Annotated in this window: 53 protein-coding genes (2 of these 53 running past the window's edge); 14 read left to right on the forward strand and 39 right to left on the reverse strand. The window is 47.6% G+C overall.

The window, feature by feature from the left end; translation table 11 throughout:
• The 6 genes from NH568_RS02575 to ccoN all read right to left on the reverse strand — a co-directional run.
• Positions 1–54 carry the beginning of a heavy metal translocating P-type ATPase gene (locus tag NH568_RS02575; RefSeq protein WP_253044421.1) on the reverse strand. It extends 2,322 nt beyond the left edge of the window, so the window shows 54 of its 2,376 coding nt (coding positions 1–54); the start codon lies at positions 52–54; its stop codon lies beyond the left edge, outside the window.
• A gap of 5 nt (positions 55–59) precedes the next feature.
• Positions 60–551 (reverse strand): FixH family protein, encoded by a 492-nt coding sequence (locus NH568_RS02580; protein WP_054013842.1) that lies wholly within the window; start codon positions 549–551, stop codon positions 60–62.
• A gap of 118 nt (positions 552–669) precedes the next feature.
• A complete protein-coding gene (gene ccoP / locus NH568_RS02585; protein ID WP_253044422.1) occupies positions 670–1,635 on the reverse strand; it encodes a cytochrome-c oxidase, cbb3-type subunit III in 966 nt (321 codons plus the stop codon).
• On the reverse strand, positions 1,632–1,817 hold the full coding sequence (locus NH568_RS02590; RefSeq protein WP_253044423.1) for a cbb3-type cytochrome c oxidase subunit 3: 186 nt from the start codon (positions 1,815–1,817) through the stop codon (positions 1,632–1,634). Before NH568_RS02590 ends, ccoP begins: the two co-directional genes overlap by 4 nt.
• Positions 1,818–1,823: 6 nt before the next feature.
• Complete coding sequence (gene ccoO, locus NH568_RS02595) at positions 1,824–2,444, reverse strand: cytochrome-c oxidase, cbb3-type subunit II (protein WP_054013840.1); 621 nt, start codon at positions 2,442–2,444, stop codon at positions 1,824–1,826.
• Between the two features lie 12 nt (positions 2,445–2,456).
• Positions 2,457–3,890, reverse strand: a complete 1,434-nt coding sequence (ccoN, locus tag NH568_RS02600; RefSeq protein ID WP_138552104.1) for a cytochrome-c oxidase, cbb3-type subunit I — start codon at positions 3,888–3,890, stop codon at positions 2,457–2,459.
• Positions 3,891–4,905: 1,015 nt separating this feature from the next.
• Here ccoN and NH568_RS02605 point away from each other — a divergent pair.
• From NH568_RS02605 to NH568_RS02620, 4 genes are all read left to right on the forward strand, one after another.
• Positions 4,906–7,947 carry a hypothetical protein gene (locus tag NH568_RS02605; protein ID WP_253044424.1) on the forward strand — a complete coding sequence of 1,014 codons (3,042 nt, stop codon included), beginning with the start codon at positions 4,906–4,908 and terminating at the stop codon, positions 7,945–7,947.
• 60 nt (positions 7,948–8,007) lie between these two features.
• A complete protein-coding gene (locus NH568_RS02610; protein WP_253044425.1) occupies positions 8,008–9,102 on the forward strand; it encodes a hypothetical protein in 1,095 nt (364 codons plus the stop codon).
• Between the two features lie 12 nt (positions 9,103–9,114).
• On the forward strand, positions 9,115–11,025 hold the full coding sequence (locus NH568_RS02615) for a hypothetical protein (RefSeq protein ID WP_253044426.1): 1,911 nt from the start codon (positions 9,115–9,117) through the stop codon (positions 11,023–11,025).
• Positions 11,026–11,160: 135 nt separating this feature from the next.
• Positions 11,161–11,637: a GreA/GreB family elongation factor gene (locus NH568_RS02620; protein ID WP_253044427.1), complete on the forward strand. Its 477-nt coding sequence runs from the start codon at positions 11,161–11,163 to the stop codon at positions 11,635–11,637.
• Here the strand turns inward: NH568_RS02620 and NH568_RS02625 are convergent, their stop codons facing one another.
• Complete coding sequence (locus tag NH568_RS02625) at positions 11,638–12,633, reverse strand: helix-turn-helix domain-containing protein (protein WP_253044428.1); 996 nt, start codon at positions 12,631–12,633, stop codon at positions 11,638–11,640.
• A 117-nt stretch (positions 12,634–12,750) separates the two neighbouring features.
• On the opposite strand from NH568_RS02625, the gene NH568_RS02630 reads away from it, so the two are divergent.
• A complete protein-coding gene (locus NH568_RS02630) occupies positions 12,751–14,652 on the forward strand; it encodes a beta-ketoacyl synthase (RefSeq protein WP_253044429.1) in 1,902 nt (633 codons plus the stop codon).
• A gap of 49 nt (positions 14,653–14,701) precedes the next feature.
• Here NH568_RS02630 and fghA read toward each other — a convergent pair whose 3' ends face one another.
• Both fghA and NH568_RS02640 read right to left on the reverse strand, forming a co-directional pair.
• Complete coding sequence (gene fghA, locus NH568_RS02635; protein WP_253044430.1) at positions 14,702–15,544, reverse strand: S-formylglutathione hydrolase; 843 nt, start codon at positions 15,542–15,544, stop codon at positions 14,702–14,704.
• 9 nt (positions 15,545–15,553) lie between these two features.
• Complete coding sequence (locus NH568_RS02640) at positions 15,554–16,678, reverse strand: S-(hydroxymethyl)glutathione dehydrogenase/class III alcohol dehydrogenase (RefSeq protein ID WP_138543718.1); 1,125 nt, start codon at positions 16,676–16,678, stop codon at positions 15,554–15,556.
• A 94-nt stretch (positions 16,679–16,772) separates the two neighbouring features.
• On the opposite strand from NH568_RS02640, the gene NH568_RS02645 reads away from it, so the two are divergent.
• On the forward strand, positions 16,773–17,639 hold the full coding sequence (locus NH568_RS02645) for a LysR family transcriptional regulator (protein WP_253044431.1): 867 nt from the start codon (positions 16,773–16,775) through the stop codon (positions 17,637–17,639).
• On the opposite strand, the gene NH568_RS02650 is transcribed toward NH568_RS02645, so the two are convergent.
• Complete coding sequence (locus NH568_RS02650) at positions 17,636–19,303, reverse strand: SulP family inorganic anion transporter (RefSeq protein ID WP_253044432.1); 1,668 nt, start codon at positions 19,301–19,303, stop codon at positions 17,636–17,638. The two genes, NH568_RS02645 and NH568_RS02650, sit on opposite strands and share 4 nt — an antisense overlap.
• 167 nt (positions 19,304–19,470) lie before the next feature.
• Here NH568_RS02650 and NH568_RS02655 point away from each other — a divergent pair, with 167 nt between their 5' ends.
• The 3 genes from NH568_RS02655 to NH568_RS02665 are packed head-to-tail and all read left to right on the forward strand — an operon-like array spanning position 19,471 to position 22,604.
• The gene (locus tag NH568_RS02655) at positions 19,471–20,682 is read left to right on the forward strand and encodes a lipoprotein-releasing ABC transporter permease subunit (RefSeq protein WP_253044433.1); all 1,212 of its coding nucleotides are present in this window, start codon (positions 19,471–19,473) and stop codon (positions 20,680–20,682) included.
• Positions 20,675–21,373 carry a lipoprotein-releasing ABC transporter ATP-binding protein LolD gene (gene lolD / locus NH568_RS02660; RefSeq protein ID WP_253044434.1) on the forward strand — a complete coding sequence of 233 codons (699 nt, stop codon included), beginning with the start codon at positions 20,675–20,677 and terminating at the stop codon, positions 21,371–21,373. The genes NH568_RS02655 and lolD overlap by 8 nt, the downstream gene beginning before the upstream one ends.
• Positions 21,374–21,377: 4 nt before the next feature.
• Positions 21,378–22,604, forward strand: coding sequence for a lipoprotein-releasing ABC transporter permease subunit (locus tag NH568_RS02665; RefSeq protein ID WP_253044435.1), 1,227 nt, complete (start codon positions 21,378–21,380; stop codon positions 22,602–22,604).
• Positions 22,605–22,654: 50 nt separating this feature from the next.
• Here the strand turns inward: NH568_RS02665 and NH568_RS02670 are convergent, their stop codons facing one another.
• From NH568_RS02670 to NH568_RS02715, 10 genes are read right to left on the reverse strand one after another with little or no spacing between them, the layout of a single operon-like run.
• Positions 22,655–24,274: a bifunctional diguanylate cyclase/phosphodiesterase gene (locus NH568_RS02670; RefSeq protein WP_253044436.1), complete on the reverse strand. Its 1,620-nt coding sequence runs from the start codon at positions 24,272–24,274 to the stop codon at positions 22,655–22,657.
• 5 nt (positions 24,275–24,279) lie between these two features.
• Entirely contained in the window at positions 24,280–25,344 is a 1,065-nt protein-coding gene (locus NH568_RS02675) for a chemotaxis response regulator protein-glutamate methylesterase (RefSeq protein ID WP_253044437.1), read from the reverse strand.
• Positions 25,341–26,144, reverse strand: coding sequence for a CheR family methyltransferase (locus NH568_RS02680; RefSeq protein ID WP_253044438.1), 804 nt, complete (start codon positions 26,142–26,144; stop codon positions 25,341–25,343). The genes NH568_RS02675 and NH568_RS02680 overlap by 4 nt, the downstream gene beginning before the upstream one ends.
• Positions 26,145–26,150: 6 nt before the next feature.
• Positions 26,151–26,696, reverse strand: a complete 546-nt coding sequence (locus NH568_RS02685) for a chemotaxis protein CheW (protein WP_253044439.1) — start codon at positions 26,694–26,696, stop codon at positions 26,151–26,153.
• 1 nt (position 26,697) lies between these two features.
• The gene (locus tag NH568_RS02690) at positions 26,698–27,267 is read right to left on the reverse strand and encodes a chemotaxis protein CheW (protein WP_253044440.1); all 570 of its coding nucleotides are present in this window, start codon (positions 27,265–27,267) and stop codon (positions 26,698–26,700) included.
• A gap of 6 nt (positions 27,268–27,273) precedes the next feature.
• Positions 27,274–29,253 carry a methyl-accepting chemotaxis protein gene (locus NH568_RS02695; protein WP_253044441.1) on the reverse strand — a complete coding sequence of 660 codons (1,980 nt, stop codon included), beginning with the start codon at positions 29,251–29,253 and terminating at the stop codon, positions 27,274–27,276.
• 22 nt (positions 29,254–29,275) lie between these two features.
• Positions 29,276–31,366: a chemotaxis protein CheA gene (locus tag NH568_RS02700; RefSeq protein ID WP_253044442.1), complete on the reverse strand. Its 2,091-nt coding sequence runs from the start codon at positions 31,364–31,366 to the stop codon at positions 29,276–29,278.
• Positions 31,367–31,368: 2 nt separating this feature from the next.
• Positions 31,369–31,650 carry an STAS domain-containing protein gene (locus NH568_RS02705; protein WP_253044443.1) on the reverse strand — a complete coding sequence of 94 codons (282 nt, stop codon included), beginning with the start codon at positions 31,648–31,650 and terminating at the stop codon, positions 31,369–31,371.
• Between the two features lie 5 nt (positions 31,651–31,655).
• Positions 31,656–32,024: a response regulator gene (locus NH568_RS02710; RefSeq protein WP_046003219.1), complete on the reverse strand. Its 369-nt coding sequence runs from the start codon at positions 32,022–32,024 to the stop codon at positions 31,656–31,658.
• A gap of 21 nt (positions 32,025–32,045) precedes the next feature.
• Positions 32,046–33,185 (reverse strand): methyl-accepting chemotaxis protein, encoded by a 1,140-nt coding sequence (locus NH568_RS02715; protein WP_290444066.1) that lies wholly within the window; start codon positions 33,183–33,185, stop codon positions 32,046–32,048.
• A 182-nt stretch (positions 33,186–33,367) separates the two neighbouring features.
• Here NH568_RS02715 and NH568_RS02720 point away from each other — a divergent pair, with 182 nt between their 5' ends.
• Positions 33,368–33,799, forward strand: a complete 432-nt coding sequence (locus NH568_RS02720) for a DUF4826 family protein (RefSeq protein ID WP_253044444.1) — start codon at positions 33,368–33,370, stop codon at positions 33,797–33,799.
• Here NH568_RS02720 and NH568_RS02725 read toward each other — a convergent pair.
• The 8 genes from NH568_RS02725 to cspD all read right to left on the reverse strand — a co-directional run bounded on the left by NH568_RS02725 (position 33,783) and on the right by cspD (position 42,430).
• Positions 33,783–34,241, reverse strand: a complete 459-nt coding sequence (locus NH568_RS02725) for a GNAT family N-acetyltransferase (protein ID WP_138552082.1) — start codon at positions 34,239–34,241, stop codon at positions 33,783–33,785. The genes NH568_RS02720 and NH568_RS02725 overlap by 17 nt on opposite strands.
• A gap of 122 nt (positions 34,242–34,363) precedes the next feature.
• On the reverse strand, positions 34,364–35,518 hold the full coding sequence (locus NH568_RS02730; protein ID WP_253044445.1) for a cupin domain-containing protein: 1,155 nt from the start codon (positions 35,516–35,518) through the stop codon (positions 34,364–34,366).
• An 81-nt stretch (positions 35,519–35,599) separates the two neighbouring features.
• Positions 35,600–36,970, reverse strand: coding sequence for an adenylosuccinate lyase (purB, locus tag NH568_RS02735; protein WP_253044446.1), 1,371 nt, complete (start codon positions 36,968–36,970; stop codon positions 35,600–35,602).
• Positions 36,971–37,005: 35 nt separating this feature from the next.
• Positions 37,006–37,608: a high frequency lysogenization protein HflD gene (hflD, locus tag NH568_RS02740; protein ID WP_253044447.1), complete on the reverse strand. Its 603-nt coding sequence runs from the start codon at positions 37,606–37,608 to the stop codon at positions 37,006–37,008.
• Entirely contained in the window at positions 37,608–38,708 is a 1,101-nt protein-coding gene (gene mnmA / locus NH568_RS02745) for a tRNA 2-thiouridine(34) synthase MnmA (protein WP_054013814.1), read from the reverse strand. Before mnmA ends, hflD begins: the two co-directional genes overlap by 1 nt.
• A 107-nt stretch (positions 38,709–38,815) precedes the next feature.
• Positions 38,816–39,475 (reverse strand): pseudouridine synthase, encoded by a 660-nt coding sequence (locus NH568_RS02750; RefSeq protein ID WP_253044448.1) that lies wholly within the window; start codon positions 39,473–39,475, stop codon positions 38,816–38,818.
• 103 nt (positions 39,476–39,578) lie between these two features.
• Positions 39,579–41,801 (reverse strand): NADP-dependent isocitrate dehydrogenase, encoded by a 2,223-nt coding sequence (locus tag NH568_RS02755; protein WP_253044449.1) that lies wholly within the window; start codon positions 41,799–41,801, stop codon positions 39,579–39,581.
• A 410-nt stretch (positions 41,802–42,211) separates the two neighbouring features.
• Positions 42,212–42,430, reverse strand: a complete 219-nt coding sequence (gene cspD / locus NH568_RS02760) for a cold shock domain-containing protein CspD (protein ID WP_046003210.1) — start codon at positions 42,428–42,430, stop codon at positions 42,212–42,214.
• A 206-nt stretch (positions 42,431–42,636) separates the two neighbouring features.
• On the opposite strand from cspD, the gene clpS reads away from it, so the two are divergent.
• On the forward strand, positions 42,637–42,954 hold the full coding sequence (clpS, locus tag NH568_RS02765; protein ID WP_054013812.1) for an ATP-dependent Clp protease adapter ClpS: 318 nt from the start codon (positions 42,637–42,639) through the stop codon (positions 42,952–42,954).
• Between the two features lie 28 nt (positions 42,955–42,982).
• Positions 42,983–45,250, forward strand: coding sequence for an ATP-dependent Clp protease ATP-binding subunit ClpA (clpA, locus tag NH568_RS02770; protein WP_253044450.1), 2,268 nt, complete (start codon positions 42,983–42,985; stop codon positions 45,248–45,250).
• Between the two features lie 106 nt (positions 45,251–45,356).
• Here clpA and infA read toward each other — a convergent pair whose 3' ends face one another.
• The 4 genes from infA to trxB form a co-directional block, all read right to left on the reverse strand.
• The gene (gene infA, locus NH568_RS02775; protein ID WP_002962494.1) at positions 45,357–45,575 is read right to left on the reverse strand and encodes a translation initiation factor IF-1; all 219 of its coding nucleotides are present in this window, start codon (positions 45,573–45,575) and stop codon (positions 45,357–45,359) included.
• A gap of 90 nt (positions 45,576–45,665) precedes the next feature.
• On the reverse strand, positions 45,666–46,370 hold the full coding sequence (locus NH568_RS02780; RefSeq protein WP_253044451.1) for an arginyltransferase: 705 nt from the start codon (positions 46,368–46,370) through the stop codon (positions 45,666–45,668).
• Positions 46,363–47,079 (reverse strand): leucyl/phenylalanyl-tRNA--protein transferase, encoded by a 717-nt coding sequence (gene aat / locus NH568_RS02785; RefSeq protein WP_253044452.1) that lies wholly within the window; start codon positions 47,077–47,079, stop codon positions 46,363–46,365. Before aat ends, NH568_RS02780 begins: the two co-directional genes overlap by 8 nt.
• 126 nt (positions 47,080–47,205) lie before the next feature.
• Positions 47,206–48,159 (reverse strand): thioredoxin-disulfide reductase, encoded by a 954-nt coding sequence (trxB, locus tag NH568_RS02790; protein ID WP_054013808.1) that lies wholly within the window; start codon positions 48,157–48,159, stop codon positions 47,206–47,208.
• Between the two features lie 258 nt (positions 48,160–48,417).
• Here trxB and pssA point away from each other — a divergent pair, with 258 nt between their 5' ends.
• Positions 48,418–49,743, forward strand: a complete 1,326-nt coding sequence (gene pssA, locus NH568_RS02795; protein WP_253044453.1) for a CDP-diacylglycerol--serine O-phosphatidyltransferase — start codon at positions 48,418–48,420, stop codon at positions 49,741–49,743.
• Positions 49,744–49,776: 33 nt separating this feature from the next.
• Here pssA and asnB read toward each other — a convergent pair whose 3' ends face one another.
• The 7 genes from asnB to NH568_RS02830 all read right to left on the reverse strand — a co-directional run bounded on the left by asnB (position 49,777) and on the right by NH568_RS02830 (position 57,331).
• Positions 49,777–51,450, reverse strand: coding sequence for an asparagine synthase B (asnB, locus tag NH568_RS02800; protein WP_253044454.1), 1,674 nt, complete (start codon positions 51,448–51,450; stop codon positions 49,777–49,779).
• Positions 51,451–51,618: 168 nt separating this feature from the next.
• On the reverse strand, positions 51,619–52,281 hold the full coding sequence (gene pcp / locus NH568_RS02805) for a pyroglutamyl-peptidase I (protein WP_253044455.1): 663 nt from the start codon (positions 52,279–52,281) through the stop codon (positions 51,619–51,621).
• On the reverse strand, positions 52,274–53,293 hold the full coding sequence (locus NH568_RS02810; protein WP_253044456.1) for a DUF979 domain-containing protein: 1,020 nt from the start codon (positions 53,291–53,293) through the stop codon (positions 52,274–52,276). The genes pcp and NH568_RS02810 overlap by 8 nt, the downstream gene beginning before the upstream one ends.
• Positions 53,290–54,033 (reverse strand): DUF969 domain-containing protein, encoded by a 744-nt coding sequence (locus tag NH568_RS02815; protein ID WP_253044457.1) that lies wholly within the window; start codon positions 54,031–54,033, stop codon positions 53,290–53,292. Before NH568_RS02815 ends, NH568_RS02810 begins: the two co-directional genes overlap by 4 nt.
• Entirely contained in the window at positions 54,030–54,965 is a 936-nt protein-coding gene (locus tag NH568_RS02820; protein WP_253044458.1) for a biotin-dependent carboxyltransferase family protein, read from the reverse strand. Before NH568_RS02820 ends, NH568_RS02815 begins: the two co-directional genes overlap by 4 nt.
• The gene (pxpB, locus tag NH568_RS02825; protein ID WP_253044459.1) at positions 54,959–55,615 is read right to left on the reverse strand and encodes a 5-oxoprolinase subunit PxpB; all 657 of its coding nucleotides are present in this window, start codon (positions 55,613–55,615) and stop codon (positions 54,959–54,961) included. The genes NH568_RS02820 and pxpB overlap by 7 nt, the downstream gene beginning before the upstream one ends.
• 201 nt (positions 55,616–55,816) lie before the next feature.
• Positions 55,817–57,331 carry a leucyl aminopeptidase gene (locus tag NH568_RS02830; RefSeq protein ID WP_253044460.1) on the reverse strand — a complete coding sequence of 505 codons (1,515 nt, stop codon included), beginning with the start codon at positions 57,329–57,331 and terminating at the stop codon, positions 55,817–55,819.
• A 233-nt stretch (positions 57,332–57,564) separates the two neighbouring features.
• Here NH568_RS02830 and msrA point away from each other — a divergent pair, with 233 nt between their 5' ends.
• Positions 57,565–57,671, forward strand: the 5' portion of a protein-coding gene (msrA, locus tag NH568_RS02835; RefSeq protein ID WP_253044516.1) for a peptide-methionine (S)-S-oxide reductase MsrA. Its footprint extends 1,141 nt past the window's final position; 107 of the gene's 1,248 nt are visible here — the first part of the coding sequence; the start codon lies at positions 57,565–57,567; its stop codon lies off the right edge, out of view.

Raw genomic sequence — 57,671 nt, forward strand, 5'->3', positions numbered from 1 at the left:
AGCAGAAAACCCCGGCGGTACGGGCTCCAGACAATGAAAACAACTGGTTGTCATAGTGTCTACTTATATTCTGGAGAAATGGCGACTTTCTGTGCGGTGGGCAGCTGAAGTTTCTCTTTTAACTTCCAGCTCTGGTCCATAGGTTCAAGAAACACGGTAAACGCACCACGATGAGGTTCATCCAGAATCGCGGTAAACTCGCCTGCGGCATTGGCCAGCAGGGTGACCTCAAAATCATATTTTTTGACTGTTCGGTGATAAAAAGAGGCTTTCAGGGCATTTACCTTGCTGTGATCCCCTTTAGTAAAGGTAAAGCTGACTCTGTCTTCACTGACATCAAGATCACCATGTAAATACAAAGCTTTGGCTTTATCGAATTTGCTGAGTTCAAGGTTAATGGCTTTGCCTTTTTTGTAGTAGTCGTCGACTACCATGTCCGGACCATTACCGACGGCAAAGATCACCAAAAATACGCAGGCAATTATGGTAACCAGCGGAAAAAACATTAAAAACCAAGGCCAAAAATTCTTATACCAGGGAGTAGGGTTCATAACGACTCAACAGCTTAATTTCAGTGGCAATATTCTATCTTATTTGGGGGTAAATACCTAAAAAAAAGCCTCCGATTGGAGGCTTTTTTGATCTTAAATAAACTTATAATCTATTCGATTATTTCTCCTGAGAGAGGCTGTACACGTAAGCTGTTAGCAGGTGCACTTTGTCTTCACCCAGAATGTCTTTCCACGCTGGCATTACACCGGCACGGCCGTGACGTAGTGTTTCTTCAACAGCACGTTGAGAACCACCATACAACCAGATGTTGTCAGTCAGGTCAGGTGCACCGAAAGGCAGGTTATGGGCAACAGAGCCTTTACCGTCCATACCGTGACAGGCCGCACACATTGCGAACTTGGCTTGACCCGCAGCTGCATCTTTTTGGTTTACCTTACGACCAGACAAGCTCAGTACATAAGCAGTCATTTCTTTGATGCCCTGATCACCCAGTGCATCTTGCCAACCTGGCATCGCAGCAACACGACCTTGCAGTAGTGTTTCTTTGATCTTGTCAGGTGTACCGCCATATAACCAGTCATTGTCTGCCAGGTTAGGGAAGCCCATTGCGCCACGTGCATCGGAACCGTGACATTGTGCACAGTTCTGAGCGAACAGGCGTTGACCAATTTCTAGTGCTTTTTGATCTTTTGCCAGTGTCTCGATATCTTGCTCAGCAAACGCTTTGAAGATAGGGCCGAAACGCTCGTCAGCAGCTTCAAACTCTTTATCGAGTTGAACCCAGTGACCATTTGCTTTGGCTTCTTCCGTTGCTTGTTTTGACTCTTCAAGAGACGTCACGCCCTGGTTAGAGCTCGTCCAGTTCAAAAAGCCTGCAAAGTTACCCAGACCCGGGTAAGCAGCAAGATAGTAAACAGACCAGATAAATGTTGCGAAGAACATGTAAGTCCACCACTTTGGTAGTGGGTTGTTCAGTTCTTCGATTCCGTCAAACTCATGACCACAACTTTCGCCTTCTTCAACACCTGTGTAGTTTTTCAGGTTCCAAAGCAGCAGGCCAAAGATCAGAGCCAGACACGCCAAGGTCAATACAATGACCCAAATACTCCAAAAGCTAGTCATTTTTCAGACTCCTTTTCCTCGTTTGAGATTGTCTTGTTGTGTTTCTTTTCATCTTCAAAGATGGCATTGGCAGCGTCATCAAAACGACGTTTGCTACGCTTGCTGTATGCCCACACAACAATCACTATGAACAGTACTAATATTACCAGAGTCAAAATGCCTCTGTATGTGCCGTAATCCATAACAAATTACTTCAAATGTGTGCCAAGTTGCTGAAGGTAGGCAATCAGGGCTTCCATTTCGGTTTTGCCCTTTACTGCTGCCTCAGCACCCTGAATGTCCTCATCGGTGTATGGCACACCAAAGTTACGGAACACTTCAAGTTTCTTAGCGGTTAATTGACCGTCCAATACATTCTCATTGAGCCAAGGGTAGCCAGGCATATTTGACTCAGGTACTACAGAGCGAGGATCCATCAGGTGAGCAAAATGCCAGTCATCAGAATAACGTTGACCAACACGTGCCAGGTCTGGACCTGTACGCTTAGAGCCCCACTGGAACGGGTGATCCCAAACAGATTCACCAGCTACAGAGTAATGGCCATAGCGCTCAACTTCGTCGCGGAATGGGCGGATCATCTGTGAGTGACAGTTGTAACAACCTTCACGGACATAGATGTCACGACCTTCCATTTCCAGCGCTGTAAGAGGGCGTAAGCCTTCAACTGGCTGGGTGGTGTCTTTTTGGAACATCAGTGGTGTGATCTCAACGAGTGCACCAAAACTGATGGCAAAAACCGTCAGGATAGCCATCAGGCCGACGTTCTTTTCGACGATTTCATGTTTGTTTGTAGAGTTATTATTGCTCATACTCGACACCCCTTAAGCCATTTGCGTGTTAGCTTCAGTGGTCAAAGAACCACTCTTAGCTACCACAGTACGGTAAACGTTGTAAGCCATTACCAGCATACCAACCACGATGAATACACCGCCCAGGAATCGCATGATGTAGAAAGGCTTAGACGCTTCAAGAGATTGTACGAAGCTGTACATCAAAGTACCGTCAGAGTTAACTGCACGCCACATCAGACCTTGCATTACGCCAGAGATCCACATTGCAACGATATACAGAACAACACCAACTGTGTGTAACCAGAAGTGGGTGTTAACCAGTTTTACACTGTACATGTTCGCGTGACCAAATAGCGCAGGGATCAGGTGATAGATGGCACCGATAGAGATCATTGCTACCCAACCCAGTGCACCTGAGTGTACGTGGCCGACAGTCCAGTCAGTGTAGTGTGATAGCGCGTTTACAGATTTGATTGCCATCATAGGGCCTTCGAAGGTCGACATACCGTAGAAAGACAGAGAAACAACTAGGAAACGCAGTACTGGGTCGGTACGTAGTTTGTGCCACGCGCCAGACAGCGTCATGATACCATTGATCATGCCACCCCAAGACGGAACGAACAGGATCACAGACATCACCATGCCTAAAGACTGAGTCCAGTCAGGCAGTGCTGTGTAGTGCAGGTGGTGAGGACCAGCCCAGATGTATAGAGAAACTAGTGCCCAGAAGTGAACAACCGATAAACGGTAAGAGTAAACAGGGCGACCTGCTTGCTTAGGCACAAAGTAGTACATCATACCCAGGAAGCCTGCGGTTAGTAGGAAACCTACCGCGTTGTGACCGTACCACCACTGAACCATTGCATCAACCGCACCGGCATAAATAGAGTATGACTTGGTGAGGGACACAGGTACAGCCATGCTGTTTACGATGTGAAGTACTGCAACGGTGATAATGAAGCCCGCATAGAACCAGTTCGCAACGTAGATATGAGACACTTTACGTTTGATCAACGTACCGAAGAAAACAACGGCATACGTAACCCAAACAACAGCAATAGCAATATCGATTGGCCACTCAAGCTCAGCATATTCTTTAGAAGATGTGATACCCAGTGGCAGTGTGATAGCTGCTGCAAGAATGATTGCCTGCCAGCCCCAGAAAGTGAAAGCGGCTAGCTTGTCAGAGAATAGACGCGTCTGACACGTGCGTTGTACAACATAGTAAGATGTTGCAAAAAGTGCACTTGTACCAAATGCGAAGATTACTGCGTTCGTGTGTAACGGACGAAGTCGAGAGTAAGTTAACCATGGAATGTCGAAGTTTAACGCAGGCCACGCAAGTTGCGCCGCGATAAATACACCTACACCCATGCCAACGATGCCCCAAATCACTGTCATTATAGCGAATTGGCGTACAACCTTATAATTGTACTCAGTTTGTGATGCTACTGTTTGGCTCATTTTCTGGATTCCGCTGCAATTAATGCGATTAGAAATGATTAACCTGTAATACAGGCCCTGTTTTTTATTTCAACAAACCCGTTGGAGTTACATCCTCTAGAATGGAGCTCTAACCAGCTTGAGAAACCCTTATTTTTGCAAGGAAATAATAATTTTTTTGCAAACGAAAAGATACTACAAACACCTAAAATAATGACATCAATCAAATTTTGAACGAGTCACTTGTTCAATGAGTACGCGAATTGCGCAATATCAAAACAAATTGCAAAACTTGACGCCAAAGGCTGGTCGAAAAGACCTATTCCACTTACACTGGATTTCTTTTCTCAATGTCACACACTTCGTATTATGCAGAAAACTTGCACATTCACCGGTGTTTTTATAGTCACTTTTCTAACGGCCTGTTCAGACCCAGCTACTATTATACATGAAAGTTCAGAAAAAAGTGAAAGTTCGCAAATTTCCTTGAATTGTATTGCCTCAGATCCTTGTAAAAGTGACGGTGCAGCGCTTTGGAGCTCAGCTAAAAAACTGCATCCGGAGACCCCGTTTGACTTATCCCTGGCCCTTAGCTCGTCTGATATAAAGGTACAGTCCGCTTGGTTGGAAGGCACTCAAATGTACATGGGAACCATCCCTGTTTTTTTTACACAGAAGAAAAGTGAGCTTTGGTCTGCCGAGGTTATGGTGGGCGCTTGCAGCGAACCTGTGATGGAGTGGCGTCTGACAGTCGAACTGACTGATTTGACGGGGGAGGGAGAATATGTCAGAAATGTCACATTTAGCCTCTATACTACGCAAGAATGAAATCTATGTTGGAAAAGTTCACCTTTGCGTTTTATATTTGTTTACAAAGAAGTGTGTTTTGCAATGACTTTGTTAAGAGTATTGAGTATATTGATGGGCTAAAGTACCCAAATTAGCTTAGAGTCTCGTTTGACAAAAACATTCGCATAGGCAAATAAATAAAGAAAAACACGCAAGCTATTTAAGGAGACCTCTAGTGGCAAAGCGCATGAATAAATTTACTCCAGTGGCATCCACCATTGCATTAAGCCTTGGCCTAACCGGCTGTAGCTTATTTGACAGTGATGATAACAAACCTATGGTCAACCCTCCTCCAGCCCCATCCGAAGTAGAAAGTACTGTTGCTGCTAAGTTTAACGTTTCAGTATCTGGTAAGGCCGTTAAGGGCACTTTGAGTGGCGCTATGGTTAGTGTGAAGACTGTAGACGCGCAAGGCAATATGGTTGACCTGGCTTATCGAACAGCTGCTGGCGAAGAGTCTGCGACAGAAACAGCGGAAAGCGAAAGTGAAGCCAAAGCAAAAGCGGAAGCTAAATTAATCAGCGGTAACCCTGCAGAGTTGAAAACATCAGCACAAGGTTTATATGAAATCTATGTTGATGAAGGGTTTTCGGGGCCGCTTTACATCACAGTGAAGACAACCAAAGATGGTGATGCACTCGTTAAGTGTGATGCATTTGCTGGATGTGGTGTGGGTACTGCAGTAAAAGTAAATGATGGTTCTGTCTTTAACGACAATGGTAAGGTCGACTTTGGCGAGTGGTACAAAGACGATATCGAGTTGTCTGTTGTCAAGCTGATTTCTGCGAACACCGCAGCCAGAGCTGCATCGGCTAAAGGCAGCCCGTCGTACGCAGATGGTGACGACGGTTCTTATAAAGCGAATTTGTCTGTATTTACGTCAACAGCAGCACGCATTTTGCTTGCCGGGGAGTCTGCAATCGACTCTGCTGCGATAGGACAAGCCAGTATTCAGGTAATTGGTCAGCTTGTGGGAGATCTTTCCTTAGTTGCAACACTGGCCAGTGACTTATCGCTGGGTGGTGTGGTTGACTTTACTGATGTTGATGGAACTGAAAAGCTTGACGCTGGTGCGCTTGTGTTGGTGCAGGTTGCGTCTTCACTCCAATCTCTGGCTGGTAAAGAAAGCAGAACAGTTGCGGACGTATTAGCTGAGTTGTCTGGTGATGTTGAGCAAGGCAACCTGGGTAGTAGTCAGGTATTTTCTAAGCTAAAAACCGAAACACAGAAAGCAGGTAAAGTCTTAAACGCGATTGTGTCAGGTGATGATGCGGCTATCAAAGCAGCGTTAATCGAAGCGGGTGTTGATGAGGGTGATGTCGATCAGGTTGCGGCTGATGCTAAAGCAGCAAAAGATAAAGCAGTTAAAAATGGTGCCACATCAGATGATCAACTAAAAGATGATTCAGGTAAAGTGGTTGACCAACTTGACGACCTGGGTAACGGTGATACCTCGTTAGATAATTTAAATGCTTCGCTGCTGGCAAGTATTGAGGCCAGTAAGCAAACGCTGACAGGCAGTGATGCTCAGCTGGATGAATTTGCTGCATCATTGACTGCTGTTAAAGCCTTGGCAGCCGATGCTGAAACCAAAGAAAAAGCCATCGCTTATGGTAGTGCTGCAGTCGTCCTGGACACGCAATTTACGGCTGCGACTTCAACAGATGCAGAGGGCGACAATCTCGGTAAGTTGCTGGTTCGTGAACTCTCTGGGGCTGAGCAACTGGTTTCTGCTTCTTCAGGGTTGGTGACTTTGGATGCTAAGTATCAACCAACACTGACACAAGCAGGTGAGTTGTTAACCCAGGTCACTGCGTTAGTTGCCCAAAAAGACCAGCTAGGTGGCCAAATTTCTGCTGAGCTGGAAGCTGCCAATGCGAAGATAGCGGAGTTTGGTGCCACGCTTGATGTTGCTAAACAAGCGTCGGATGAGAGCCTGCTGGTTGCGAAGGAAAGTAAAGAAGTAGCAATTGCTAAGAAAGGCGAAATGGAAGTCCAATTCCAGGCAGCGATGACTGCTGTAGCTGCAATTACAGATCAAGCCTCTGCCGAAGCTGCGTTGAGTGAATTAGTAAAAGCTCAAACTAGCCTGCAAGACGTTATTGCTGCATACCAGGCATTAGAGACCGCTGCAAAAGCCTCATTGGAGCTCGCTAACACATATAAAACTCTTGCCCAAAACCAAAATGCCTCAACTGATGCTGCTGATCTCGCTATCAATGAGTCGAATGAGTTGATTGATGAAGCGGTGCTTGAGATTTCTGGACTCCAAGGAAACACAGCGCAACAAATTGAAGATTACAGAATGACGGCGCTGGCCATGCAGGGCACGGACAAAATGGTTACGCTCAGTTTCGTAACTAAAGAAGGCGCTGATGCTACATTTAATGCGGGCGAAATTATCTATGATGTAGTGAAAGATATCTGGGATTCGGGATTAGACTCGGGCGACCATAGTGGTACAGCTCCTAACTTCCCTGATTGGAAGTACAGCTATAACACAAACACTTATGCTCTGAGTCTGGAAAATACTAAAGGTGATGAGAAGATTGCTGCTAACGGTCAGGTTAACTCTGGTGCACAGAGTAAGATTATCTTTACCTGGTCTGGTTACATGATGGCGGACTCTGGTCAAAAGGTTGAGATTAAGTCCCCTGATTTGGCTGAGTGTGAGCGTTGGGCTATTGATGCCATCGAAATGCCAAATGCATCTTGTTCAGTACTTTATGTTGATGGCAGTATCCAGAATGTAGAAGATGCACGAGACTTTGATATTTCACGTGGTAAGACGTTCAACTTGATTGAGTTTGTGGATGGCCAATATGGATTCAACGGATACTTCCATTCTGAGTTGACTGCCGTTGACCAGCAAGGTAACCCTTCTCCATTGTTTGTTGACGATTCAACTGAGTTGGCTTCAATTGTGCTCAAAGGTGACAGCGAAGGTACAGAGTTTACCGCGCGCTTTGATATTCGCAATGAAGATAACAACGACGACCTAGGCATGGCTGAAGTGTCGATTGATAACTTTAACGGCTATGTATTTAAAGTTGGTCTAATCGATCAAGATGGTCCGCTACTCGGAAGTGTATCATTACTTAATGATATCGCTCAGTCAGTTGAGGTAGGCAGTGTTGAGGAAATTACAAACGGTTTCCGTGTTGATTACTTTACTGGCCTGTCAATCGAGTATACGGATATTGACTTTATCGGTCAGTCTAGCAACTAATGTAAGCCAATTTAAAAAGGGGAAAGGGTGACCTTTCCCCTTTTTTTAGAAGTTAAGTTTATGACATTAAAAAAAATTACACCTCTACTTTCTCTGTGCTGTATGCCTTTGTCTCAGGTGGCATTTTCAGCATCTAACGACATACAGTTAATTCATCAGTTTCACAGTGAGATATACACTGAAGCACAACCCGTTAAGGCGTTTATTGACGATTTTGACAAGCCTCTGACTGAAGGTGACAGCGCCTTTACTTACAATGTGTTTGAGTTGGGTATGAAATACAAGGGCATAGGTATTGGGGCCCAGAGCCGCTTTGATTACCTGCTTGCTTTTGACCCGGATACAGCACGTTATACGCATACCGAGAAAAATGACTTACCATTCGAAAAACGTAATTACCGTTATTATTTATGGGGTCGTCAGGCCACGACGAATGGTATTTTCCTGTCATATGATCTTGAGTTACTCGATAAAAAACTGGTAGTCACGCCCAAATTTACTTACTTCAAAAGTACCCACTTTCAGGATGCCCGCGTAGATGGCACCATTTTCGGGGACGAGATAGAAGGAAAACTTGAAGCTGAATACTATTTCTCCAAAGATATCCTGTTTAAATCTTTTACACCCACTGAAAATCCACGAGGGGATGGCTATAGCCTAGATCTGGAAGTCGATTGGCAGATTACCGATGATTTGCGAGTGTGGGCAGCAGGAAAAGATCTGGTGTATGAAACAAAGTACACTGGTGCCGGGTTTGTGAACGGATTTACGACTGACATTCCGTTTACTGAGAGAGATGATGGGATCGATACTACGCCGTCGGTGAGGCTGCGTACCTCTGCGTATGATCAGGAAATAGAGTACACCTTCGAACGTGATGCTAGATACTACGTTGGAGCCGACTACCGAATTAACGATAATTTTTCAACTGAAGTGAAAGCACGTAAGTTCATTGACGATACTTTCTTTCAGGCGAACTTGACGTATCACTTTGCTGACAATTGGGCGTTATTCGGTGGCTATGAAACACATAGCGACGCATTTGAGTTGGGAATAAAAACCCAGCATGCTGGCTTATCAGTCAAAATGGACAATCTTAATGTCGATGACGCACATTATGTTAATTTAAACTGGTTTATTAACCTGGATTTTTAGGGAGGTAACAAAATGCGACGAATTAATAGGCTCTTACCTTTCCTTCTGGCAGGTACCTTGGCTGCGTGTGGTGGGAGTAGTGACCCAGCTCCGACAGTAGACACAGCTCTGCCCAACTTAGGACATGATGCCTCTGAGGCATTATCAGCAGCCGTGACATTTTATGTCCCTCAGTATGGTGATACATCCGGTACTTTAGTTGTGACCAAAGTGAGTTCTAATGAAAAGCAGGAACTTGCCACCGATGACTTAAATACTCTGGCAGTTAATCTGCAGGCTGGGGCTGTATATCAATTTGAGTTTAACCCCAGTACTGAAAATGTTCAGTGCCCGAGAGTGCAAGGATGCGGACGAGCTTTGCTTAATGATCCAAATGATCTTAATGGCAACGATGAGATTGACTATAAGGAGCCTGTAACTGCATCCGTACAATATAAGTTGACTGCAAAGCCAGTGGCGGGACAGAATCAGTTGTTTTTTTCTTCATATGCCACATTATTAAGCGATGCTAAGCTAGACAGTACGGTGTTGTCTTTGACAAATACGCCTATCTATCATCTAAGCCATAGCAGTATTAATCACTCCCTGCGTGCTGAATACGCGGCAAAAGGGTTTACCTACTCAGATATTATGAGGCAGTTGAACCTGGAGGGCAGTGACTCAGATGTTATTAGTCCGTTAGCAGATGCTTTTGATGCTGCCTATACAAATGCTGATTATAGTGCATGGCAAAGCTATATTAATCTGGTCAATCAGTACTTCATTGAGACACTGCTTGACGAGAAAGAAAGCGTACTGTTTGCCAGCGTTGTCGATCAGCTACTGCTGAGTGCCAACGAAGCTATGCAGCTACAAGACTTGAGCGCGCTTCAAGACTCTGCCACGGTTTACAATAATGACTTACTGGATCATTTCCGCGACTCACTGGGTGTCATTCGCCTTCAGGAAGAAAAATACAGTGAAGAGCTCAACACACAGTTGCAAGACATTGAAACCTTAGTCGCAGATGACGTTGCCAAAGAGTCGTTTCTTGTATTGGCTGAAGCGGTTTATGAGGTTGTAAGTGCAGTCTCGCCGGCGAAAAATTCAGCACCTGGTACATACCAAACAGGTGAATTGGATATTGTTTATGCCACCGATCCATCCTTTAACTGGCGCGTTACCGGCATGAGCAAGGGCTTTGAGGTCAATATGGATGTGACTATGCCTGAATGGCGTAAGAGCGCGATACTGGGAGACCGTATTGCCGGGGAAGGTGTGATTACAGTTCGTAAAGGTGGTGTATCATTGCAGGCTGATCTGGATGATATCTACTTACTTTTCGACGGTGCTTTGGAAGCAGACAGTTTTGAAACTGCCACCGGTATATCTCGCTTTGGGGGGACTATTACACTGCAAACTGACCAATCCAAAACCGCAGGGTATTTGAGAATGCGATTGAATCGAGTGAAGTCTCCGCTGGACACCGTTGAAAGCGTGATCCCGAATTTACGTCTGCGAGGTCAGTTTGAAACGGTAAATCAGGTTACCCCGGTAACATTCTATGCAGCCGAAAGAACGCCATTTGTATACGATACGACGTTAGATATGTCTTTTGGTGTACATGCCGATTTTGACCTTAAAGGCGCGCCTGACTTTCAGTTGCAGTTAGCTGCTGAGCAGGGGGATTTTTCCAATTTGAATTCAGCTGAGCTTGGCTACTTGCTTGGCGGTCGTGTCATACAACTGGAGGTACGTCGCTCCGGTGAAAATAATAACATTGTTGCTAAAGGTAAAGACGGCTACTGGCTAGATGTAAAACAGAAAGGACGGAATTTCACAGGGGGTTACTATTACGGGGATAAACTCATAGGGGATGTGAAAACCGTGCGTGGCATACCTGGTGTGTTATTTCCTGATGGTAGTTTTGAATCGCTGTTCTGAGCAGGACTTTATTTGCTAGAATAACCGAAATCTAAAGGGCCTCATGGCCCTTTTGTTGTTTTTATCAAGTTGTCATTACGTCTACTATGGCCTCACCAGACAAATTGGTATGAATTGGTTTTTCAGAGGTAAAATGTGAATAAAAATCATGTGATTGAGCACTTGAAGTTCGCTCTGGAGTGCAAGCTGCAAGAAGCACAACAGGCCGCAGACAGCGCAAGAGCGGATGCGATTCATGAACAAAGCGCGGCGGAAACTCAGTATGATTCACTCAGTATTGAGTCTGGTTACCTGGCGGAGGGTCAGAGCGAGAGGGTTGATCAGGCACATCAGGCGATTCATGCGTTTGCGAGTACCTATACATTAAGTACGCCATCAGCTATCCAGATTGGCGCTTTGGTTGAACTGACGGATGAACAGGATGAGCATCACTGGTTCTATATTGGTCCCTGTGAGGGCGGATTAAAGCTGACACTGGGCGCAACTCAGGTGAGGGTGATAACATTGGCGTCCCCGATCGGGCGGGCACTTCAAGGGCGTACCGCTGGAGAGGAAATAGAGTTTCATTTTAACGGCACGACACAGTGGCTGGAAGTAGCCAGCCTTTCATGATTAGGAAAACAGTTTTTTCCTGACTACCTGACGGTATTGACTGGGTGTTTGATTCATAGTGCTTTTAAATACCCTTGTAAGTTGCCCCTGAGAACTAAAGCCACACGCCAGGGCAATTTCCTGAATGCTCAAGTTCGTCGAGGCCAACAGTTCAGTCACTTGCCGGACCCGCACTGTTTGTAAGTAATTGGCAGCAGTCTGGCCTGTTGCCGCTTTAAAACGGCGATTAAAAGTTCGGTAACTCATACCAAACTGAGTGGCAATATCTGGAAATGTAATTTCATCGGCACAATTGTTACGTAACCAAAACTGGATGGACGCAATTTGCTCGTCACTGTGTCTGTCTACTGCGCCTTCCAGATATCTTTGTTCTTCATATGGCTTACGTACTTCATGGGAAAAATTTTGTTGCACATGGTGCGCTGCCTCGCGACCATAGAATTGACCAATAAGATGAACGACCACATCTGCCAATGCATTCAAACTGGCTACTGTATACAAGCGTTCTGACTGAGTAATAAAGTAGTCTGGTCGTAAAGCAACGAGCGGGTAACTGCGTTTAAACTGGTCTGCATAATGCCAGTGAGTTGTGGCTGAGTGACCATCCAGGATCCCGGACTCTGCAAGGAAACATACCCCGGTACCGACACCAATGAGCGTTGCACCTGCACGCCATGCCTGAGCCACATTTGAGATCAAGGACTCATTTTTTCGCAGCACGGGGCGGGGGTTACGCCAGATACTGGGAATAATAGTATAGTCAAATTCACTGAGTGCGGCGTAACTGGTGTGTGCTGAAAATGGGATGCCCATGGATGAGTTAACCGAGTCTCCGGTTTCACTCAGCCAGGCGAGCTCAAGAGGAATAAATTCATCACCGAGATAGCGCCTGGCAAATGCTTCTCCGGCGCGGAGCATTTCAACTGGTAGCGTCACACTGGTGATAAGCATTTGCTCGTAAATTGTGAAGGCAATGCGGTGGCTGCGGAGTTTCATCTCATCCGACCTCTATTTTGTGGCGCAATATGCATGTTATGTGGCGAAAAATGTAAAGTAACATATTTTCCTTCGTTCTAAAATCGGATTATTAGTTTTAGTAGATAAGAGATTGATATGACGGCATTACCAATTATTGTAGGCATGGGAGGCGTAAACGCTTCCGGCAGAACCTCGTTCCATCAGGGGTATCGCCGTATAGTATTAGACAGCCTGGATGATGCTGCAAGACAGGAAACCTTTTTGGGCCTGGCAACGTTGATGAATTTGGTATCATTACAGGGCTCGGAACTGGTTACCGCAGATGGTGAAGTTGTAAGCCCGGATCAGATTGAATCTCTGTTTGGTCGCCAGATCATAGAAGGCACGTTGATCCGAAAGATCGAAAAAAATCACTTTGATGTTGACGCAACACACTGGCAGCAGAAATTGACTATGCAGGCAAGTGACGATAGCGGCCTGACTTTTACCTGCCGCAAACGTGACTTACCAACGCCGGTACCGTCCAGCTGGCAGGTAGAATTAATTGACGAAAAAACCGCTCAGGTATTTATCCCTGAGCAGCTGGAAGTGAAAGTTGACAGCCACAGGGATAACCCTATTAAAGCCGCAGGTCAGTTGCCAACCGGGTTTGACCCGTCAGTGATGTATAACAGTCGTTATCAACCGCGTGGCCTCCAGGCAACAATCTTTGCTGCGACCGATGCTATACGCTCAACAGGCCTAGACTGGCAAACAGTGATGAACAGTGTTGAGCCTGATCAGATTGGGACTTACTCAGCCTCTGTGGTAGGGCAAGTGAACGATGAAGGATTTGGCGGACTGTTTCGCAGTCGAATGAAAGGCGAGCGGGTGAGTACTAAGCAACTGGCTCTGGGCCTCAACACTATGTCAACAGACTTCATTAACGCCTATGTGACGGGTAGTGTGGGCACTACCTTCTCAACATCGGGCGCTTGTGCAACTTTCCTGTATAATTTGCGTGCGGCGGTCAATGATATTCAGGCGGGTCGCACCCGCGTTGCAGTTGTTGCCAGTGTAGAATGTGCCCTGACTCCTGAGGTGATAGAAGGCTTCGGTAATATGGGAGCACTGGCCAACGAGGAAGGTTTGCGTAAACTGGATAATACCGAACAGGTTGACTATCGCCGCACCAGTCGTCCGTTTGGCGAAAACTGTGGCTTTACCATCGGAGAAGGAGCTCAGGTTGCCATTCTGATGGATGACAAGCTGGCGCTGGAGCTGGGGGCCGATATTATGGGCTCAGTCGCAGATGTGTATGTCAATGCTGATGGCGTTAAGAAGTCAATTACCGCACCGGGTCCTGGTAATTACATCACAATGGCAAAGTCTGTCGCTCTGGCGGAACAAATCGCAGGCACAGAAGCACTGCAACAGCGTAGCTTTATTCTTGCGCATGGCTCGAGCACACCACAAAATCGTGTGACAGAATCTTTTATTTATCATCGTATTGCAGAGACCTTCGGTATTAATGGCTGGAAAGTGGCGGCACCTAAAGCATTTGTGGGTCATACAATAGGCCCGGCATCAGGTGATCAGCTTGCAATGGCACTGGGAGTATTTAGTCATCAAATTATGCCAGGCGTTACAACTATCGACGCAGTCGCTGACGATGTTCATGATCAACATCTGGATATTCGTACAAATCACTATCATTGTGGAGAAATGGATATTGCCTTTATTAACTCCAAAGGGTTTGGTGGCAACAATGCGACTGCGACAGTTCTGTCACCAGCGATGACGCTGAAGATGCTAACCAAGCGTTATGGCGAAGCCGAATTAGCACAGCACAGCGTCAAGCTGGCAGAAACAAAACAACAGCAAGCCAGCTATCAACAGGCGGCTGATCTCGGCCAGTATGAGCTTATTTATCGCTTTGGCAATGGCATGATCGATGAATCACAATTGCAGTTAAGTAAAGAGGCGCTGGGTATTCCGGGCTTTGATAAATCAGTCAAACTGACAGTGAACAATCAGTATGGCGATTTGACCGTTTAAAATATTATGTTAAGCAAACAAAAGGCGCGTCAGCGCCTTTTTTTGTGGTTTACTTCAGATACTGCGCGTGGAAATCCAGTTGCGCATCAATGAATGACGAAATAAAAAAGTAGCTGTGATCATAGCCCGGGTGCATCGTCAGTGTAAGGGGATAGTCCACAGTCTGAGCCGCTTTTACCAGAGCTTCGGGCTTAAGCTGTTCATCAAGGAACTGGTCGGCCTCACCCTGATCAACGCGAACAGGCACTTTCAGGTCGTCCTTACTTTGTCTGAGCAAGTTGCAGGCGTCATAGGCCAGCCAGGCATGACTCTCATCACCCAAATAACCCGAAAATGCTTTCTTGCCCCATGGGCAATCTGCCGGGTTAGAAATAGGGCTAAACGCAGAGATACTGCAATACCGCGATGGGTTTTTTAGCCCGATAACCAGTGCGCCATGACCCCCCATAGAATGGCCAGCGATGGCACGCTTATCAGAAACTGGGAACTGCTGCTCGATCAGCGCAGGTAACTCTTCGCTTACGTAGCTGTACATCTGATAGTGTTTATCATAAGGCGCTCGAGTAGCGTTGACATAAAAGCCTGCTCCCAGACCAAAGTCATAACACTGCTGGGGGTCATCAGGTACATCGTCGCCACGCGGCGACGTATCTGGAGTCACGATTGCGATACCCAACTCATTGGCCCGCTTAAATGCACCAGCCTTTTGCATAAAGTTCTCGTCAGTGCAGGTCAATCCCGACAGCCAGTAAAGTACAGGTACTGGCTGGGTGTTATTTGCCTGTTCTGGCAGGAAGATAGCAAAGGTCATACCACACTGAGTGTGCTGACTTTGATGGCGATAGCGTCGATGCCAGCCACCGGCGACCTTGTTCTCACTCACTAGTTCCATATACTTCCCTTAGAAATGGATCACCGAACGAATACTCTTGCCCTGATGCATCAGGTCAAAGGCCTCGTTGATATCATCGAGTGACATTGTATGGGTGATGAAATCATCCAGTTTAAACTCGCCTGCGAGGTAGCGTTCGACGATTTCTGGTAGTTCAGATCGACCTTTAACTCCGCCAAATGCGGTGCCACGCCAGACACGGCCTGTGACCAGCTGGAACGGGCGAGTTGAGATTTCCTGGCCTGCGCCGGCAACGCCAATAATGACAGATTCGCCCCAGCCTTTATGGCAGCATTCCAGTGCACTGCGCATCACATTGACATTGCCAATACACTCAAATGAAAAGTCCACGCCACCATCGGTCATCTCTACGATGACTTCCTGAATAGGTTTGTCGTAATCATTCGGATTAATAACGTCGGTTGCGCCGAGTTTTTGTGCCAGTGCATACTTGTCTGTGTTGATATCCACGCCAATGATCCGGCTGGCACCCGCCATAACCGCACCTATTACCGCAGACAGGCCGATCCCGCCTAGTCCGAAGATAGCGACGGTATCACCAGGCTGCACTTTTGCGGTATTCATGACCGCGCCCATGCCCGTGGTTACGCCACAGCCTAGCAGGCAGATCTCTTCAAGAGGGGCGCTTTTATTCACTTTGGCCAGAGAAATCTCAGGCAGTACCGTGTACTCAGAGAAGGTCGAGGTACCCATGTAGTGATAAATCGGTTCACCATCTTTGTAGAAACGCGTGGTGCCGTCCGGCATGACACCTTTCCCCTGAGTCGTACGGATTTTTTGACACAGATTTGTTTTCCCTGAGGTACAGAACTTACATTCACCGCATTCAGGTGTGTACAGAGGGATCACATGATCACCAATCGCCACGCTGGTCACGCCTTCGCCCACAGCCTCAACAATACCGCCCCCTTCGTGGCCTAAAATAGCCGGGAACACGCCTTCAGGATCGTCGCCAGACAAAGTGAATGCATCTGTGTGACACACGCCGGTGGCAACGATTTTAACCAATACTTCGCCCGCTTTGGGCATCATTACATCCACTTCCTCAATGCTCAGTGGTTGTCCAGGCCCCCAGGCAATCGCTGCCCGTGATTTAATAAACTCAGCCATCATTACTCCAGTTTTGTAGTGTGAAAACAAAAGTATAACTTGCTCTGAGAGTTTGATAATCTTAAAAATTAAGAAAGACTTTTACGTATTTGTAATAATGGACAGATGGTCAGGTTTAGATGAATTTGTAGCGGTGGCGACCTGCGGGTCATTTACAGGTGCTGCACAGCAGTTGGATACGTCCGTGGCACAGGTAAGCCGGCGGGTTAAAACGCTTGAGTCAGAACTCGGATATCAGCTACTCACACGTACAACACGTAATCTGGCCCTGACTCCGGAAGGCCAGGTCTTTCTGAGTCATGCACGGCTGCTGCAGCACGCCTACGAGGACGCGACAGCCGCTTTGCGGCAAAGAGATACTCAGCCTACGGGGAAAATCAGGATGACGGCACCTGTGATGTATGGTGAGCAATATATTATGCCGCTGGTGCATCAATTTATGTGTCGCTTTCCCTCTGTGACTGTGGATATGGAATTGACCAACGCTCAGTTAGATTTGGTCGAGCAGGGCGTGGATCTGGCGATTAGAATCGGCCAGCTTAAAGATTCGTCATTACATGCTAAGCGGTTGTCTCAACGGCGCACTTTGGTATGCGTTTCACCCGATTACCTGAAACAGCATCAGCCAATCACGCGCATCCGAGATTTAGCAGAGCATAATTGTCTGCTGGGCAATGCGCAGTACTGGCGTTTTATGGATCATGGCGTTGAACGGCATGTAAAAATATCCGGAACACTTAGATGTAACAGTGGTTGGGCATTACTTGATGCGGCCAGGCAGGGATTGGGAATCGTACAACTCCCCCATTATTACGTTCAGGAAGCCCTGGAATGTGGGAAGTTAGTGACAATCTTGGATGACTTTACTCCGATGGAGGAGGGGATCTGGGCGGTTTACCCGCCCAGAAAATATTTGTCGACGGCTATTCGTGCGCTCATCGATTTTTTAGCGGAGCATCTCTAGGCCTGAGTATTGCTTGCCTCCATGGCTTCCAGTGCTCTGCCCAGAGCTTGTTCCCGGCTGTTACAGAATGCATGCTCTCCCAGTTTGCTGCGAATATCAAACTTTTGAAGCTGCTCGCTGGTGTCTTTATTAGGTGAGTAGATGAAGACCTGGCAATCCGCATCCAGTGCATCGCTGATGGCGTTCTCAATCGCCAGGCTGACGGTCACATCCAGCATCGCGACATCACTTAAATCGAGCACCATCGTCTTATACTCGCCAATATGACGGTGCTGGCGGGTAATCGCTTTTGATACGCTGAAGATCATTGGCCCTGACAGGTAAAAGAACAATAGCTGGCCCTTAGCCTGTTCCAACAATGCGCGTTCGTGGGTGGATAATGGCACGTCTTCATCGGCATCGCCGTCACTGATGGCTTTGACATGTTGTTCCTGCACACGGCTAAGGCGCTCAATGACCATAATGTTGGAAATAAACACACCCAGGCCAACAGCAACCATCAAATCGACGAATACAGTGAGCAGCATAACGCCGTACATGATAGCCATCTGGCTAATACTGAGTTTGTGCGCGCGCTGGATAAAGCTCCAATCGAGAATATTAATCCCGACGTAGACGGCGATACCAGCGAGCACAGCCATCGGGATTGGTTCAGTCAGGCTGCCCGCAACAAACACAACGGCCATCAGGATCAGCGCCCGGAAGATACCGGCTAGCGGAGAGCGAGCACCTACCTGAATATTTACCACGGTACCCATCGTGGCACCAGCACCAGGTAAAGCACCAAAAAAGCCTGCAATCATGTTTGCAATACCCTGACCACGAAGCTCTTTGTCTGAGTCATGCTCGGTACGGGTTAAGCTATCACCAATGACGGCTGTCAGTAATGTATCTATGCATCCAAGCGTCCCCAGTACTAGTGCGTCAATGACCATTTCTGTAAACAGTTCAGGGGTAAAAGTTGGCCAGACAATCTCAGGCAGGCCGCTGGGGATCTCGCCAATTCTGCGAATGCTGTCGGTATCGAAAAGCAGGATGGATATCAGGGTAACAACGACTAACGCAACCAGCTGAGCAGGAACGTACTGACGATATTTCTTTGGCATGTAGAAGAGGACACCCAAAGTCAGAAGACCTAAAAAAAGCTCGGAGATGTGTAGATTTAGAAGCAGTTCTGGAAAGGCAGATAATGTCCCGGGCACGCCGCCAGGAGGGGCTTGATGGCCTAATAGTGGTGCCAATTGCAGGATGATCAATATCACACCGATACCTGACATAAACCCGGACACCACACTGTAGGGCATTAAAGTGACGTATTTACCGAGTTTGAGCGTACCCAATAATATCTGGAATGCCCCAGCCATCATCACCACAGTAAAGGCCATCGCCGGTCCGGCTTCGGGGTATTTTGACACCATAGTGGTCAGCACTGCTGTCATAATGACCGTCATCGGGCCAGTTGGCTCTGAGATCAGGGAGGTTGAACCGCCAAACAAGGCAGCGAAGAGGCCAACGAGAATTGCGCCCCACATACCGGCTTCAGCTCCGGCTCCGGATGCCACGCCAAAGGCGAGGGCGAGTGGTAGGGAAATGATTGCAGTGGTCACACCACCGAACAAATCTCCCTTGAAATTCATATGTTTAAATCTTGATAACGAAAACATTGAAGGTCCATACCGCGAGATTTGCCGCATTCTACACTAAAATCCAGTGTAATTTAGAGCCACAATTAAAAAATTTTACACTTTTTTTTGGGGTCAAAGGTATGACCCTGCTTTCTCGATTGTGCTAGTATCGTGCACTGAACTTATATATAGAAAAATAAACTATTATGTTTCAGCCTGTTAGCCTTTATATAGGGCTTAGATACAGCCGTGCTACAAAAGGCAACGGGTTTGTGTCTTTTATTTCGTTTTTTTCCATTGCCGGTATTGCACTTGGTTTAATGGCACTGATCACGGTCAGTTCCGTGATGAACGGGTTTGAGCAGAGCCTTAAAAACGCCATGCTAGACTTGATCCCCCATGTGCAGCTGCACAAGTCGTCAGAAGACCGAAAGGCAGAGGCAGCACAGTTACTAGATAAATTAGCTACTTTACCTGAGGTAAAACGGGTTACGCCTTATGTGACCAGTGATGTGATCCTGCAGACCAACAAAGATCTGGTTGGGGTACGACTACAGGGCGCTTTCAGTGGTTATCCTTCCGCACTCGAGCCCCATGTCGAAGCGGGCAGCATAGCGCAATTTCGTGAGCAGAAATATCAACTGGCATTGAGTCGCTATCTGGCAAACCAACTGGACGTTCGTTTAGGCCAAAAAGTTCGGGTGATCATGCCGGATATCAGCAGCTACACCCCGATGGGACGGGTTCCCAAGCAGCGCTTGTTCACTGTGGCGTTGATCTATAACACACGCAGTGAAGCCGATGTCAACTTGGCTTTTGCCGATGGTAAGAGTTTGCAACGTCTGCTTAAGCGCAAACCAGCAGACTTTGATATCAGTATTACCCTCAAAGATGCGTTTGCCGTTAATGAGTTCAAAACCACTTATGCTCCGCTGCTGTCAGGGCTGACGTATTCAGACTGGCATGTACAACAGGGGGCGCTATTTGCTGCTGTGGCGATGGAAAAACGTATTATGTCTCTGTTACTCGGGCTGATTGTGATTGTCGCGGTCTTTAATATTGTTTCTGCTTTGTCCATGATGGTCAGTGAAAAGCAGGGCGAAGTCGCTATTTTACAAACTCTGGGATTGACACCGAGTGCCATCGCTCGGGTATTTATGGTTCAGGGGTTGTATAACGGTTTAGTTGGGACCCTATTGGGCACGGTATTTGGCTACCTGCTGGCCAGCAATATCAATGAAGTGGTAGCGCTTAGCGGCTTATCTTTGCTTGGTGGGGCTGAGTTACCAGTTCGGTTCGACTGGTTGAGTTTGAGCCTGATAGTAGCAACCAGTTTGTTATTGAGTTTTATTGCAACATTGTATCCGGCGTTTAAAGCCGCAAAAGTGCTTCCTGCTGAGGTGTTAAGGTATGAGTGATTTAGTAATTGAGTGTCAGGGTCTGAATAAGGCCTATGATGAAGCGGGGCAGCAGGTTGAGGTGTTAAAAGGGGTCGAACTGGCGCTTACACAAGGCGATATGCTGGCGATTGTCGGTAGCTCAGGCTCGGGCAAAAGTACCTTGTTACATATTCTTGGCACGCTGGATACTGCAAGCAGTGGCACAGTTCAAATTAAGGGCACCGATGTCGCCAGCTTGTCGCGTCGCAAGCAAGCCGATTTTCGCAACCAAAACCTGGGCTTTATCTATCAGTTTCATCATTTGTTGATGGATTTCACTGCGCTTGAAAATGTCGCAATGCCGCTGCTGATATCGGGTCAGTCGCCTAAAGCAGCACACGCTCAGGCCGAGGAAATGCTGGATAAAGTGGGGTTGGCACATCGCGGTGGCCATCGTCCATCTGAGCTATCCGGTGGTGAACGTCAGCGCGTAGCGATTGCCCGGGCATTGGTCACCCGCCCGGCCTTGGTACTGGCGGATGAGCCGACGGGGAACCTGGATAAACAAAATGCGTTGAAAATTTATACCTTACTCAAAGAGCTTAACCGTGATTTGAAAACCAGCTTTGTGGTGGTGACACACGATCTGGAACTCGCTGCCAAGTTAGGTCGTGCTGTGGCATTGGATGACGGTGTTCTGGTAGAACAATCGTTACAAAGTGAGGCTTAGTGCAATGCTGAGTATATTTATCAGTAACCGGTTACGTGCATCTAAACATCAGGCTGGGTTGATCGGGTTTTTGAGTAAATCGTCAACGCTTGGTGTGATGCTGGGTGTGGCCGTATTGATTGTCGCATTATCGGTCATTAATGGGTTTGAGCAGCAGCTAAAGACCCGCTTGCTGTCAGTGGTGCCGCATGTGGCTTATCAGGCACCATATGAGCCAATTTCTGACTGGCCTGATAAGGTCCGTTTACTGGAGGCACAACCGGGTATTGTTGCAGCAGTGCCAGAGATTTCGGTCACAGCTATGGTGCAGTTTCGTGGTGAGTTGAAAGCCGCTGAAGTGAAAGGTGTGGATTTTGCTTCTCATCACACGGTTTCGGAGGTGGGGCAGTTTATCAAAGGGACGTCATTGTCTGCATTGTCTGGGGATGACATTGTCTTGGGCCAGCATATTGCCAAAGATCTGGAGTTATCGCCCGGTGACAAGGTCACGTTGTTGGTGGCCAATCCTCAGGCTGATTCTCCCCTGGCGGCACCAAAGCGGTTAAACTTTATATTGGCTGGAACCATTGATATGGGTGGGCCAATTGACCGCTCATTAGCCTTGGTATCGGTGAGCAGGTTGCAACAGGCAATGGGGCTGGCTGAGGACCAGGTTACCGGACTGCGCGCAAAAGTCGATGATGTTTTTTCGGCCCATCAGGTTGCGATGTCTGCGGGCAGAGCGTTACCCGATCTGGTTTATGTTAACAGCTGGTTTCGTACCCAGGGCAGTCTTTATCAGGACATACAGATGGTCAGAACCATAGTCTACCTGGTGGTGTTTTTGATAATTGCAGTCGCCAGTTTTAACATAGTGTCTTCCATGGTGATGGAAGTAAAGGAAAAGCAGGCGGATATCGCCATTTTAAAAACCATGGGTGCGAAAGACAGCACTATATTTGCTACCTTCGCTATACAGGGGGTAAGTTATGCGCTCATCGGGGCACTGGTTGGCCTGTTTATTGGCATTGTGTTGGCATTGAATATCTCAGACTTATTCCGTGCCTGGGTTGAGATGGATGGGGATAACCCGCTTCAGGGAGTATACTTTATAGAGTTTTTGCCCAGTCAGTTGATGTGGTTTGATGTCGTGGCCGTGTTGTCTATCACTCTGGTGATTGCCGTATTGTCCTGCCTGTATCCAGCCTGGCAGGCTGTCAAAGTCGACCCCGCCAGAGTTCTGGGTGGTTAGGACTAATAAAGTACGCACAACGCATATATAATGTATGCGTTGTGAGTGCGTTACTCTTCAAAGTGTAGGTAGCTTGACTTGTCGGCGACAACATAGTCTACAAAATCTTCAATACTCAATGGCTTGCTGTAGTAATAGCCCTGTACATATTCAACGCCTTTGGCTTTGGCGTAAATCATCTGATCTAAGTGCTCAATGCCTTCTGCAACCAGAGGCTTATCGAGATTTTTTGCCAGAGAGACGATGGAATTAAACAAAGACTGCATTTTTCCGTCACTGACAACATGGGTAACAAAGGCCCGGTCTATTTTTATCTCGTCGAAATGCAATTTGCACAAGTAACTCAAGCTGGAGTAACCAGTACCGAAGTCATCAATGGATATCATTAGCCCTTTGCTTTGCAATTTCTGTAAAATTTCATTGATATAATTAAAGTTGTCAATCAGCGCCGACTCTGTGAGTTCCAGTTTTATCTTGGCGGGATTGAGTGCCATCCTGTCCAGAGCTTGTAGCAGTCGGGTGGTGAAGTTAACGTCGAGAATTTCTACTACGCTGATGTTGATGGCAAAACGAAACAAGCTGGCCTCGATGTGCTCCTCGGCCAGCAGCGCCTTTAGCACGTTGATCTGGCTTAGTGTAAAGTGTGTGAGTTTGTTGATTTCCCCTGTACTTTCTATGACAGGGATAAATTCGGTGGGCGGAATCGGCTGACCATCCAGCTCCCAGCGCATCAGGCATTCAGCGCCAATCAGGCGTTCGGTTTTGGTGTCATGTATTGGCTGAAAGACCACCTCAAAGCTGTCCGCCAGGTTACCCTGATAAAGGGCACCGCGCAGGCCTGTTTCAATTTTGTTTTGTCGTTCAATCTGCTTGGCCAGGGTCTCTTTAAATTCCACCAGGCGATTGTGATCCGAGAGCGAGTCAAAGGTTGCTATTTCCGCTTTGTTGAGACTCAGTTCATGGTCGTCTTCTGGCTGCTCTTTATAATAGCCAAGAGAGACATTGCTGTAGAAACTGTTGCCGTTAAAATTGAACGGCTCATTGAGCTGTTTGTATAACGTTTCTATATTGATGGGCACAAAATGTGGGATAAACACACAGTAACAATCGGAAGAATGTTTCGAAAAAATACCCTTATCGAACTCGCCCTGAAATCGTGCCAGGATCTCCATAAATACCAAGTTGGCGACGCCAATATTCCATACCTCGGAAATACGTTGGAAATTACAGATGCGGACACAGCAGATGGTCCCCTGATGTGACTGCTCTTTAATTTTGCTGATAAAGGCATCCCGATAGAGTAATCCGGTATGGGGGTCGCGGATAGCCAATTGCTTATTCAGACGCCTGACTGAAATAAGCTCTTCCATAGGTTCCAGTCGTATATAGTAGAGGTTATCCTGCCTGAAGCTGTATAATCTCACCCAGGTAACGCTGCTGTTATCAATACTGATACCTAGCTCTATCTGGTCAAAAATAGGGTCGAACAAGATCTCAGAAATACTGAGCTCTTTAAAATCTTCGTCAATAAACACCAGTTTTTGCGACAGGACATCACCGGGTTTTAAATCCAGCATGCGCTCTGCTGCACCAGAGAGGGCTGTGATCTGGCCTTGCTCATCATAGCTGAGATAGGCAATGTCCAGAAGTTGACTCAGTTGCTTTTTCATACAGATCACCCAAGCGCTTTTTGGATCTGATAAGGGAGGTTACTCAGCGCATAGATTTTGTCGACGGCCCCCCTTGCGATGGCTTCTTTTGGCATGCCAAATACTACACAGCTGGCTTCACTCTCTGCAAAAGTGATCGCACCTTTTTGCTTCATTTCCAGCAAACCGCTCGCTCCGTCGTTTCCCATACCGGTTAAGATCACACCAATGGCGTGGCTTCCAACCGATTGAGCCACAGAGCGGAACAGCACATCGACCGAAGGCTTATGGCGACTCACGAGTGGCCCATCGCGTATTTCTAAATAGTAGTCTGAGCCCTGGCGTTTTACCAACATATGCTGGCCACCCGGCGCGATATAAACATGGCCTGTACGAAGCCTTAAAGCCGTTTGACCCTCCGCAACGGTATGTGGAGTGATGTCATTGAGTCGTTGTGCAAACGCTGCGGTGAATTTACCTGGCATATGTTGCACGATCACAATCGGAGGGGAGTGAGACGGCAGCAGCTGAAGGAGTCGGGCGATTGCCTCCGTGCCGCCAGTCGACGCTCCGACGGCGATCACTTTTCCGGCACTGTCGGGAGGTTGCTCGGTTTTGTGTGCGGGCAGCACTTCTTCTGTCGTGTGTAGCTCCCGAAACGTGTTTTCATTGAGGTATTTAAGCTGACGAACCTTGGCTTTGGTGGCGGCTTTGATGGCGTCAATGATCTGTGATACCGAGTCGCTGTGCAGGAAGTCGCCCAGCCCCTGGGTGGGTTTTGCAATGACATCGACTGCGCCGCAGGCCAATGCCTCGATGGCTGTGGCGGTTTTTTCCTGCGCCAGCGCCGAGCAGATGATTACTGGTGTAGGGCGCTCCTGCATGATTTTTTTCAGGAAAGTCAGGCCATCCATTTTTGGCATTTCGATATCCAGCAAGATCACATCTGGCCAGTTGAGTTTCATTTTGCGCTCGGCAATGATAGGGTCCGGTGCCGTTCCACTGACATTTAAGGTGCGCTCATGGGCGATGACCTCACTCATGATCTGGCGCATCAGCGCAGAATCATCGATGATAAAGACACTGGTCATAAGGCCACCTTCTTATAGATGCACGGACTCAGAGTTTGCAGACATGCGGGCTTGTCACGCATGGCTTCCGAATGTCCTAAAAAGAGTAAACCGCCATGGTTTAAACGCTTGATGATATTACTTAGGATGGCTTGTTGTTTGGGTTTGTCAAAATAGATCAGCACATTGCGTAAGAAAATAACATCAAAAGAGAAATCCACTGTGGTCAGGTTCAATAAGTTGTCTTCCTGAAAACTACATTGTTTCTTCAGTGTGGAGATAAGCGTAAAATTGTCGGCATTCTTGCCTGTTCCTTTCATGCAATAGCGGATACGGTAACGTTTCGGGATCTTCCCCACGGTGGAAATCGCATAGCGGGCATCTCTGGCCATCAGCACCGACATTTCAGAAATATCCGTTCCGATAACATGCCAGGGTCGATTGTAAAACAGATCGTCGAGGATCATAGCGAGAGAGTAGGCTTCTTCACCGCTGGAGCAGGCTGCACTCCAGGCGCGAATTGGTGAATGTCTGGGGCGATTGTGTTGATAGTAGTGGTAAAGATATTCAAACTGGGCCTGCTCGCGAAAAAAATAGGTCTCATGTGTAGTCAGCTTATCGATGAAAATCTGTAGTTCCTCTTTGCCCTCCGGTGTCAGTAATAATCGGTAGTATTTGCTAAAAGACGGACTGCGACTGGCGCGCAACCGGCTGGCAAGGCGACTGGCCACAATATCGGCTTTGTTTTTACCCAGACTTATCCCGGTATGTTGTTCAAACAGCCGGTTGAGTTGTTGAAATTCCAGCGCTGAAATCGCCATAGTGATCTAGCGCTGGCAAAACCGGGTAAAAAACTCGGCCTGAGAGGACTTGAGCTGAGTATTGATTTCGCTGATATTGAGCACGCTTTTCATATCCAGCAAAATTGTGAGTTGATTATTAATCTTGGCCATTTTCCAGACGAAGTGACGGGGAATGTTGGCGCCAAACGAAGGTGAATCTTCCAGCTGAGTACAGTTGATAAACTGGATGGACATTACGCCACTGACCAGCATGCCGAGTGTCATGACCTCATCCAGGCTGGGGTCGTAGAAGTCATACAATACAATACAGCTGTATTTGTTGTAGGGTTGAGGGTTTTTCAGCATCAGGCGATGCTGCAGGTCCAGTACGGGGATCACGCTGCCCCGTACATTGATCACGCCTCGGATCACCTGGTTGCACATAGGCACCATAGTGGTGTCGGTCAGCTCAATGACCTCTTTGACTGACTCTATCGGAATGCCAAAGGTGTCGTTTCCGATAGACACGAGCAAAGAGTGGAGCTCATCATTGCTTGCCGTGTTTTCTGCCACCATAGTTTCTGAGTTCATACTAGGTCTCCTTAAACTGTGCGTTGGAGTCGGCATCAAGAGGCAGTTCAAATGACAGCTGTTTGTGTTGCTGCTGCAAGTCGTCAAACAACTGCATATCATCCAGCGTCAGTATTTTAGTGATGTCCAGTATTGTCATCAGGTTGTCTGTTAATTTGGCCAGACCATATACAAAACGACTATGAAACTGGCCGGCAATACTGGGCACCTGATCAATTTCATGAGCCGGGATATCTAACACTTTGGTGACCATATCTACTTTCAGACCAACAGTAATATTTTGTGCTTTGTAGTTGCACTCAGCCACAATGATACAAGTGCGATTGGTGATGGCCTGTACAGGCTTGTTAAGCCTGACGGATAAATCAAAAACCGGGATAACCAGCCCTCTGAGGTTGATGGCACCAATAATAAAATCGGGCGCCATAGGGATTTTATCCACCTCAATGTACTCCATTATCTCCCTTACAATGGAAATACTGATTGAATACGACGCGCCATTAAGTTCAAACGCCAGGTATTTATTGTGGTCATAAGCCGTGGTGCCAGAGCTGGAAACTGAGTCATTCATAGCACATTACTCATCAAACGGGGTATAACCGTCTTCCCGACTATGACTGTTTTCATGGGCCATATGAGCAAGGCGCCCTTTGCTGCCACGGCCGTTATTACTCAATTTAAAGTAACCGACGGTAGAGCGAATATCCCCGGTCTGGTCCTGAACCATCTTAGCGGTAGAGGCCAGCTCTTCTGAGGCGGAGGCATTTTGCTGGGCGATTTCATCAAGCTGAGCAACGGTGCGATTGATTTCAGCAACGCTGGTACTTTGCTCTGTCGAGGCGGCGGTGATTTCCTGCACCAGATCCGCGGTTTTGCCGATATTAGGTACCATTCTGTCGAGCATAGCACCGGCATGCTGCGCAATCTTAACGCTGTTGTCGGCCAGTGTACTGATATCCTGTGCGGCGACCTGAGAACGCTCGGCCAGTTTACGCACCTCATCTGCTACCACGGCAAAGCCTTTACCATGTTCACCGGCTCTGGCGGCCTCAATGGCAGCGTTAAGTGCCAGCAGATTGGTTTTGTAAGCGATGTCTTCGATAATACCAATTTTTTCGGCAATCTGCGTCATGGCCTGAACCGTGTCTTTTACCGCCTGGCCGCCATCATTTGCTTCACTACTGGACTGCTTGGCAATGTCATTGGTCATTTTCGAGTTCTCCGTATTCATCGAGATAGAAGAGCTCATTTGCTCCAGTGATGCGGAGGTTTCCTCGACGCTGGCTGCAAGCTGATTCGAGGTGGAACTGAGCATACGGGAGGTGGTGCTGACTTCGTTGGTGCTGTGGGCGATGGACTCAACGGACTCCTGAATATCTAATAAAATGTTTTGCAGTCGCTCAATGAAACCGTTAAAACTTTGTGCCGTCTGTCCGATTTCGTCATTGCCAAAATCCGGGATACGGCGGGTCAGGTCGCCTTCGCCTGAACGCAGGTCCTCCGCGGCATCCGCGAGCGCATTAATAGGGAGAACAATCCCGCGGATCAAGAAGGCGGCGGTGGCGATAGCAAGCACAATCGCGACTATCAGCAAGCCCCACACCAGCTGGATGCTGTCACGAGCGGCAGACATCAGGTCATTGAGTGAGGTGGTGCTTTCAGCAATGGCTTCGTTGGAGATCTTTTCCAGTATTTCCTCTATTTTACTGAAAATATCATGCTCCAGCCGGTCAACATCTTTAGACGCCTGGATCTTCTGTCTGGGGTCGTACATCGCGAAAATCTCTTTACCGCCGTTATAGAGCCCCAGATACATGCGTTCGATATCACCAATGGCTTTTATTTCCAGTGGTTTTCTCTCGAGCGGTTTGAGTTCAGCCAGAAAGTTGGAAAAGGTCCGTGCGTCTTTTTCGAACGCGGCGGTGGCACCCACTCGTCCCCGCATATAGGCATTCAGCGAGCTCATCATGTCGCCTTGCTCGTCTATCAGCTCCAGGTAATAGCGCACGCCGGGTAAATCATCGTTTACCACTTCAGCAAAGTCACCGCTGCTGCCGGCATCAGCCACTTCTGCCTCTTTCTGTGAATCGAGCAGGCTTTCCAGTGGCTCTGCGAATTCGCGGTTGAGGTACTCATACTTTTCGACTGCTTTTTCCTCCTGAAGGGGATCAAAGCGATCAAAGATCAGTTCCTGGTTTTCGCTTGCATACCGGCGCACCAAATCCTCCAGTTGACGAATGTAGCTGGTATCAACAGAGTTGAGCCGTTTAAGGTCTTCCAGATAGTTTGTAAACTCACTGTAATTAGACAAAAAGTCTGCTTTTTCATCGGCTTCACCGGCAATGTATTCCAGCACATTGCTGTTCATGTCGCCAAGCTCATCGAGCATATTCAGTGCATAGATGGCTTCGGGGATGTCGGTTTGACCCACATCGGTGGCAAATCCTTCGATACGGCCATTTTTCATTTGCACAGACACGGCAATCACCAACAGCAGCAGCCCCATGGTAAACATGGCCAGAATGATTTTGTTTTTGATGGTCAGATTCTTAAACATCTTTATGCTCCGATTTATCTGACTAATGCTTGAGTTCTAAGGACTCGTACATAGTAATTGCGGTGCGGATCAAGGCAGATACATCGAGAATAATGGCCACTTTGCCACTGCCGAGTATGGTAGCGCCGCTGATACATTTGAGGCCTTCGAACAGCCTCCCCAGAGGTTTTACAACGGTCTGAAACTCTCCTTGCAGCGAGTCCACGACCAGACCAGCTCTAAGTGTGCCAAACTGGACGATGACCAGTGATTCCTTCACGTGTTCAATTTGCTGCTCGATCCCAAACAGGGTGCGCAGACGAATAAAGGGCAGGACCTCAGTTCTGAGGTTAATGTAGTTTTTATCCTGAATATCAGATTCTGAAACCACCTCGTGCAGTTCCAGGCATTCAACCACGGTATCCAGGGGGATCACATAGTCTTCATCACCGACGGTAAACATAAATCCGTCTATGATGGATAAGGTCAGTGGCAGGCGAATAATTATTTTAGAGCCCAGTCCTTTGGTGCTGTCGACTTCTACACTGCCACGCAGGCTCTCAACATTGCGTTTTACCACGTCCATGCCCACGCCACGACCGGAAATACTGGTCACGGCTGCGGCGGTAGAGAATCCGGGTTCAAAAATCAGCAGATTTATCTCTTTATCCTGTAATGAGTGTTCTTGATTGACTAGGCCATTTTCAATGGCTCGGGCCAGTATCTTGCTTTGATCCAGCCCCTGACCATCGTCCTGAATTTCGATGACGATGGAGCCAGAATCATGGTAGGCCTTAAGCGTCAGCTGACCACATGCCGGTTTACCTGCGGCCAGTCGTTGTTCGGGTGATTCAATACCATGATCAATGGCATTACGAATAATATGCATCAGTGGATCGCTGACTTTTTCAACAAAGGTTTTGTCCAGCTCGGTGTCGGCGCCGACAATATTGAGCTCCACCTCTTTGCCCAGCTCATCGGCCACATCGCGAACAACGCGTTTGAATTTATTAAAGGTTTCACCAATCTGGACCATACGCAGTTTTAACGAGCTGTCTCGAATGTTCTCAACCAGGCGTTCCAGCAGAGCCATGGCTTCAATCAGTGTTTCGTTACCCGTTTCGTGTGCCAGTAAATTGGTTCTGGCCCCCGTGATCACCATTTCCCCAACCTGATCGATCAATCGATCTAGCTTCATGGCTTCAACCCTAAGCGTTTTGCTCGTGTGAAGCTTATTTTTCTTCTTACCTTTTGTCTGAGCTGGCGGCTCGGTATCGTCTGGTATAGATGCTGGCTCCAAAGGCCGGGCGGGGAGGCGTGATTGCGTCAGTTGTGCCAAAGTGGCATGAAACTGAGCGGGGTCTGGAAAGTGTTTTGCGCAATCTTCAATGGCGCTGTAGTGACACTGAGCTGGTGGTAAAATCTCAACTACTGCATCATTTTTTATAAATTCGAAAATGTCCTCTATCACGCTTTTGCTCTGGCTGGTTTGAAATAACATCAAAAAGGCCAGGTAACAGGATTCTGGGTCGTAGGGTGTATCGGCATTGAGCGCAGTACAATTGGTGGCCACTTCAAGTGATTCCACTTCGTTGTTTAGAAAGTGGATAAACGGGTAAGGATCCAGGCCGTTGCGCAGCACATTCTCGTTAGGCACGAAACATATAAACCAGGGTCCATCTTGCAACTGTGTTTCACTATCAGCATCTTTATTTTGCGGTGTGTCGACGTTGTCGGTAAATTCACTGAACTGCTCGGTGAGCTTTGCAAGCTGGCTAAGTTGTTGCGCACTGGGCTCACTTTCCGATGCGGCGAGCTGGATCAATTCATCACACAGATCGCCGGTTTCCAGATACAAAGAGAGCAGGGCCCTGCTCATTTCCCTGTTACCAGCACGAACGTCATCCAGTACCGTTTCGGCAATGTGCGTCAGGCTCACAACATAGTCAAAGCCAAATAATCCGGCACTGCCTTTTATGGTGTGAATAGCGCGGAAGATGGCATTGATGGTCTCTTCCTGATCAGCACTGGCATCACTGCTTTCGAGATCAAGCAGGCTATTCTCCATCTCCGCGAGTAGCTCTTTTGACTCGTTGACAAAGGTGGTGATGGCGGCACTCAAATCAACAGACATAACTAAGGCTCACTCTTAGTGGCGCCTGAGAGAGGCACATTTAATAAAGACAGTCTGGCAGTGAGCAGATCGGATAAGACAAGGGGGTCTATCTGAACACCTGTGTTACGGCAGTAATTTACCAGCCAGATAGCCAGCTGGATCCCGGCGCTGTCGAGCTCATCGATCTGGCTAAGATCCAGCGCTATCTGCTGTTTTCCTGCCAAAAAAGCGATGAGTTCCGTATGCACATCCTGTACTTCGTAAATGGTCAGCTCCGCAGGAAACTTAAAACACTCGGACATGGCTGTCACATCATCAGTAATTTAGATACGGCCTGAAGCATTTGTGCAGGTTTGAAGGGTTTAACCATCCAGGCCTTCGCCCCGGCTTTCTTACCTTCTTCCATCATGCTTTGCTGGTTTTCCGTGGTCAGCATAATCACGGGGGTGAACTTATACTGTGGGAGTTGTTTAACATTTTTGACGAATTCAATGCCATTCATATTGGGCATGTTGACGTCACTGATGATAAGGTGCACCTTGTTGCCGTTAAGTTTACTCAGAGCATCTTTGCCATCACACGCTTCAATCACCTGATAGCCAGCACCTGTCAGCGCAATATTTACAACTTGTCTTAACGAATCGGAATCATCCACCACTAGTATGGTTTTGCTCATAACTTGCCCTCATGCTGTATGTCAGAAAAAAGTGAGATCGTCGACTGTATCGTCGTCCTTATCATTCTTGGCATTGCCACTTTTAGTCGCCAGAATATGCCTTTGCTCTCGTGTTGCAGCTGTGCGCGATAACGCGTCACTGATCCTTTCATGATTGAATCGGGCGTTGGCACTGCTGCGACGCTGCGCGATAAACTCATCGAGCTCTTGAGTCATTATGCCCAGGGCAATTGTAACGCTGTCCTGGATCTGATCGACACGGTCCTGAAATTGTAAGTCGACCAATATCTCCGAGATTTTCTGTCGATTGTCCTCATTTGAGGTTTGCAGCACCTGCGCTTGTTGCTCTACGTTTTGTGACAAGGTGAGCCAGGTATCAATTACTTCATTAATTTGCTGCTGATATTTGTCGGTCAGAGCCTGGCGTTCCGCCAGTTCGTTTTCCATCATGGTCATAGAGCTGTGCATTGCCTGAGCGATAGTTTCGACCATCTTGTTGATCTTCACCCCTGTCTCACCGCTTGAATTAGCCAGCGCGCGTACTTCATCGGCAACCACCGCAAACCCACGGCCATTGTCTCCGGCACGTGCAGCTTCGATTGAGGCATTAAGTGCGAGTAAATTGGTTTGCTCAGCAATTTTAGAGACGTCAATTGACATTGACTGTAACTCCTTGCTTTGCTCTACCATGGTTTTAAAGGTTTCTGTTCGTTGTTGCTGGCTGACGTTGGACTGTTCGAGATACGCGAGGATCTGGGTAAGTTGTTCACGGCTGTGCTGAGCTGTTTGCTGCAGGCTGTTGGCGCTGCTATCGTCCAGGTTACTTAGAGTTGAAGTAATATTGCTGACAAGCTGTGAAAATTCAGCGGACATATTATCGACGGCTTGCTTGGTTTGCTCCCGGGCACTGTTAATCTGCTCTCTTAGCTGAGGGGTAATGGTGTGGCCTAGTTGCTCAAGGCAAGCGAGGTCTGAGTGTTGCCCATCTGAGTTAGCTTGCGCTGGCGGTGCATCTGCGGGTATCACATTGTTGGATACACGATGGGCGACAAATAAACCCATAGCAGATAAGCCTGTCACTATCGAAGCGACTACCCAGCCTGATGCATACCAGGTTATGGCAAAAATCACTAACTGAAGTGCGATGATAAGTGGGAGCATAACGGAGCCACTCAGGCCACTGAAATCGTCTTTTAATCCTAGTCGAGTCTATTTATTGTGCAAATGCAAATAATCACATGTCGCTTATTCTGGGCCCCGAATTAGTTTTGAGTGAGGTTGACGCTTGCATCCGGTTGTCAGAATCCCTAAAGTAGGGGGAAAACGACAATGAAGTACGCAGAATGAATAAACATGTTACACAATTAAGTGAAGAGCAGCAGCAATGGCTTGCTCAATGGCAACAGACATCTTTGCAGGCAGCACAAAAATACCTGGCAGAAAAAGGGATACTGGGATTGAATATCCAGGCGAAAGAATCACGTATTTTACCGCCGATTTGTGGGATTTGGAAAATCAAGGATAATTTGGGTAAGGGGTACTGGGTCATATCTGGTAAAGTCCCTACTGATTCCATGCCGGTGAGCGGCGCGGCAGACGCTCGCGCAGCACTCAAGCACTTTTCCTATCAGTGGCAAATTAAAGCAGATAAAATCCTTGCTGCGGAGCAACAGGATCCAGCCCAGGTAGAATACGCTAACATTCTGGTTCAGCATGCCCATGGCTTATACGATATGGCAAGCGAAGAGCAACTTTGGGCTAATGCAGCATCGTAAAAGGCTCACAGTTCATTTCTTTCACCGGGCATTTCATACGCTGTCTTGGAATGCCTGCTTCCATAAATACGCTGCCCTGTTTAGAAAACCCTGACTTAAGAAACGTTGGCACTTCATCCAGGATGCACTGCACAAACACATTCTCGTAGCCTTTCTGTTCAGCCAGAATGCTCAAAAAACCAATTAAAGACTGATAAGCCTCGCGATTTCGGTGCGCCCGAACAATTGCAATCCGACTTATCAAGCCGTCACAGCATAGCCTGCCTGTTCCGATAGGGCACTGGTTTTCGTCCCGCACCAGCACGTGCTCTGCGGTTTTGTCGTGTTGATCAAATTCGACTTCTTTAGGTAGGTGAAGCTCGTAAACAAAGACGCGTTCACGGATTTGGCGCAGTTGTCCCTGAGTTTTTTGCCAACTCACTCTATCGACGTGGTAATTCATGATTGCCTCGCATCAAACATCATAATCACGCCTGACCAAGGGACCAGCCTGTGCTCTTTATTATTAAGGCACCGAACTTGCCGATGCCCCTTATTGTGTGACTAACCCTTAGATTCAGGTAATTACACCCAGTCCTCAATGTAAAAGGACCCATCGTTTATAAGCGTAGTTAAAGTTTGTTTAAATTCCAAACATTCAATTGCGCTCAATAATGAGGAAATTGGAGTAGTTGTCTGATCTGTCAGCTGTTTCACTGCTGGTAAGACCTCAAGAGGAAGGGTAAAGTTTTGTCCATTTACGCTCAGTATCACAATTTGTGTCGTTACCTGATACAGCGCTCTGACCCCACCTGAACGTACCAGTACATCATCAGGTGAAGTGTCCTCCAACAAGGCGTCAGCTGTCAGTGGTGGATCCAGCGGTGCCAGGTCCATTTCATGTTTAGGCTCACTGAGTGTACGCCCCAGCCACTCATCGAATATGTCGTTGTCATGGAGTACCGATTCAAGCATGGTACGGATTTTACCTTTATCCTGACTACTGATCTCGCCCAGAGAGTCACGCAGCGTGAGGTCCGGGTCACTGTAACGCGTTGAGCCTAACTCTGAGTCAATTAGGTGGTCGGCGAGACTGGAGAGTAGATCTCTTTGATCTGGTGCTCTGAAACCCACTGAGTAGTTCATCGCATTCTCGACAGCATAGCCTTCATGAGGACAACCTGGTGGAATATACAAAATATCTCCAGGCTCCAGCTCTGCATCTATAACGGCTTCGAACTGTTCAACCTGCAACAGGCTTTTGTTCTGGGCAAATTGTTTCAGGTTTATATCTGGCATGCCCACTCGCCAGCGTCTTTTGCCCTGGCCCTGAATAATAAACACGTCATATTGATCAAGATGAGGGCCTACGCCTCCACCTGGTGTAGAGAAGCTGATCATTAAGTCATCAATTCGCCAGTTTGGAATGAAGCGAAAAGGTTCAAGCAAGGTCGCGGCCAGAGGGTGCCAGTGGTCAACGGCCTGTACCAGTAAAGTACTGTGTTGCTCTGTCAGCAGAGAAAAGTCTTCAAACGGACCATGATGTGCATCCCAGTGGTCGTCATGATTGGTAACGATACGGGATTCTATATTTTCTTCCATCGCCAGACCTGCCAGCTCTTCGGGAGATAGAGGGTCAATGAAATCCCTAAAGCCTTGCTTGATAAGTAAGGGCCTTTTTTGCCAATACTGAGTAAGGAAAGCAGCCTCGGTCAGGGCATTGATAGATAGCTGATACATAAAGTGGCTCCAATAAAAAAGCGAAAGCCCGGCACTGCGCCGCAACTTTCGCTTCTCAGACTTAGGTGAGATTAACTCAGTTTAGTTTAACTCATCAATGAAAGCTTCGGCGCGGCCAATGTAGTTGGCTGGCGTCATTAGCTTCATGTCTGCTTTTACCTGCTCTGGCAGATCCAAACCATCGATGAACTCAGCCATAATTACCTGATTAACACGCTTACCACGTGTCAGCTCTTTTAGCTTTTCGTACGGCTTCTCGATACCGTATTTACGCATTACAGTCTGAATTGGCTCTGCAAGGAGTTCCCAGTTTTCATCCAGTTCAGCCAGCAGACGGTCGGCATTCACTTCCAGCTTGCTGATCCCCTTTAGCGTCGCCTGGTATGCGATCAGAGTATAACCCATACCAACACCGAGGTTGCGCAGTACTGTTGAGTCAGTCAGGTCACGCTGCCAGCGAGAAACTGGTAGTTTCTGCGCAAGGTGGGTGAAGATGGCATTCGCAATGCCCAGGTTGCCTTCCGAGTTTTCGAAATCAATTGGGTTTACCTTATGCGGCATCGTTGAAGAGCCAATTTCACCGGCAATGGTTTTTTGCTTAAAGTGGTTAAGCGCGATGTAACCCCACATGTCACGGTCAAAGTCGAGCAAAATGGTGTTGAAACGTGCCACGGCGTCGAATAGTTCAGCAATATAATCATGCGGCTCAATTTGCGTCGTAAACGCATTCCAGGTCAGCCCCAGGCTGGTGACAAATTGCTCTGCATGGTTGTGCCAGTCGTAATCCGGGTAAGCGCTCAGGTGTGCGTTGTAGTTACCTACGGCACCATTGATTTTGCCTAGGATCTGGATGTTAGCGATTTGTTCACGTTGGCGCTGCAGGCGTACATAGACGTTCGCGAATTCTTTACCCATAGTAGAAGGAGAAGCCGGTTGACCGTGGGTGCGGGTCATCATAGCAACAGATTTATATTCAATCGCTTTTTCTTTAATGGCTGTCAGCAGCTTATCACAGTAGGGCAACAGTACCTGGTCACGTGCTTCACTCAGCATCAGACCGTGCGACAAGTTGTTGATGTCTTCTGAGGTGCAGGCAAAGTGAATAAACTCATTAACCGCCTGAAGCTCCGCATTGTCTGCCACTTTCTCTTTCAACAGATACTCAACGGCCTTAACGTCGTGGTTGGTTGTGCGCTCAATTTCTTTGACACGCGCAGCGTCGGCTTCGCTGAAGTTGTCAACGATACTATCCAGCAGGGCATTTGCCTGGTCACTGAAGGCTGGAACTTCGTTGATCGCAGCTGCGTTGGCTAAGGCTTGTAGCCAACGTACTTCAACCGTCACACGGTATTTGATCAAGCCAAACTCACTGAAAATACTTCTCAGCTCACTGGTTTTGCTACCGTAGCGGCCATCCACTGGAGAGATAGCGGTTAACGCTGAAAGCTCCATAACTTCTCCTAACTAATTGGTTTTTTGAACGATATTTAAATATAACTTTGTGCAGCAGCAATGATTTTCTTCTTTGCAAAGAAGAATTGACGACGCTTACCACCAAGCTGACGCCATAATACTGCGCTGCGGATCCCGGCCAGCAACAGCGCCCGGATCTGATGTTGTACATGTGATTGCTTGAGCAACTCAGGTTTTCCAAAAATTTGAATCTTGGGACCAACCGGACTCACTACCTGGCTGTAAATATCCGCCAAAGCGGCAACAATCTGCTCATCGCCGATGTCGAAATGCTGCAATTGTCTGTCGAGCTGCTCGATACGTTTGCCAAGTTCTGCCATTGCTTTACTGTTGGCAGACAAAGCACGTTCCAGTTGCATCAGGCTGCCCACATATTTGACCATTTCTACATCTTTCTCACCCTGAGCACTCAGCTGGTCCACCAAAGCACGGCAACCTTGTTTTACCGCATCTGGGTCTTCGTAGACATCCTGTGGATTTTTTGGCGAAGTGATAGTGATACTTCTTAACAAGCTGGCTGTTTCATGGTTGTTAAAGGTGCCGTAGCGGGCACATTTTTGCACTAATTTTGCAACCTGGCACATGGCTGCAAGTGGGATCACGACGTCACGTTGCATTACTTGATCACCGATTCAATGATACCACCGCCAAGACACACATCGTCCTGATAAAATACCGCAGATTGGCCTGGGGTCACGGCCTTTTGTGGTTCATCGAATAGCACTCGGGCCATACCGTCCTGACCAACGAGTAACGTACAAGGAATGTCTTCCTGGCGATAACGGGTTTTAACTGTGCATCGGGTAGTGCCTTGTGGACCGACACGATCGACCCAGTGAAGTTGATTCGCATTGAGGCCATTGCTGAACAGGCGAGGGTGGTTTTTGCCCTGACCAACAACCAGCACATTGCGTTCCACGTCTTTATCGACAACATACCAGGGCTCGCCGGAGCCTTCTTTCATGCCACCGATCAACAGGCCTTTACGTTGGCCAAGTGTGTGGTACATCAGGCCTTCGTGTTCACCAACATGGTTGCCTTCGCTGTCCTCAATTTTACCAGGTTGAGCCGGCAAAAATTTTTGCAAGAAGTCTTTGAACTTGCGCTCACCGATAAAGCAAATGCCCGTACTGTCTTTCTTGTCATGCGTGATCAAATCTTGCTCTTCTGCAATTCGACGCACTTCTGGCTTCTCAATGTTGCCTACCGGAAACAGGGTTTGGGCTACGTGCTCATGGCTGAGTGTATACAGGAAGTAGCTCTGATCTTTGTTGTTGTCCAGACCGCGTAACATGGCAAACTTGCCATCACGCTCCTCACGGCGTACATAGTGGCCCGTCGCGATATAATCGGCACCCAGTGCTTCTGCCGCAAACTCGAGAAAAGCTTTAAATTTGATCTCTTTGTTGCACATGATATCCGGGTTGGGTGTGCGGCCAGCTTTGTATTCGGCAAGAAAGTACTCGAATACGTTGTCCCAGTATTCTGCAGCAAAATTGACAGTGTGTAGCTCGATACCCAGTTTGTCGCAGACAGCCTGAGCATCTTTCAAATCTTCAGCAGCGGCACAGTATTCGTCATTGTCGTCTTCTTCCCAGTTCTTCATGAACAGGCCTTCAACCTGATACCCCTGCTGTTTTAGCAGGTATGCTGAAACGGAGGAATCTACGCCGCCGGACATACCGACGATGACTTTAATTTGACTGTTATCGCTCATAAACTCGCTGTGTATTTTGATTACAAAAAAGTGAGCTGCATTATAGCATGTAAATCAAGGTGCCCGGAAGTCGCGGGTTGATTAATCCCAAGTTTTTCGTGACGGGGTTATTTTGCCTTCACCACCTGATATTGACCGTTATCAATCCCATCCAGGGTATAGGGTCCGATCCGGTAACGTATTAGTCTCAGTGTAGGGTGGCCGACATGCGCTGTCATGCGCCGAACCTGGCGATTACGGCCCTCAGATATGGTAATTTCAAGCCAGCTGGTGGGAATGTTTTTGCGTTCGCGAATAGGCGGATTACGTGGCCAAACGGTTGGTGCTGTGATCAGGTTAACCTTGGCGGGTCGGGTAGGACCATCTTTGAGGACGACGCCATCACGCAGTGCCTGCAGGGCAGCTTGGTCTGGCTCGCCCTCTATCTGGACCCAGTAGGTCTTGTCGGTTTTTTTACCCGGTTCAGTCAGCTTATGCTGTAAGCGGCCGCAATTGGTGAGCAACAGCAGACCCTCGCTATCACGGTCAAGCCTGCCAGCAGCGTATACGCCTTTTATATCAACAAAGTCGGCGAGTGTCTGACGGTTTTGATCGTCTGTAAACTGGCATAGCACGTCAAAAGGCTTATTGAACAGCACCACCTTCACCTGATCAGGCGAAACCCTCGGCTTGGCTGCACGTTTAGGGCCTGAGCGTTGGTTGACTGGACGCTTAGCAGAGGTGCGGTTAGGTGCATGTGGTCGGTTTTTCTGGCGTGGTGCGGGCATAGTTACATGTTTAGCAAATAGAGCGATGGCGCGAGTGTAGCAAAGATTGGAGCCAAATAAAAAAGGTGGCTAATGAGCCACCTTTTTTCTGTTGAATGGCGAGTTACACCATGCTTGCTAATACGTCGTTAAACGTTTTGCTGGGACGCATTGCGTCAGCAGCCAGCGTATCGTTAGGCTGGAAGTATCCGCCGATATTCATCGCTTGACCCTGAACGTCGTTCAGTTCACTGACGATTGCCGCTTCGTTGTCGGTCAGACCTTTTGCAACGTCTGCGAATTTAGCCTTAAGCTCAGCATCTTCTGATTGCTCTGCAAGTGCTTGTGCCCAGTACATAGCCAGGTAGAAGTGACTACCACGGTTGTCCAGCTCTTTCACTTTACGTGATGGAGACTTATTCTCGTCCAGGAATTTACCTGTCGCGGCGTCCAGAGTATCAGCCAGAACTTGTGCCTTGCTGTTACCAGTCGCCTGGCTCAGGTGCTCTAAAGACGCAGCCAGTGCCAGGAACTCACCCAGAGAATCCCAACGCAGATGGTTCTCTTTTTCGAACTGCTGAACGTGTTTAGGTGCAGAGCCGCCCGCACCCGTTTCGAACAGACCACCGCCGTTCATCAGAGGAACGATAGACAGCATTTTTGCGCTGGTGCCAAGTTCAAGAATAGGGAACAGGTCAGTCAGGTAGTCACGTAGTACGTTACCAGTCACAGAAATAGTATCCTGACCGTCTTTCATTCTCGCCAGTGAGAACTCAGTGGCTTCAACTGGTGCAAGGATGTGAATTTCCAGACCATCAGTATCATGTTCTGGCAGGTAGGCATTTACTTTCTTGATCAGCTCAGCATCGTGTGCACGGTTTTCGTTCAACCAGAATACCGCTGGGGTATTTGATGCGCGTGAACGGTTTACAGCAAGCTTAACCCAGTCTCTGATTGGTGCATCTTTTACCTGACACATACGCCAGATATCACCTTGCTCTACGTCATGCTGAAGCAGTACGTTACCGGCTTGATCAACAACGCGGATTTGACCTGCTGATGGTGCTTCGAAAGTTTTGTCGTGTGAACCGTATTCTTCTGCTTTTTGTGCCATCAGACCAACGTTAGGGATAGTACCCATAGTACGAGGATCAAACGCGCCGTGCTCTTTACAGAACTCAATGGTTGCCTGATAAACACCAGAATAACAACGGTCTGGAATTACAAAGCTGGTGTCTTGCTGCTTACCTTCGGCGTTCCACATCTGACCGCTGGTACGGATTGCAGCTGGCATTGATGCATCGATGATCACATCACTTGGTACGTGCAGGTTAGTGATACCGCGGTCAGAGTCAACCATTGCAATGCTCGGGCGTACATCATAAACCGCAGCCAGGTCAGCTTCGATTTCAGCACGTGCTGCGTCATCCAGGCTGGCAAGCTTATTGTATACATCGCCGATACCGTTGTTGACATCTACACCTAGCTTTTCGAAGGTTTCGCCGTGTTTTTCAAATACTTCTTTGTAGAAAACTTTTACAGCGTGGCCAAAGATGATCGGGTCAGAGACCTTCATCATAGTGGCTTTCATGTGCAGTGAGAACAGTACACCTTTTTCTTTGGCTGCTTCAACTTCCGCTTCCAGGAAGCTGCGTAATGCCGCTACGCTCATACGAGAAGCATCAATGATTTCGCCAGCTAACAACGGCGTACTTTGTTTAAGCACAGATACTGTACCATCTGCTGCAACGTGTTCAATAGAGACGTCAGTTGCTTCGGTAACAGTTGTTGACTGCTCAGAACCAAAGAAGTCACCTTCGCTCATGCTGGCAACATATGACTTTGAATCTTTTGACCAGGCACCCATTGAGTGTGGGTTTTTACGCGCATATGCTTTTACGGAAGCTGGCGCGCGGCGGTCTGAGTTACCTTCACGTAGAACAGGGTTTACTGCACTACCTTTGATTTTGTCGTAAGTCGCTTTGATTGCAGCTTCTTTGTCGTCTTTTGGCTCTTCTGGATAGTCTGGAAGGGCGTAACCTTTTTCCTGCAGCTCTTTAATGGTGGCTTTCAACTGAGGGATAGACGCACTAATATTAGGGAGTTTGATGATATTGGCTTCTGGCGTTTTTGCCAGCTCGCCCAGCTCTGCCAGAGCATCACCAATTCTCTGCTCTTCGCTCAGAAACTCGGGGAAGTTAGCAATGACACGGCCTGCCAGTGAGATATCACGGGTTTCAACTTCAACACCAGCCGCTTTGGTATAAGCCTGAATAACTGGCAATAGAGAATAAGTTGCCAGAGCCGGCGCTTCATCTGTTTTAGTGTAAATAATTTTTGATGTCATCATCATTCCTAGATAGTTTAGGGCTAAACAGCCGTTCAACAAAGCAAAAGCTTGCTATTCAAGGACGTATCCGCATACACGATCTTTATTCAGCCATCCGCTTGGTAACCTGTATTGGGGTCATCAAGCGGATGGTTGAGTTCGGCATATAGCAAGTTTGTTAGGTATTGTTACTAGTTTGGGACAATAAAAATATCTAACACACCTGACGCGTTTTTGGGCCAGCTACAACGAAGCCCGACCTGACACCGGCGGGGATTGTATCAACCAAATCACTAAGTCGCTAATGCAATTTAATAAAGATATAAAATTTTATGAACTAAGATGGAAGAAATGAGACTAATTGATGAAGGGATTAAGCGAGAAACAAACGTAACCCGCTTTGAGTGTGCCAAAAAATATTGCAATAGCTACACGACTTCGTCCGCAAGCGGCGCAATGTTGGTAGCGTGCAGGCCTTTGGGACCTTCTTGCAGATCGAATGTTACATCCTGACCAGCTTTAAGCGTTTTGTATCCATCCATTACAATCGTGGAGTAATGGGCAAAGATATCTTCCTCGCTGCCGTCTTCTACGATGAAACCAAACCCTTTGGCGTTGTTGAACCATTTGACTTTTCCGCAAGCCATACTTCTACATCCTTCTATAAGTTGACTAAATTAAGTTAATCTAACCTTTGAAATTTGCTAAGCTGCCCATATGATGATTATGTCCAGCTAGGTAAAGACTGTAGTTTATTTGGCCAGACAGTCAAGTTTTTAAAGCGATTTTTTAACAATTTATTTATTTTTCAATTCAAGTTGCTTGAGTTGATAAGACAAGACTATATTTTATTATGACTGGGACAAACGAATCTGGTGTGGTTGACGCGGTACGCGACGAACAGAAGCAAAAGTTACAACCGCCGCGCAAGTACAAAGTGATTTTAAACAATGATGATTACACACCTATGGACTTTGTCATTGAAGTTTTGATGACATTTTTCAGTATGGATAGCGAAAGAGCAACTGATGTGATGCTGAAAGTACATCACGAGGGAAAAGCGGTATGTGGACTGTATCCTGCCGACATTGCCCATACAAAGGCTGAGCAGGTAAATCGATATGCTCGGGATCACGAGCACCCGCTGCTCTGTAGTTGTGAGCAGGAATGACCTTATATATTCTCGTTGGGGGTTGCCAATGCTAAATAAAGACTTAGAAATTACTCTGAATACCGCGTTTCGTGAGGCGAGAAATCGTCGCCACGAATTTATGACGGTAGAACACTTACTGCTCGCATTGATTGATAACCCCTCTGCCAGTGAAGCACTAAATGCGTGTGGTGTTGAAACAGAGGGGCTAAAACGGGAGTTATCAGAATTTATTGATGAGACCACTCCTGTCATTCCAGATTTAGAAGAAGACCGTGAAACGCAGCCGACACTTGGCTTTCAGCGTGTATTGCAACGGGCTGTTTTTCATGTGCAGTCCTCTGGTCGCAATGAAGTGACCGGAGTGAATGTATTGGTTGCCATTTTCTCTGAGCAGGAAAGCCAGGCTGTTTATCTTCTTAAAAAGGCGGATGTAAGTCGTCTGGACATTGTTAACTACATTAGCCACGGCATTTCAAAATCGGATGATGAAGTTGAGCCTGAAGATAGCGAAGAGATGCATGAAGAAAGCCATGAAACAGCCTCTGAAGAAAAGACTAAACTGGAAAACTTCACTGCCAATCTGAATGTGATGGCAAAAGCGGGTCAAATAGATCCTTTGGTTGGTCGCGATCAGGAAGTAGAACGAACCATCCAGGTTTTATGCCGCAGAAAGAAAAACAATCCACTGTTAGTGGGAGAAGCGGGTGTCGGTAAAACAGCCATTGCTGAAGGTCTGGCATATCGTATTGTGAATGAGCTGGTACCTGATGTGATTGCGGATGCCGTAGTGTACTCGTTGGACATGGGCGCTTTGCTTGCCGGCACTAAGTACCGGGGCGACTTTGAGAAACGCTTTAAAGCATTGTTGAAAGAGCTACAGGCAAAGCCAAACGCCATTTTATTCATTGATGAAATCCATACCATCATAGGTGCCGGTGCCGCGTCAGGGGGGGTTATGGATGCCTCTAATCTGATCAAACCTCTGCTGTCTAGCGGTCAGCTGCGTTGTCTTGGTTCGACAACTTATTCTGAGTTCAAAAACATCTTTGAAAAAGATCGAGCCCTGGTGCGTCGATTCCAGAAAATCGACATTGTGGAACCAAGCGTTGCCGACACCGCCAAAATTCTCAGCGGCCTGAAAGAGCGTTACGAGGAACATCATGGTATACGCTACACGCAAAAAGCGTTGAAGGCTGCGGCTGAGCTAAGCGCAAAATACATTAATGAGCGTCATTTGCCTGACAAAGCTATTGACGTGATTGATGAAGCGGGTGCTAATCAGCGTCTGTTGCCTGCTTCACGTCGCAAAAAGACCATTGGTGTATCGGATATCGAGCAGATAGTGTCTAAAATTGCGCGTATTCCTCAGCAAAACGTGTCTTCAAGCGACAAAGAAGTCCTCAAGAACCTTGATCGTAACCTTAAAATGCTGGTTTTTGGTCAGGACGAATCTATCGATGCATTAACTTCTGCAATTCGACTGTCACGTTCAGGCCTGGGTAGTGAGGATAAGCCAATTGGGTCGTTCTTATTTGCTGGTCCTACAGGTGTGGGTAAAACGGAAGTCACCAAGCAATTGGCCAAATGTATGGGCATTGAGTTTGTGCGTTTTGATATGTCGGAATACTCAGAGCGTCATGCTGTAAGCCGTCTGATAGGTGCGCCTCCCGGTTATGTAGGGTTTGAACAGGGTGGCTTACTGACTGATGCGGTGATTAAGCATCCACACTCTGTGGTGTTGCTGGACGAAATTGAAAAGGCACACCCGGACATTTACAACATTCTGTTGCAGGTAATGGACCATGGTACCCTGACGGATAACAATGGTCGTAAAGCTGATTTCCGTAACGTGATAGTCGTGATGACAACTAACGCGGGTGTGCAGGAAACTGTCCGTCAGTCTATAGGCTTCCAGGAGCAGGACCATTCACATGATGCGCTGGTTGAGATCAATAAGGTATTCACCCCTGAGTTTAGAAACCGTTTAGACAATATCATTTGGTTTAATCACCTTGAAAAAGACGTTATTTTACAGGTGGTAGACAAGTTTATTGTCGAGTTACAAGCTCAGCTTGATAAGAAGTCCGTGTGCCTGGATTTAACTAATGAAGCCAGAGATTGGTTGGCAGATATAGGGTATGACAAGTCTATGGGGGCACGCCCAATGGCCAGGGTAATTCAGGACAATCTTAAAAAGCCACTGGCGAACGAGATCTTGTTCGGTGAATTGATTGACGGAGGGACGGTCACTATTTCGGTTAAAGATAAAAAGCTGGCATTTAAGTTTGAATCCAGCGTAGCAGAGCCCGCCTAAATTGGAGCGAAGATAACAAAAAGCCCGGCATTTGCCGGGCTTTTTGTTTTAATCGTCTCTTTGTACGACTCAGCCGGTTGTGGCAAGTGTACCTGAGCTGGGCGAATTAACGCGCGCGGAAGACGATGCGTCCTTTGCTCAGGTCATAAGGTGTCATTTCAACAGTCACCTTGTCGCCGGTCAAAATGCGGATGTAGTTTTTACGCATTTTACCAGAGATATGTGCCACAACTACGTGACCATTTTCCAATTCAACACGGAACATAGTATTTGGTAAAGTGTCAAGGACCGTGCCTTGCATTTCAATAACGTCTTCTTTCGCCATGGGGAGCGTATCACCTCTTTGATAGTTTAACGGTGCAGATTTTGCCGAAAAGCGCGCGATAAGTAAAGGCGGGAGCGCGAATTTTGTAATCTAAATGTTTACCCAAGCATCGCTTTTGAATTGTTGTGCGGGTAAATATTGCTGCTTGTAGCGCATTTTAGGGCAGGCGTCTATCTGATAACCCAGGTAAAGGTAGGTTTTATCATGCAGACGCGCATAGTTGAGTTGTGCCATGATCATAATGGTACCTAAGCTAAGCTCTGCATAGTCAGGATCAAAAAAGGTATAGATGGCAGAGAGGGCCGTGGGCATAGTATCTGTTACAGCAACGGCTATCAGCTGGTCTTTGTGCCACAGTTCGATAAAAGTGACAGGCAGCCAGCGACAAAACAAGAAGCTTTCATACTGAAGCCGGTTAGGCGGGTACATCGAACCATCGGAATGCCTCATGGTAATATACTTTTCGTAAAGCGGGTAGTAGCCTGGTTGCTCCTGAGTGTTATATTCAAAGTGAAACTCTGAGTTAATTTTATTCCATTTACGCTTTTGAGAGCGAGATGGTTGATAGTCATTAGCCAGCACACGAACAGACTGACAGGCCTGACAAGCAGGGCAGTGGGGGCGGTATATCTGGTCGCCGCTGCGGCGAAATCCAAATGAGAGCAAAGTTTCAAAGCGCACTGGCGTATAACAGTTACTATCCAGGATCACCAGTAACTGTTCTTTTTGGTCAGCCAGATAGCTGCAATCAAATTGTTGGCTCAGGCCAATTTTTGAAGGGAAATGTTCAGTCATATATCGCCCTCAATGGTTGCGGATGCCACATCGTTTCAGGCACTTGATAATGGCTTGCTGATCTAAGTTTAGCTAAAAATTCTTTTCTTGATATGACTTTTGCACCCAGAGAGAGTAAATAGGGGTTTTCCAGCTGGCAATCTACAAAATGAGCCCCATGTTGCCTGAGCCAATTGACAAGTGCCCACATTGCTAGCTTTGACGCATCAGGCACACGGTAAAACATTGACTCACCACAAAAAACACCGTTTAACATAACACCATATAAGCCGCCTATTAACGTACCCTGTTGCCATACTTCAACACTATGAACAAAGCCCTCTTTATGACCCTGAATATAGGCGTTCAGCATGGCTTTGTTTATCCAGGTACCTTCCTTATCGACCCTTTGTTGCCGACACGCCATGATAACCTGCTCAAAAGCGGTGTTTATCGTGACGTCAGGTGCCAGTTTACGGACAGACTTTCTGAGCGAGCGGCTGATATGAAACTGATCCAATTCCATGATGCCGCGCTCACTGGGTGCCCACCACATAATCGGTTCCCTTTCATTGAACCAGGGGAAAATACCTTGCTGGTAGGCTCGGCGCAGTCTTGCTGTGCTCAGGCATCCCCCTACGGCCAGCAAGCCATCAGGGTCTTTGAGTGCAAAATGACAAGGAGGAAAAATAAAGTCAGTGGCAGACAGATGAAACAATTGCTGTGTCATATTGGCGGTTCTGAATAACAAACTAAAAACCTGAAGTATGACACCAGTCTAACCTATTTTAGGCCAGGAGTGGGGATTTTATATTGAAGACGTGTTTTTAGAAACACGTCTTCATTCACGCTGGGATTACTTCAGGTTATCCAAGTAACGTTCAGCGTCTAATGCAGCCATACAGCCAGTGCCGGCGGAGGTAATGGCCTGGCGATAGATGTGATCAGACACATCACCTGCAGCAAATACGCCTTCAACACTGGTTTGAGTCGCATTACCATTCAGACCCGACTGTACAACCAGGTAGCCATCTTTCATTTCCAGCTGGCCTGCAAACATGTCTGTATTGGGTTTGTGACCAATCGCAATAAAGACACCGGCGAGATCAAGCTGCTCAGTAGCATCTGAGTCAGTATCTTTAATACGAATACCGGTAACGCCCATGTCGTCGCCCAGTACTTCATCCAGCGTTTTGTTCAGATGCAGAACAACGTTACCGTTGTTAGCTTTTTCCATCAGACGATCTGAGAGAATTTTTTCGCTTCGGAAAGTATCACGTCTGTGGATCACATGTACTTCTTCAGCGATGTTTGACAGATAAAGTGCTTCTTCAACGGCGGTATTACCACCACCAACAACAGCGACTTTTTGGCCACGATAGAAGAACCCGTCACAGGTTGCACAAGCCGATACACCACGACCCTGGAAGTTTGTTTCAGATTCCAGGCCCAGGTATTTCGCTGAAGCGCCTGTTGCAATGATGAGGGCATCACATGTGTAAGTACCTTGATCGCCAGTCAGGGTGAAAGGGCGCTTAGTAACATCTACTTTGTTTATGTGATCAAAAATGATTTCAGTTTCAAAACGCTCGGCATGCTCTTTCATACGATCCATCAGTGCAGGACCAGTTAGACCATGTGCATCGCCAGGCCAGTTTTCAACTTCTGTTGTTGTGGTCAACTGACCACCTTGCTGCATACCCGTGATAAGTACAGGATTTAGATTTGCTCGTGCAGCATAGACTGCGGCTGTGTAGCCAGCAGGACCTGAGCCCAAGATCAACAGTTTGCAATGTTTTGCATCAGTCATGTAAACAATTCCTAAAATAAAATTTCTATCTTCTCTAGTAAGTGCTGCCGATTCTATGAAATTCAAGCCAGAAGTAAAATAAATTGCAAAAATCGATTTTTTATAAAATCAGAAGCTGTCAAATATACTGTACTTGATGAGAATTTGTGCCATAGCGCCGTAAATGATCGGTATTTCATGACCTGAGAGTTTTTTTTTGCTATGTTCTAGGGAATTTTTCTCTGTCTATTTGACGTTAGTCTGTTTTTAAAGGTAGTTATGGCATTTTGGCAGGATAAACCTGGGTTTGCACTGGACGCACAAAGCTGCGAAATACTGACTGATGCGAAACAGTATCATGCGCAACTTTTGTCACTTATCCGTGGTGCACAACAGCGCATCTACTTGACCGCACTGTATTTACAGGACGATGAAGCGGGTCGCGAAGTATTAACCGCGCTACATGAGGTGGCTTCGGCGCGCCCACATCTTGAGATCCACGTACTGGTTGATTTTCATCGGGCACAGCGCGGGCTGATAGGTGAAGCCAAATCTGAGGGTAACGCAAAGCTGTATTGCGACATGCAAGCCGAGTTTGGCTCAAGTGTAAAAGTGTATGGTGTGCCGGTAAAGGCCAAAGAATTGTTTGGCGTTTTACACCTTAAAGGTTTTGTTATCGACGGCACCGTTTTGTACAGTGGCGCCAGCATTAATAATGTGTACTTGCAACATGGCGATAAGTACCGCCTGGATCGCTATTTTGTGATTGAAAATAGTGCGTTGGCAGCTAGTTTCTGTCATTTCCTGGATACTTATTTATTATCCAGCGAGGCTGTGCCGAGGTTGGATGTCCGCCCGCTAAAGCCATTTTCTGAGTTGAAGGTGGCGCAAAAGCAACTGATGAAGCAGCTTAAAAAAGCACAGTACGATATGCGCTCAGCAACTGCTACAGATGGCTTAAATGTCCGTGCCTTTTTAGGCTTTGGTCGTCGAACGAATAAGCTAAACCGCCTGATTAAGGCCTTGTTTGATACCACTGAACGTGAGCTGCTTTTATACACGCCATACTTTAACTTTCCGGCGCCGTTGCTACGGTCATTGCGCCGTTTGCTCAAAGAAGGTAAAACAGTCACCATAGTGATTGGTGATAAAACCGCAAATGATTTTTACATTGCGCCCGATCAGCCGTTTAGTCGCATTGGTGCCTTACCTTATTTGTACGAGACTATTTTGTACAAGTTTCTTAAGTCGCAACGGCGCTACATCAACTCCGGGCATTTAAATGTGTACCTATGGCGCGATGGAAACAACTCATTCCACTTAAAAGGGATTAACCGTGACAATCAGGTCCATCTGATGACAGGGCACAACCTTAACCCTCGCGCCTGGGGGTTGGACATTGAAAACGGTATTTTGATCGAAGATCCGGCGCAAAAGCTCGAGCAAGCGATAACTCAGGAGCGAGAGGCGATCCTGGCTAATTGTACTAAGCTCAGCGGACCCCAGGATTTAGAAACAATTGATGATTACCCGTCTGCGGTGAAGAAAATTCTCGGACAGGCAAAACGAGTGAAAGTCGACTTTATCATTAAAAAGTTTATTTAAAAAAGGGCCGTCAGGCCCTTTTTATTGTCTACTCTATTCTGCGCTTTGGTAAGCATGGCTATGCACATTAGCTGCCCGGCCGGATGGATCGGCATTTTGCTCAAAAGACGCATCCCAGGCCAGCGCCTCGGGTGTTGAGCAGGCAACGGATTTACCATGCGGAACGCATTTGGCTGCCGCATCGCCCGGGAAGTGAGATTCAAAAATGCAGCGATAGTAATAGGCTTCTTTACTGTCAGGCGTATTTATGGGGAAGCGGTACTCGGCACTGGCCAGCTCCTGATCGCTGACCTTGTCATTCACATACTCTTTTAATGAGTCAATCCAGGAATACCCAACGCCGTCAGAGAATTGCTCTTTTTGACGCCACAGCACCTCATCAGGGAGATAGCCATCAAATGCCTCCCGAATAATATGTTTCTCAATGCGGCCCTCTTTGCACATCTTATATTCAGGGTTGGTGCGCATGGCGATATCTACGAACTCTTTGTCCAGGAACGGAACCCTTGCTTCCACACCCCAGGCTGCCATGGATTTGTTGGCGCGCAGGCAATCAAACATATGCAGCTTGGCTACCTTACGGTTAAGCTCTTCATGGAACTCCTGACTATTGGGCGCTTTGTGGAAATACAAGTAACCACCAAATAATTCATCGGCACCTTCACCAGAGAGTACCATTTTAATGCCCATAGCCTTGATATAGCGGGCCATCAGGTACATTGGTGTCGAGGCACGTACGGTCGTCACGTCATAGGTTTCCAGATGATAAATAACCTCTTTCAGTGCATCGATGCCTTGCTGTACTGTGAAATGAATAGGGTGGTGAACTGTGCCTATCTGATCCGCAACCTTTTGAGCAGCAGCCAGATCAGGTGAGCCTTCAAGTCCGATAGAAAAGGAGTGCAGTTTTGGCCACCAGGCTTCGGTCGCATCATCGTCTTCTATGCGTCGTGCGGCAAACTTTTGAGTGATGGCGGAGATAACCGATGAGTCGAGACCGCCCGAGAGTAACACACCATAGGGTACATCACACATTAGCTGACGCTTTACGGCTGCCTCAAGTGCGTCTTTAACTGTGTCTGCTGCGGCCTCGTTATCTTTAACGGCCTCAAACTGTTGCCAGTCTCGCTGATAATAGGATCTGAGTGTACCTTCTTTAGAATAAAGGTAATGCCCCGGCGGAAACTCTTCAATCTGGTTGCAAATTGGTGTAAGCGCTTTCATTTCACTGGCGACATAAAAGTTGCCATGCTGGTCTCGCCCTGTGTATAGCGGGATAATACCAATGTGATCGCGACCTATCAGATAGGAATCTTCCTGCTCATCATACAGACAAAAGGCAAAAATACCGTTCAGGTCATCGAGGAACTCAGGACCTTTTTGCTTATATAATGCCAGTAACACCTCACAGTCTGATTGAGTCTGGAACGTGAAGGGCACAGTGAGCTTCTGAGCCAGCTCTTTGTGATTATAGATTTCGCCATTGACTGCAAGAATGTGGGTTCGCTCCGGGTTATACAGTGGCTGGGCACCGCTGGACACGCCTACAATGGCGAGGCGCTCATGCACCAGAATGGCTTTATCACTGGCATAGACACCTGACCAGTCTGGACCGCGGTGTCTTAATCGCTTAGACATTTCTATTGCCTGCTCACGCAGAATGGCTGGGTCGGATTTGATCTCCAGCACACCAAAAATTGAACACATAATGACCTCATTCCTGTTAACTATTATTATCGAGTGCACACTCTGGTGACATCTCGTGCCCTTAGTACTATCAGAAATGAGATCGCAAGTCACATAAAAAACAGCGATTTTATTGGATAGATATTGCCCTGTTTTGGTGCAAAAATGAACCAAAACAGGGCATGTATCTTAGTGAGTGGTCCCCGCGGGTATCTGAAGATCACTGTCATGGCGCAGAGCGGATAAAATCATCACTTTGAGTGCATCAATCACCATAGTAGCGCCCATACTCGGTGCACCAGTGTGGTGCAGAGCCTGTTCGGGTAAATAAGGAATATGAATAAATCCTCCCCGACATTCGAGCTGATGCTCATGAATATAATGTAGAAGTCCGTACATCACATGATTACATACATAGGTGCCTGCAGTGTTTGAAATACTGGCCGGGATCTGTGCTTGCCTTAAATCATTGAGCATGTGCTTTACTGGCAACGCGGCAAAATAAGCCGCCGGGCCACCTGCCAACACGGGGGTATCTATGGGTTGTGCCCCCGCATTGTCAGCGATGCGGGCATCATTTACATTGATAGCCACACGCTCGATAGAAATATCGGAACGGCCCCCTGCCTGGCCAACACACAGCACCAGCGACGGAGCATATTTATCGATGGCACGGTTGAGCTGTGTCAGAGCATGGTCAAACTCGCAGGGGAGTTCTTTGGTGCGAATAGTGAACTCACCAATATGGCAGCCATCGAGCTGGTGTACCGCCTGCCATGAGGGGTTAACCGATTCTCCGCCGAAGGGTTCAAACCCGGTCAATAAAACGGTTTTGTGTGTTCCTTTAGTCATTGAAGATTACTCCATACATGAGCAAGATGTTGATAGCCAACAGGGACAGAGCCGTTGGGATCTGTACCTTAATAACCTGGTACTTGTCTTTTAGATCTAACAGCGCAGCAGGGACAATGTTGAAATTGGCTGCCATAGGTGTCATCAGCGTGCCGCAATAGCCAGAATACATACCGATTGCAACCAGCGGAGCCGCACTTGCGCCATGACCCTGAATTAAGAAAGGCACGGCAATACCGGCTGTCATTACTGGAAAGGCGGCAAATGCATTGCCCATGACCATAGTAAACAAGGCCATACCAACACAATAAATAACCACAAGCATGAAGCGGTTATCGGGTGAGACAAACAATGTGACCAGATCCTGAATGGCTGTGCCTGTATTGGATACAATGAAAACACCACCCAGCATCGCAAGCATTTGCGGCAGGATTGCAGCCCAGCCAATGGAATCAACCAGACGGCGTGATTCACCGAGTGCCTGAACCGGACTACCTCCTGTGAATTTCCAGCTCACTAGTAAAGCGATTGTACAAGCCAGGGTCAGTGCCGCGAGAGTGACATGGCTCTGATCGAAGACAAACAGACCTCCAATCTGGATATCCTTGAGCACAATGGTACAAATGACCGTGACAATGGGAATGAGAACCGCCGGAATAAACAATCTATTGCCAATCCTCGTGGCACTGGCTGTTTGCTCTTCCTCACTGGGTATATCGTAGTGGCCCATCGAAACTTTGCCCATGCCTGCCAGCACAGCGATGAGTATGACAAATACACCAACCCAGCGATAGGTGAGACTTTCTCCAAGGTAAGTGAGAGATAAGTCGCCAAATAAGAAAACGCTGCCAAACAAGCCCCAGAATAGTGCCGTGGTCAGTCGTTTGGGGTGGTGTTTATCTTGCAGTGTTTTGATGACCAGAAACAGCACGACAAAGCCGATAAGTAAATAAATATTTTCAATTGACAGTAAAGCAGGCTGCACGTCAGCAGTGGATCTCATCGCACTCATGCAAGCTCCTCCCTGGTGACCGGGCTCTGTGCATCTGATTGACTTTGTTCAGCATGCAAGGCAACTTGTGCGCGTATTTTGGCTTCAAGTCGTGCCAGACGGAACAGATGAACAATTAATGCGGCGATGGCGGTCGGAATTGCCCACAGACCAATATGCAGCGGTTCAATACCCGTTATGCCATTTTCTCTTAAGAAAGCATCCATTAATAGCACGGCGCCAAAGGCAATGAATATATCTTCACCAAAAAAGACGGCAATATTGTCACATGCCGCTGCATGTGCACTGATCAGGTCCCGAACGGGCTTGGGCAATTCACCATGCAGGTTGCTCGCAGCGCCAAGCGCCATAGGGGCAAGCAAAGGGCGGACGGTCTGGGGCTGACCTGCAAGATTAATTAAGCCGAGTGCGGCGCTGCACTCACGTACGACAAAATAGACGCTCATGATCCTCGCTGTGGTTGCGCCTTTGATACTCGCTATCCAACTCTTGGCGTGTTGTTGTAAACCATATCGTTCCAGAATCGCAATCACGGGGAGCAAGAGTAAAAAGCTTGCAAGCTGACGTGAATTAAGAAACTTCTCGCCGAAGGTTTCAAGCATGGTAAGAAAGTCTAAGTCAACCGCCCAGCCCGTAACGATGCCGGCACAGGTTACAACCAGCAGGGGGTTGAATCGCAGGGCAAACCCGAGGATCACCACTAAAATCCCACTAAGGGGTAAAAAATTAAGTTCACTCACGAAAAACTCCTGTCGCGATGGGTCAGCGCTATGCGCAATTGATTGAGATGATTTTGTTGTTTTTGTGTCTCCCGGCGTGCCTGGGTTTGGGTAGTCAGACTAAAACTGACCTGAGCGCCTGCAGCAAGCTGGGCAAGGTGTCGTAGATCGGCGCTGATCACCTGAGCTATCATCGGGTAACCACCGGTGGTCTGACAGTCGTTCAGCAGAACAATGGGCGCTCCGTTTGGTGGCAGCTGAACAGTACCAGGCAGCACAGCCTGACTGTTTATCGTAACCTGGTGACTGACTGGGACAGAGGTATTGAGGCGCATGCCCATCCGATTACTGTCGGCTGAAACCTGCCATTGCTGGCTACACAACAGTTGCTCTGTTGAGTGGTTCAGGTGTTTGCAATGGGGACCGGGCAGCACGCGGATTTGGCTTTGGTAGGGCGGTTGTAATGCACCTATACTTTGCTTTTCTGAACTGGCTTTATAGCTTAGCTGGTCCGCTGCTGATAACGCTTTACCTTCTATTCCGCCAAACCCTGCCTGTAGATCTGTGGAATCAGAGCCCATGACAGGGTGGAGATTGAAGCCTCCTTCTACACTGACATAGGCGCGCAGTGCGCTGGGGCTGGAAGCAAAACTGAGCACTTGCCCTGACTTAGCAAAGTAACGCCAGCCTGGTGTCAGTGCACAGTCGTCCAGGCGCGCATTGAGATCGCCGCCGGTCACGGCGAAGTTAGTTGGCTGATGAAAGCGCAACTGACTGAGACCGACCGTGATTTCAAGGACCGCAGTATCAGGAGGGTTGCCAAGTAAGGTGTTGGCAATTTTCATTGCCATAGGGTCGAGTACGCCGCTTTGTGTTACTCCCAGGTGACGATAGCCATATCGGCCAAGATCCTGAATGCACATCTGAACACCAGGTTTGATGATTTCTAGCACAGTCCCTCCTTTTGAGGCACAAATTTCACGTTATCACCTGGCTGGAGCAAACAAGGCGACAGGGCTTGGGCATCGAATAATCGTGTTGAGCTGTGCCCCAGCAGTCGCCAGCCACCCGGAGAGCCACTGGGGTAGATCGCACTGAGATCTTCTGCAATGGCAACCGAGCCTGCGGGTACCTGTGTTCTTGGTGAGTCCAGTCGGGCAACCTGAAGCTGCTGTGGTACCGTACCCAGATAGGCGAAGCCAGGTAAAAAGCCCAGAAACTTGACCTGATAAATCGGTGAACTATGTAACTCAACAATGTCCCGTGGCGACAGGCCTAGTTGAGCGGCCAGTGGCAAGAGATCCGGACCGGCTTCTTTACCGTAGATAACCGGGAGAGTATGTGTGGTCGGCTGAAAGTCTGCTGCACTCAGCTCTTCCCAGAGCGTCAAGAGTCGTTCTTGCCATGTGCTGCAGTGAGCGGGGTTTTTTAAAACCAGCGTGATAGAGGTTTTGCCAACCACGATGTCTCTGCCAACCCTCAGTTCTTGTAAGTGGCGATGCAATGCAAACAATCGGTTCTGTTGAGCATCATCGAGTCGGGTGCAATTAAGGTCGAGCACCACAGCTTGCTCACCAAGCAGATAAGTCTGTTCCTGATTCATGGTTTCTTATTTTCATTTTTTTATTGTCACACCAGATTAACCCTGAGATTTTGCCGGCGCGGCGGGGGCCCCGAGGCAAAGAATAGCAAGCTTATCATTGGCTGTCTTGTCCAATGTGTCCAACGCTGTCAGCGTGTGTCCACAGAGATGCAAAAAAAAAGCCATGCAGTGGTCGCATGGCTCTCTTGGGTTGGGGTTCTGTTAATTGCTCAAGAGCCACTCGCTCAACAGGCGTACACCAAATCCGGTGCCTCCCGCAGAGACTTCGCCTTTACCAGTGGATGCCAGTGCGTTGCCAGCAATATCAATGTGCACCCAGCGTGTCTCACCAGCAAAATGTTGCAAGAAAGAGGCAGCTGTTGTGGCGCCTGGACCACCTGAGCCAATGTTAGCGATATCCGCAATGTCCGATTTCAACATATCTTTATAGCCTAGTGGAAGGCGCCAAAGTGGTTCATTGACGGCCTTGCCCGCCACTGTGAATTCAGAGATCAGATGCTCATCGTCAGAGAAAACAGCGGCATAGCGGTTGCCAACGGCACGGATCTTTGAGCCTGTTAATGTAGCCAGGTCTACCATGACTTCAGGTTTATAGTAGGTACGGGCATACCACATGGCATCACTCAGAACCAAGCGGCCTTCAGCGTCGGTATTAAGGATCTCTACGCTCAGACCTTCGGCTGTGCGCAGTACATCACCCGGGGCAATTGAGTTTTCAGATACCATGTTGGCGGCCATACCCATCACTGCGACAACGTTCACATCGGCTTTTGCCAGGGCCATAGCCTTGACAGTGCCCAGTACTGCAGCAGCGCCGGCCATGTCCGACTTCATGCGTGCAATTGATTTACCGGTTTTGATACTGTAACCACCAGAATCAAACGTGATCCCTTTGCCTACCAAAGCGATGGGTGTGTCGTTATTGCCTTTATAATGTGCAACAACCAGACGCGCACCTTCTTTACTGCCGCGACCAACGCCTTCCAGTGCATTCATGCCCAGAGACTTAAGCTGTTCAGGCTCAAGAATTTTCACTTCAACGCCATACTGTTCAAGTTGTTTTGCTGCATGAGCAAAGTCAACAGGAGTCATTTCGGTCGGCACTTCAGAAGTTAGGTCTCTTGCCAGGAACACGCCCTGTTCAATGTGGCTTAAAGTGGTGTATTCGGCTTGGGTTTTACGCTGATCATCCACATTCAGGCTATACGTCATGCTGTGTGTGTTCGGCTCTTTTTTATACAACTCAAACGTGTGGTCACGTAAATTGGCACCGTGCGCATATTGCGCCGCAAGCTCGTGGTTACTTAGCTGACCATTGAGGCCTTGAATAGCGACACTGACGGTGTCTACTTCTTTTTTCTCCAGTTTCGCGTGCAGATTACCACCGAGTTTTGCCATTTTGGCGCTGTCTAACTCTTCGAGCTCGCCCAGACCAACGACAAGGATACGCTGATGCTTAGAATCAACTGGCGCTAGTAGTTCGACGACTTTGCCATAGTCACCAGAAAACTTGTCTGCCTCAAGCGCCTTGGTAAGCTGTTTGCGGGTATCTCTGTCGAGGAATTTAAATGCATTGCTTTGCTCGTTATCCTGGAATACGACCAGCGCATTCGCCTTTTCATTCAGTTTACTGGTGAATTGGATATCAGCGGCAAGCGCTGACGCAGATCCGAAAAGAGCAACACTGAGTGCGCACAGACGAGTAGATAATGACATTGATTAAACCCTCAATAACTAATTTGGGATTCGTTTTACCTTAAACCAAGCGATTAATTAATTAAATGTCGTTGAACGACACAGAATCCTAGTTAAAGCGTCGACAAGCAGGTTTTTTGTGCGAAAGTGAAAGTGTCACTGGGCTTGTGCGGTCTCACTAGGCATCTGAAATCATTTTTAAGGAAACCGGCGTGAATAAACGACTCATTCTGGGTTTGGCGTTGTTGGGGGGAATGGGTGTAACCCAAGCCAATGATATCCCTGTTAGCAGTATGCCAGACAAAGCCAGTTCACATATTAAAACCCTGGTGTTGGGCTCCGGGTGTTTTTGGGGGGCAGA

Origin of the sequence: Pseudoalteromonas sp. XMcav2-N, assembly GCF_024124545.1 — a bacterium.
Classification (GTDB): domain Bacteria; phylum Pseudomonadota; class Gammaproteobacteria; order Enterobacterales; family Alteromonadaceae; genus Pseudoalteromonas.

Excerpts from the sequence above, each read along its gene's own strand:
- NH568_RS02580 (WP_054013842.1), bottom strand. The coding sequence starts at position 551 with ATGAACCCTACTCCCTGGTATAAGAATTTTTGGCCTTGGTTTTTAATG.
- ccoP (WP_253044422.1), bottom strand. The coding sequence starts at position 1,635 with ATGACTAGCTTTTGGAGTATTTGGGTCATTGTATTGACCTTGGCGTGT.
- NH568_RS02590 (WP_253044423.1), bottom strand. The coding sequence starts at position 1,817 with ATGGATTACGGCACATACAGAGGCATTTTGACTCTGGTAATATTAGTA.
- ccoO (WP_054013840.1), bottom strand. The coding sequence starts at position 2,444 with ATGAGCAATAATAACTCTACAAACAAACATGAAATCGTCGAAAAGAAC.
- ccoN (WP_138552104.1), bottom strand. The coding sequence starts at position 3,890 with ATGAGCCAAACAGTAGCATCACAAACTGAGTACAATTATAAGGTTGTA.
- NH568_RS02605 (WP_253044424.1), top strand. The coding sequence starts at position 4,906 with ATGAATAAATTTACTCCAGTGGCATCCACCATTGCATTAAGCCTTGGC.
- NH568_RS02610 (WP_253044425.1), top strand. The coding sequence starts at position 8,008 with ATGACATTAAAAAAAATTACACCTCTACTTTCTCTGTGCTGTATGCCT.
- NH568_RS02615 (WP_253044426.1), top strand. The coding sequence starts at position 9,115 with ATGCGACGAATTAATAGGCTCTTACCTTTCCTTCTGGCAGGTACCTTG.
- NH568_RS02625 (WP_253044428.1), bottom strand. The coding sequence starts at position 12,633 with ATGAAACTCCGCAGCCACCGCATTGCCTTCACAATTTACGAGCAAATG.
- NH568_RS02630 (WP_253044429.1), top strand. The coding sequence starts at position 12,751 with ATGACGGCATTACCAATTATTGTAGGCATGGGAGGCGTAAACGCTTCC.
- fghA (WP_253044430.1), bottom strand. The coding sequence starts at position 15,544 with ATGGAACTAGTGAGTGAGAACAAGGTCGCCGGTGGCTGGCATCGACGC.
- NH568_RS02640 (WP_138543718.1), bottom strand. The coding sequence starts at position 16,678 with ATGATGGCTGAGTTTATTAAATCACGGGCAGCGATTGCCTGGGGGCCT.
- NH568_RS02645 (WP_253044431.1), top strand. The coding sequence starts at position 16,773 with ATGGACAGATGGTCAGGTTTAGATGAATTTGTAGCGGTGGCGACCTGC.
- NH568_RS02650 (WP_253044432.1), bottom strand. The coding sequence starts at position 19,303 with ATGTTTTCGTTATCAAGATTTAAACATATGAATTTCAAGGGAGATTTG.
- NH568_RS02655 (WP_253044433.1), top strand. The coding sequence starts at position 19,471 with ATGTTTCAGCCTGTTAGCCTTTATATAGGGCTTAGATACAGCCGTGCT.
- lolD (WP_253044434.1), top strand. The coding sequence starts at position 20,675 with ATGAGTGATTTAGTAATTGAGTGTCAGGGTCTGAATAAGGCCTATGAT.
- NH568_RS02665 (WP_253044435.1), top strand. The coding sequence starts at position 21,378 with ATGCTGAGTATATTTATCAGTAACCGGTTACGTGCATCTAAACATCAG.
- NH568_RS02670 (WP_253044436.1), bottom strand. The coding sequence starts at position 24,274 with ATGAAAAAGCAACTGAGTCAACTTCTGGACATTGCCTATCTCAGCTAT.
- NH568_RS02675 (WP_253044437.1), bottom strand. The coding sequence starts at position 25,344 with ATGACCAGTGTCTTTATCATCGATGATTCTGCGCTGATGCGCCAGATC.
- NH568_RS02680 (WP_253044438.1), bottom strand. The coding sequence starts at position 26,144 with ATGGCGATTTCAGCGCTGGAATTTCAACAACTCAACCGGCTGTTTGAA.
- NH568_RS02685 (WP_253044439.1), bottom strand. The coding sequence starts at position 26,696 with ATGAACTCAGAAACTATGGTGGCAGAAAACACGGCAAGCAATGATGAG.
- NH568_RS02690 (WP_253044440.1), bottom strand. The coding sequence starts at position 27,267 with ATGAATGACTCAGTTTCCAGCTCTGGCACCACGGCTTATGACCACAAT.
- NH568_RS02695 (WP_253044441.1), bottom strand. The coding sequence starts at position 29,253 with ATGTTTAAGAATCTGACCATCAAAAACAAAATCATTCTGGCCATGTTT.
- NH568_RS02700 (WP_253044442.1), bottom strand. The coding sequence starts at position 31,366 with ATGTCTGTTGATTTGAGTGCCGCCATCACCACCTTTGTCAACGAGTCA.
- NH568_RS02705 (WP_253044443.1), bottom strand. The coding sequence starts at position 31,650 with ATGTCCGAGTGTTTTAAGTTTCCTGCGGAGCTGACCATTTACGAAGTA.
- NH568_RS02710 (WP_046003219.1), bottom strand. The coding sequence starts at position 32,024 with ATGAGCAAAACCATACTAGTGGTGGATGATTCCGATTCGTTAAGACAA.
- NH568_RS02715 (WP_290444066.1), bottom strand. The coding sequence starts at position 33,185 with ATGCTCCCACTTATCATCGCACTTCAGTTAGTGATTTTTGCCATAACC.
- NH568_RS02720 (WP_253044444.1), top strand. The coding sequence starts at position 33,368 with ATGAATAAACATGTTACACAATTAAGTGAAGAGCAGCAGCAATGGCTT.
- NH568_RS02725 (WP_138552082.1), bottom strand. The coding sequence starts at position 34,241 with ATGAATTACCACGTCGATAGAGTGAGTTGGCAAAAAACTCAGGGACAA.
- NH568_RS02730 (WP_253044445.1), bottom strand. The coding sequence starts at position 35,518 with ATGTATCAGCTATCTATCAATGCCCTGACCGAGGCTGCTTTCCTTACT.
- purB (WP_253044446.1), bottom strand. The coding sequence starts at position 36,970 with ATGGAGCTTTCAGCGTTAACCGCTATCTCTCCAGTGGATGGCCGCTAC.
- hflD (WP_253044447.1), bottom strand. The coding sequence starts at position 37,608 with ATGCAACGTGACGTCGTGATCCCACTTGCAGCCATGTGCCAGGTTGCA.
- mnmA (WP_054013814.1), bottom strand. The coding sequence starts at position 38,708 with ATGAGCGATAACAGTCAAATTAAAGTCATCGTCGGTATGTCCGGCGGC.
- NH568_RS02750 (WP_253044448.1), bottom strand. The coding sequence starts at position 39,475 with ATGCCCGCACCACGCCAGAAAAACCGACCACATGCACCTAACCGCACC.
- NH568_RS02755 (WP_253044449.1), bottom strand. The coding sequence starts at position 41,801 with ATGACATCAAAAATTATTTACACTAAAACAGATGAAGCGCCGGCTCTG.
- cspD (WP_046003210.1), bottom strand. The coding sequence starts at position 42,430 with ATGGCTTGCGGAAAAGTCAAATGGTTCAACAACGCCAAAGGGTTTGGT.
- clpS (WP_054013812.1), top strand. The coding sequence starts at position 42,637 with ATGACTGGGACAAACGAATCTGGTGTGGTTGACGCGGTACGCGACGAA.
- clpA (WP_253044450.1), top strand. The coding sequence starts at position 42,983 with ATGCTAAATAAAGACTTAGAAATTACTCTGAATACCGCGTTTCGTGAG.
- infA (WP_002962494.1), bottom strand. The coding sequence starts at position 45,575 with ATGGCGAAAGAAGACGTTATTGAAATGCAAGGCACGGTCCTTGACACT.
- NH568_RS02780 (WP_253044451.1), bottom strand. The coding sequence starts at position 46,370 with ATGACTGAACATTTCCCTTCAAAAATTGGCCTGAGCCAACAATTTGAT.
- aat (WP_253044452.1), bottom strand. The coding sequence starts at position 47,079 with ATGACACAGCAATTGTTTCATCTGTCTGCCACTGACTTTATTTTTCCT.
- trxB (WP_054013808.1), bottom strand. The coding sequence starts at position 48,159 with ATGACTGATGCAAAACATTGCAAACTGTTGATCTTGGGCTCAGGTCCT.
- pssA (WP_253044453.1), top strand. The coding sequence starts at position 48,418 with ATGGCATTTTGGCAGGATAAACCTGGGTTTGCACTGGACGCACAAAGC.
- asnB (WP_253044454.1), bottom strand. The coding sequence starts at position 51,450 with ATGTGTTCAATTTTTGGTGTGCTGGAGATCAAATCCGACCCAGCCATT.
- pcp (WP_253044455.1), bottom strand. The coding sequence starts at position 52,281 with ATGACTAAAGGAACACACAAAACCGTTTTATTGACCGGGTTTGAACCC.
- NH568_RS02810 (WP_253044456.1), bottom strand. The coding sequence starts at position 53,293 with ATGAGTGCGATGAGATCCACTGCTGACGTGCAGCCTGCTTTACTGTCA.
- pxpB (WP_253044459.1), bottom strand. The coding sequence starts at position 55,615 with ATGAATCAGGAACAGACTTATCTGCTTGGTGAGCAAGCTGTGGTGCTC.
- NH568_RS02830 (WP_253044460.1), bottom strand. The coding sequence starts at position 57,331 with ATGTCATTATCTACTCGTCTGTGCGCACTCAGTGTTGCTCTTTTCGGA.